Annotated in this window: 60 protein-coding genes, 3 tRNA genes and 1 pseudogene (1 of these 64 running past the window's edge); 44 read left to right on the top strand and 20 right to left on the bottom strand. The window is 35.4% G+C overall.

Annotated elements, in window-relative coordinates:
* The first annotated feature begins 486 nt into the window (after positions 1-486).
* On the top strand, positions 487-675 hold the full coding sequence (locus tag IPH52_20765) for a hypothetical protein (GenBank protein MBK7057434.1): 189 nt from the start codon (positions 487-489) through the stop codon (positions 673-675).
* Positions 676-907: 232 nt separating this feature from the next.
* Complete coding sequence (locus IPH52_20770; GenBank protein MBK7057435.1) at positions 908-1,237, top strand: hypothetical protein; 330 nt, start codon at positions 908-910, stop codon at positions 1,235-1,237.
* Between the two features lie 460 nt (positions 1,238-1,697).
* Here the strand turns inward: IPH52_20770 and IPH52_20775 are convergent, their stop codons facing one another.
* Complete coding sequence (locus IPH52_20775) at positions 1,698-2,150, bottom strand: hypothetical protein (GenBank protein MBK7057436.1); 453 nt, start codon at positions 2,148-2,150, stop codon at positions 1,698-1,700.
* Positions 2,151-2,860: 710 nt separating this feature from the next.
* Here IPH52_20775 and IPH52_20780 point away from each other — a divergent pair.
* The 3 genes from IPH52_20780 to IPH52_20790 all read left to right on the top strand — a co-directional run bounded on the left by IPH52_20780 (position 2,861) and on the right by IPH52_20790 (position 5,120).
* Entirely contained in the window at positions 2,861-3,295 is a 435-nt protein-coding gene (locus tag IPH52_20780; GenBank protein ID MBK7057437.1) for a hypothetical protein, read from the top strand.
* On the top strand, positions 3,295-4,257 hold the full coding sequence (locus tag IPH52_20785; GenBank protein MBK7057438.1) for a hypothetical protein: 963 nt from the start codon (positions 3,295-3,297) through the stop codon (positions 4,255-4,257). Before IPH52_20780 ends, IPH52_20785 begins: the two co-directional genes overlap by 1 nt.
* Before the next feature lie 272 nt (positions 4,258-4,529).
* Complete coding sequence (locus tag IPH52_20790) at positions 4,530-5,120, top strand: hypothetical protein (GenBank protein ID MBK7057439.1); 591 nt, start codon at positions 4,530-4,532, stop codon at positions 5,118-5,120.
* Positions 5,121-5,394: 274 nt separating this feature from the next.
* On the opposite strand, the gene IPH52_20795 is transcribed toward IPH52_20790, so the two are convergent.
* Together IPH52_20795 and IPH52_20800 are read right to left on the bottom strand one after the other, a co-directional pair.
* Positions 5,395-6,729, bottom strand: a complete 1,335-nt coding sequence (locus IPH52_20795; protein ID MBK7057440.1) for a PAS domain S-box protein — start codon at positions 6,727-6,729, stop codon at positions 5,395-5,397.
* 297 nt (positions 6,730-7,026) lie between these two features.
* Entirely contained in the window at positions 7,027-8,316 is a 1,290-nt protein-coding gene (locus IPH52_20800; protein MBK7057441.1) for a PAS domain S-box protein, read from the bottom strand.
* Between the two features lie 1,743 nt (positions 8,317-10,059).
* On the opposite strand from IPH52_20800, the gene IPH52_20805 reads away from it, so the two are divergent.
* Positions 10,060-10,668 (top strand): urate hydroxylase PuuD, encoded by a 609-nt coding sequence (locus tag IPH52_20805; protein MBK7057442.1) that lies wholly within the window; start codon positions 10,060-10,062, stop codon positions 10,666-10,668.
* A gap of 149 nt (positions 10,669-10,817) precedes the next feature.
* Positions 10,818-11,576 (top strand): hypothetical protein, encoded by a 759-nt coding sequence (locus IPH52_20810; protein MBK7057443.1) that lies wholly within the window; start codon positions 10,818-10,820, stop codon positions 11,574-11,576.
* A gap of 1 nt (position 11,577) precedes the next feature.
* On the opposite strand, the gene rsgA is transcribed toward IPH52_20810, so the two are convergent.
* Complete coding sequence (gene rsgA, locus IPH52_20815) at positions 11,578-12,657, bottom strand: ribosome small subunit-dependent GTPase A (protein ID MBK7057444.1); 1,080 nt, start codon at positions 12,655-12,657, stop codon at positions 11,578-11,580.
* A gap of 4 nt (positions 12,658-12,661) precedes the next feature.
* A complete protein-coding gene (locus IPH52_20820) occupies positions 12,662-13,432 on the bottom strand; it encodes a hypothetical protein (GenBank protein MBK7057445.1) in 771 nt (256 codons plus the stop codon).
* Positions 13,433-13,700: 268 nt separating this feature from the next.
* On the opposite strand from IPH52_20820, the gene IPH52_20825 reads away from it, so the two are divergent.
* The 4 genes from IPH52_20825 to IPH52_20840 are packed head-to-tail and all read left to right on the top strand — an operon-like array spanning position 13,701 to position 16,790.
* Complete coding sequence (locus tag IPH52_20825) at positions 13,701-14,354, top strand: hypothetical protein (GenBank protein MBK7057446.1); 654 nt, start codon at positions 13,701-13,703, stop codon at positions 14,352-14,354.
* Positions 14,355-14,408: 54 nt separating this feature from the next.
* On the top strand, positions 14,409-14,975 hold the full coding sequence (locus tag IPH52_20830) for a hypothetical protein (protein MBK7057447.1): 567 nt from the start codon (positions 14,409-14,411) through the stop codon (positions 14,973-14,975).
* Between the two features lie 59 nt (positions 14,976-15,034).
* Complete coding sequence (locus IPH52_20835; GenBank protein ID MBK7057448.1) at positions 15,035-15,316, top strand: circadian clock KaiB family protein; 282 nt, start codon at positions 15,035-15,037, stop codon at positions 15,314-15,316.
* The gene (locus IPH52_20840) at positions 15,309-16,790 is read left to right on the top strand and encodes a PAS domain S-box protein (GenBank protein MBK7057449.1); all 1,482 of its coding nucleotides are present in this window, start codon (positions 15,309-15,311) and stop codon (positions 16,788-16,790) included. The genes IPH52_20835 and IPH52_20840 overlap by 8 nt, the downstream gene beginning before the upstream one ends.
* 1 nt (position 16,791) lies before the next feature.
* Here IPH52_20840 and folK read toward each other — a convergent pair whose 3' ends face one another.
* From folK to IPH52_20865, 5 genes are read right to left on the bottom strand one after another with little or no spacing between them, the layout of a single operon-like run.
* Positions 16,792-17,214, bottom strand: coding sequence for a 2-amino-4-hydroxy-6-hydroxymethyldihydropteridine diphosphokinase (gene folK, locus IPH52_20845; protein ID MBK7057450.1), 423 nt, complete (start codon positions 17,212-17,214; stop codon positions 16,792-16,794).
* Between the two features lie 3 nt (positions 17,215-17,217).
* Entirely contained in the window at positions 17,218-18,096 is an 879-nt protein-coding gene (locus tag IPH52_20850; GenBank protein ID MBK7057451.1) for an ATP-binding protein, read from the bottom strand.
* Positions 18,097-20,838 carry a preprotein translocase subunit SecA gene (gene secA / locus IPH52_20855; protein ID MBK7057452.1) on the bottom strand — a complete coding sequence of 914 codons (2,742 nt, stop codon included), beginning with the start codon at positions 20,836-20,838 and terminating at the stop codon, positions 18,097-18,099.
* Positions 20,839-20,859: 21 nt separating this feature from the next.
* Positions 20,860-21,558, bottom strand: coding sequence for a type 1 glutamine amidotransferase (locus IPH52_20860; protein MBK7057453.1), 699 nt, complete (start codon positions 21,556-21,558; stop codon positions 20,860-20,862).
* On the bottom strand, positions 21,558-22,133 hold the full coding sequence (locus tag IPH52_20865) for a TlpA family protein disulfide reductase (GenBank protein MBK7057454.1): 576 nt from the start codon (positions 22,131-22,133) through the stop codon (positions 21,558-21,560). Before IPH52_20865 ends, IPH52_20860 begins: the two co-directional genes overlap by 1 nt.
* 224 nt (positions 22,134-22,357) lie before the next feature.
* On the opposite strand from IPH52_20865, the gene IPH52_20870 reads away from it, so the two are divergent.
* The 11 genes from IPH52_20870 to IPH52_20920 all read left to right on the top strand — a co-directional run bounded on the left by IPH52_20870 (position 22,358) and on the right by IPH52_20920 (position 32,453).
* Positions 22,358-22,834: a DNA primase gene (locus tag IPH52_20870; GenBank protein ID MBK7057455.1), complete on the top strand. Its 477-nt coding sequence runs from the start codon at positions 22,358-22,360 to the stop codon at positions 22,832-22,834.
* Between the two features lie 31 nt (positions 22,835-22,865).
* Positions 22,866-23,150 carry a hypothetical protein gene (locus IPH52_20875; GenBank protein MBK7057456.1) on the top strand — a complete coding sequence of 95 codons (285 nt, stop codon included), beginning with the start codon at positions 22,866-22,868 and terminating at the stop codon, positions 23,148-23,150.
* A 230-nt stretch (positions 23,151-23,380) separates the two neighbouring features.
* On the top strand, positions 23,381-24,241 hold the full coding sequence (locus IPH52_20880) for a DUF115 domain-containing protein (protein ID MBK7057457.1): 861 nt from the start codon (positions 23,381-23,383) through the stop codon (positions 24,239-24,241).
* A gap of 226 nt (positions 24,242-24,467) precedes the next feature.
* On the top strand, positions 24,468-25,586 hold the full coding sequence (locus IPH52_20885; protein ID MBK7057458.1) for an ATP-binding protein: 1,119 nt from the start codon (positions 24,468-24,470) through the stop codon (positions 25,584-25,586).
* 184 nt (positions 25,587-25,770) lie between these two features.
* Positions 25,771-27,081: a 3-hydroxyacyl-CoA dehydrogenase family protein gene (locus IPH52_20890; GenBank protein ID MBK7057459.1), complete on the top strand. Its 1,311-nt coding sequence runs from the start codon at positions 25,771-25,773 to the stop codon at positions 27,079-27,081.
* 11 nt (positions 27,082-27,092) lie between these two features.
* Positions 27,093-28,364 carry a thiolase domain-containing protein gene (locus IPH52_20895; protein MBK7057460.1) on the top strand — a complete coding sequence of 424 codons (1,272 nt, stop codon included), beginning with the start codon at positions 27,093-27,095 and terminating at the stop codon, positions 28,362-28,364.
* A gap of 101 nt (positions 28,365-28,465) precedes the next feature.
* Positions 28,466-29,407 (top strand): hypothetical protein, encoded by a 942-nt coding sequence (locus IPH52_20900; GenBank protein MBK7057461.1) that lies wholly within the window; start codon positions 28,466-28,468, stop codon positions 29,405-29,407.
* 295 nt (positions 29,408-29,702) lie between these two features.
* A complete protein-coding gene (locus IPH52_20905) occupies positions 29,703-29,975 on the top strand; it encodes a hypothetical protein (protein MBK7057462.1) in 273 nt (90 codons plus the stop codon).
* A 2-nt stretch (positions 29,976-29,977) separates the two neighbouring features.
* Positions 29,978-31,120 (top strand): suppressor of fused domain protein, encoded by a 1,143-nt coding sequence (locus IPH52_20910; protein MBK7057463.1) that lies wholly within the window; start codon positions 29,978-29,980, stop codon positions 31,118-31,120.
* A complete protein-coding gene (locus tag IPH52_20915) occupies positions 31,117-31,254 on the top strand; it encodes a hypothetical protein (protein MBK7057464.1) in 138 nt (45 codons plus the stop codon). Before IPH52_20910 ends, IPH52_20915 begins: the two co-directional genes overlap by 4 nt.
* Before the next feature lie 14 nt (positions 31,255-31,268).
* Positions 31,269-32,453 carry a hypothetical protein gene (locus IPH52_20920; GenBank protein ID MBK7057465.1) on the top strand — a complete coding sequence of 395 codons (1,185 nt, stop codon included), beginning with the start codon at positions 31,269-31,271 and terminating at the stop codon, positions 32,451-32,453.
* Between the two features lie 55 nt (positions 32,454-32,508).
* On the opposite strand, the gene IPH52_20925 is transcribed toward IPH52_20920, so the two are convergent.
* Together IPH52_20925 and IPH52_20930 are read right to left on the bottom strand one after the other, a co-directional pair.
* Positions 32,509-33,228, bottom strand: coding sequence for a hypothetical protein (locus IPH52_20925; protein ID MBK7057466.1), 720 nt, complete (start codon positions 33,226-33,228; stop codon positions 32,509-32,511).
* Positions 33,229-33,260: 32 nt separating this feature from the next.
* Positions 33,261-33,890 carry a DsbA family oxidoreductase gene (locus IPH52_20930; protein MBK7057467.1) on the bottom strand — a complete coding sequence of 210 codons (630 nt, stop codon included), beginning with the start codon at positions 33,888-33,890 and terminating at the stop codon, positions 33,261-33,263.
* A gap of 291 nt (positions 33,891-34,181) precedes the next feature.
* Between IPH52_20930 and IPH52_20935 the strand changes: the two genes are divergently transcribed.
* The 3 genes from IPH52_20935 to IPH52_20945 all read left to right on the top strand — a co-directional run bounded on the left by IPH52_20935 (position 34,182) and on the right by IPH52_20945 (position 37,378).
* Positions 34,182-34,763, top strand: a complete 582-nt coding sequence (locus tag IPH52_20935) for a hypothetical protein (GenBank protein ID MBK7057468.1) — start codon at positions 34,182-34,184, stop codon at positions 34,761-34,763.
* Between the two features lie 8 nt (positions 34,764-34,771).
* Entirely contained in the window at positions 34,772-35,554 is a 783-nt protein-coding gene (locus IPH52_20940; protein MBK7057469.1) for an enoyl-CoA hydratase/isomerase family protein, read from the top strand.
* Between the two features lie 537 nt (positions 35,555-36,091).
* Positions 36,092-37,378 (top strand): HDOD domain-containing protein, encoded by a 1,287-nt coding sequence (locus tag IPH52_20945; protein MBK7057470.1) that lies wholly within the window; start codon positions 36,092-36,094, stop codon positions 37,376-37,378.
* Positions 37,379-37,388: 10 nt separating this feature from the next.
* Here the strand turns inward: IPH52_20945 and IPH52_20950 are convergent, their stop codons facing one another.
* The gene (locus IPH52_20950; GenBank protein MBK7057471.1) at positions 37,389-38,468 is read right to left on the bottom strand and encodes an SH3 domain-containing protein; all 1,080 of its coding nucleotides are present in this window, start codon (positions 38,466-38,468) and stop codon (positions 37,389-37,391) included.
* Positions 38,469-38,896: 428 nt separating this feature from the next.
* Here IPH52_20950 and IPH52_20955 point away from each other — a divergent pair, with 428 nt between their 5' ends.
* From IPH52_20955 to IPH52_20965, 3 genes are all read left to right on the top strand, one after another.
* Positions 38,897-39,337, top strand: a complete 441-nt coding sequence (locus IPH52_20955; GenBank protein ID MBK7057472.1) for a transposase — start codon at positions 38,897-38,899, stop codon at positions 39,335-39,337.
* Between the two features lie 197 nt (positions 39,338-39,534).
* Positions 39,535-39,651, top strand: a complete 117-nt coding sequence (locus IPH52_20960) for a transposase (protein MBK7057473.1) — start codon at positions 39,535-39,537, stop codon at positions 39,649-39,651.
* Positions 39,642-39,857, top strand: coding sequence for a hypothetical protein (locus tag IPH52_20965; GenBank protein ID MBK7057474.1), 216 nt, complete (start codon positions 39,642-39,644; stop codon positions 39,855-39,857). Before IPH52_20960 ends, IPH52_20965 begins: the two co-directional genes overlap by 10 nt.
* 157 nt (positions 39,858-40,014) lie before the next feature.
* Here the strand turns inward: IPH52_20965 and IPH52_20970 are convergent, their stop codons facing one another.
* Positions 40,015-41,343, bottom strand: coding sequence for a phospholipase (locus IPH52_20970; GenBank protein MBK7057475.1), 1,329 nt, complete (start codon positions 41,341-41,343; stop codon positions 40,015-40,017).
* Positions 41,344-41,661: 318 nt separating this feature from the next.
* Between IPH52_20970 and IPH52_20975 the strand changes: the two genes are divergently transcribed.
* From IPH52_20975 to IPH52_20995, 5 genes are all read left to right on the top strand, one after another.
* The gene (locus tag IPH52_20975) at positions 41,662-42,891 is read left to right on the top strand and encodes a response regulator (GenBank protein ID MBK7057476.1); all 1,230 of its coding nucleotides are present in this window, start codon (positions 41,662-41,664) and stop codon (positions 42,889-42,891) included.
* Positions 42,892-42,963: 72 nt separating this feature from the next.
* Entirely contained in the window at positions 42,964-43,242 is a 279-nt protein-coding gene (locus IPH52_20980; GenBank protein MBK7057477.1) for a hypothetical protein, read from the top strand.
* Positions 43,235-44,218: a hypothetical protein gene (locus tag IPH52_20985; protein ID MBK7057478.1), complete on the top strand. Its 984-nt coding sequence runs from the start codon at positions 43,235-43,237 to the stop codon at positions 44,216-44,218. Before IPH52_20980 ends, IPH52_20985 begins: the two co-directional genes overlap by 8 nt.
* Before the next feature lie 9 nt (positions 44,219-44,227).
* Positions 44,228-45,025 carry a hypothetical protein gene (locus IPH52_20990; GenBank protein MBK7057479.1) on the top strand — a complete coding sequence of 266 codons (798 nt, stop codon included), beginning with the start codon at positions 44,228-44,230 and terminating at the stop codon, positions 45,023-45,025.
* Positions 45,022-45,711, top strand: coding sequence for a glycosyltransferase family 2 protein (locus tag IPH52_20995; GenBank protein MBK7057480.1), 690 nt, complete (start codon positions 45,022-45,024; stop codon positions 45,709-45,711). The genes IPH52_20990 and IPH52_20995 overlap by 4 nt, the downstream gene beginning before the upstream one ends.
* Before the next feature lie 208 nt (positions 45,712-45,919).
* Here the strand turns inward: IPH52_20995 and IPH52_21000 are convergent, their stop codons facing one another.
* Both IPH52_21000 and IPH52_21005 read right to left on the bottom strand, forming a co-directional pair.
* Entirely contained in the window at positions 45,920-46,744 is an 825-nt protein-coding gene (locus IPH52_21000) for a hypothetical protein (GenBank protein ID MBK7057481.1), read from the bottom strand.
* Positions 46,741-47,685, bottom strand: a complete 945-nt coding sequence (locus tag IPH52_21005) for an ABC transporter ATP-binding protein (protein MBK7057482.1) — start codon at positions 47,683-47,685, stop codon at positions 46,741-46,743. Before IPH52_21005 ends, IPH52_21000 begins: the two co-directional genes overlap by 4 nt.
* A 337-nt stretch (positions 47,686-48,022) precedes the next feature.
* On the opposite strand from IPH52_21005, the gene IPH52_21010 reads away from it, so the two are divergent.
* From IPH52_21010 to IPH52_21035, 6 genes are all read left to right on the top strand, one after another.
* Positions 48,023-48,105: transfer RNA gene (locus IPH52_21010), tRNA-Ser, on the top strand.
* 13 nt (positions 48,106-48,118) lie between these two features.
* Positions 48,119-48,205 (top strand) — tRNA-Ser (locus IPH52_21015).
* 24 nt (positions 48,206-48,229) lie between these two features.
* On the top strand, positions 48,230-48,649 hold the full coding sequence (locus IPH52_21020) for a hypothetical protein (GenBank protein ID MBK7057483.1): 420 nt from the start codon (positions 48,230-48,232) through the stop codon (positions 48,647-48,649).
* Positions 48,650-48,657: 8 nt separating this feature from the next.
* Positions 48,658-48,731, top strand: a tRNA-Arg gene (locus IPH52_21025).
* 25 nt (positions 48,732-48,756) lie between these two features.
* The gene (locus tag IPH52_21030; GenBank protein MBK7057484.1) at positions 48,757-50,013 is read left to right on the top strand and encodes a hypothetical protein; all 1,257 of its coding nucleotides are present in this window, start codon (positions 48,757-48,759) and stop codon (positions 50,011-50,013) included.
* A 12-nt stretch (positions 50,014-50,025) separates the two neighbouring features.
* Entirely contained in the window at positions 50,026-51,057 is a 1,032-nt protein-coding gene (locus IPH52_21035) for a hypothetical protein (GenBank protein ID MBK7057485.1), read from the top strand.
* A gap of 220 nt (positions 51,058-51,277) precedes the next feature.
* Here IPH52_21035 and IPH52_21040 read toward each other — a convergent pair whose 3' ends face one another.
* The 3 genes from IPH52_21040 to IPH52_21050 form a co-directional block, all read right to left on the bottom strand.
* Positions 51,278-52,021 carry a YebC/PmpR family DNA-binding transcriptional regulator gene (locus IPH52_21040; protein ID MBK7057486.1) on the bottom strand — a complete coding sequence of 248 codons (744 nt, stop codon included), beginning with the start codon at positions 52,019-52,021 and terminating at the stop codon, positions 51,278-51,280.
* A 114-nt stretch (positions 52,022-52,135) separates the two neighbouring features.
* Entirely contained in the window at positions 52,136-53,038 is a 903-nt protein-coding gene (locus IPH52_21045; GenBank protein MBK7057487.1) for a SpoIIE family protein phosphatase, read from the bottom strand.
* A gap of 554 nt (positions 53,039-53,592) precedes the next feature.
* Entirely contained in the window at positions 53,593-53,808 is a 216-nt protein-coding gene (locus IPH52_21050) for an MASE1 domain-containing protein (GenBank protein MBK7057488.1), read from the bottom strand.
* A gap of 295 nt (positions 53,809-54,103) precedes the next feature.
* Here IPH52_21050 and IPH52_21055 point away from each other — a divergent pair, with 295 nt between their 5' ends.
* The 5 genes and pseudogenes from IPH52_21055 to IPH52_21075 all read left to right on the top strand — a co-directional run bounded on the left by IPH52_21055 (position 54,104) and on the right by IPH52_21075 (position 56,643).
* A complete protein-coding gene (locus IPH52_21055) occupies positions 54,104-54,328 on the top strand; it encodes a hypothetical protein (GenBank protein ID MBK7057489.1) in 225 nt (74 codons plus the stop codon).
* Between the two features lie 431 nt (positions 54,329-54,759).
* Positions 54,760-55,227 carry a PDC sensor domain-containing protein gene (locus tag IPH52_21060; protein ID MBK7057490.1) on the top strand — a complete coding sequence of 156 codons (468 nt, stop codon included), beginning with the start codon at positions 54,760-54,762 and terminating at the stop codon, positions 55,225-55,227.
* Between the two features lie 163 nt (positions 55,228-55,390).
* Entirely contained in the window at positions 55,391-55,768 is a 378-nt protein-coding gene (locus IPH52_21065; GenBank protein ID MBK7057491.1) for a hypothetical protein, read from the top strand.
* Positions 55,750-56,446, top strand: a pseudogene (locus IPH52_21070) (hypothetical protein). The gene IPH52_21065 and the pseudogene IPH52_21070 overlap by 19 nt, the downstream one beginning before the upstream one ends.
* Positions 56,443-56,643: a hypothetical protein gene (locus tag IPH52_21075; GenBank protein ID MBK7057492.1), complete on the top strand. Its 201-nt coding sequence runs from the start codon at positions 56,443-56,445 to the stop codon at positions 56,641-56,643. The pseudogene IPH52_21070 and the gene IPH52_21075 overlap by 4 nt, the downstream one beginning before the upstream one ends.
* 20 nt (positions 56,644-56,663) lie before the next feature.
* Here the strand turns inward: IPH52_21075 and IPH52_21080 are convergent, their stop codons facing one another.
* Positions 56,664-57,671, bottom strand: partial view of a DEAD/DEAH box helicase gene (locus IPH52_21080; protein ID MBK7057493.1) — the final stretch only. 3,183 nt of this gene lie beyond the right edge of the window; the window shows 1,008 of its 4,191 coding nt (coding positions 3,184-4,191); its start codon lies off the right edge, out of view; it ends in the stop codon at positions 56,664-56,666.

The raw sequence follows: 57,671 nt of genomic DNA on the forward strand, positions 1-57,671 counted from the left end.
ATCCCCGGTCTTGCGGGGGAAAATGTTCGATCTCGCTACTTTACTCGATCAGGAAAATCCAAGGCTAGCAAGAGTTAAAAAATAGAGATACTGGGATGATTGATTGGACAAAATTTTTACCCGTTTAGTTCATAACATCTTATTATGAAGAGACGCAATCGATTTTGCTTTAGGCTTTTAACTTTGTGGGATTAGAATTGGTGAGAGAAGTTGGATGCAGATTACTAGAAAGACAAACGGCGATGATAACGCATACGCGGTCTATATTGGTAATGGCAATGCAAATACCTTTAATCGCACTGAAAATAATTTAGCGTTCATTGTTTACGTTAAGATAATATTTGACTATTCATCAAAATTATTTCTTCAATCTGAAAATGGTTCAATAACGGATTTTGAATTATATTGATAATTTACTAAGCCCGGTTTTTCTTGTTAGCCGCTGAAGTTTAATTGGACAATATAAATACTTGGGAAGTTGTGGGAGTGGTTTGTAGGAATGGTTTAGACGAATTAGATATGTTTAAACTTTTAAAAGAGTTGCATTCAATTACTACGGATAATAGTAACGAAAATTATTGGAATAAAATTTCCTTGAAATTAACTAAAGATGATAACGGGCAAGTCAATTATAATAACAATTTTATTTGGGATGAAGACTATACTAAAGACTAAATACATTTACGGAAATAGGAAGCGTTTACATTGACAAATTAACTGTAACTTCTATTTCTTTGAATTTGTTTGATTTCGTATCTTATATTGGTATAAATGCGATATAAAATTATGGAAAAATAAAGAGATTGTTTTTGTTATTAAATTCGAATGATTAAATTATGAGCCCTCGCAAGAAAGTTCTTTATTTAGATGTTTGTGCTTTGTGTCGCCCCTTGATGATCAATCTCAGATGAAAATAAAGCTAGAGACAGACAGTATATTTCTAATTTTAGAAAAAATAAAAGCAGGAAAATTCAAAATGCTTTTTTCGAAAATACACAATCTTGAAATAAAAGACATTCAGGAAAAAGAAGAACGAGAAGAGCTTTTGCAGTTTTTAGAGAAATACGGAAATGAAGAAAAGAATATAAATCAAGAGAAGATTAAAAATAGAATATTGGAATTTGAGAAAATGGGTTTCGGAATAGGCGATTCTGCTCATTTGGCTTTCGCAGAAAATAATACAGATTATTTTATTTCGGTTGATTCAAATCTTCTAAAAAATACAATAAGAAGGTAAAGGGAAAATGCTTGCTTTAAAGCCAGAAGATTTTATTGTAAGGGAGGAATACTATAAATGAAAGAAGATACCTTTTTTTAGACGAAGATGTTCTAGTCCACAAGGCAGTTAATGCATTAATGAAATCTCTTGGGCAAGTAGAAACAAAGCGTTTTTTATCTCTAAATAGTAATCGTAAAAGAAATGAATCTGTTAAAGGCACAAGCAGTGGCAATCCAATCTTAACCGCGAAAATTTTCTAAAGAGATTTTTTCTTTTTAATTTATGGGATTAGAAATTGATAGAATTATGGGAGAAGTTTAATGCAAATTAGCCGACAGGGCGCTAGAAAGAAAATAAGCGAAACAGATTATCTGGAAAGAACATTACAATCTTATAAGTCCTTACAAATTCCATCTTCTTAGTAATATACCAGGTTGTATTTTGGTGAGACAGGTCAGATATTGCCTTGTTATTTTATTTAGATAAAATTATTTGGGGCACTTCTCTCTTTTATATTCCATTTTCCAATAAGGCTCTTTTCATCAGGGCTATTTCTTTCTTGAGTCAACATATTTTTATTTTTATAAAACCTATAATCGGCTGAACCAGAACGTTGTTTTCTCGATTTTTCATTAAAGAAATAGAGATACACATTAATTGAATCTTTTCTATATTCAGACCTGTCATATTCTCTTATACCGGCTAGATCATTATGTTCAGTATATTTTCTATCGAATGGAGACTGTATTTGCAAAAACGATTTTATTGGATAACTACACATGTCTAATATCTCAATTTGGTTTGATTTGTATATGGAGTTAATGCCCAATTCCCCGTGCCAGATTCCTCTAATTGGAGGTGGAACTGATTTTAGAATAACTCCTGCCTCTAGTAATTCTTCAAATGTCTTTGCATTAACTGTTTTCTCCATCTTTCGCATGAATATTTTGCAAATAGAAACAAAGTATTAAAATTAGTATTTTCATCTTTTTCTCCTTATCTTCTAAACGTACAATAATTTCCACTAAAATTTTCATCACTAGTAGCTGTCACAAGACAAATACCTACATTACTACTGACATAGAGAATAACACTGATTATCCTTATTCGAGTTGCCTAACATTATACACGTAGAGACAGGTCTGAGACCTGTCTCTACTACTATTAAATTTTCCTTCATAACTATTCCCTCTCATCCTCCGTGCCTCGGTGGCAAATCCACCAATCACAAAAAATCGCTCCCTAAATAATGGATGACAGAAATAATTCCCCTTTGTTTCATGGAAGAACTATGCGAAGCTTTAGGCGATTATTTGCCTTGGCTTGTTTTTTGATAGGTTTCAACACTGTATTTGCAGTAGATTTTGAAGACCAAAATTTTACCCCGTTTAGTTCATAACACCTTATTATGAAAGAGACGCAATCCGATTTTGCTTTAGGCTTTTAACTTTGTGGGATTAGAATTATGAGAGAAGTTGGATGCAGATTACTAGAAAGAAAATAAAGAATTTTTGTGATAGTTATAAGTCAGCAAAACTATCCGCGTTACCGGATACAGGTCATTAGCCCCACTGGGAAAATCCAAATCTCTTTTGGAAAATAGTTAGAGATATTCTAGAAAGTTAAAGGAAAGTAAAAATTATGAGATTTTCATTAATATTTTTCTCATTACTACTTGGATGTAATACGAATTATATGGTAGGACCACAGACAATTAATAAAGTTGAGGCAGAAAAAGATATTCGGAAAGTTATTTTATTAAAAGCTTTAACTTGTGGGTATAATATAGCTCGTGCTGATGCAATTTCTAAATTGGGTAATGAGGAAACAGGAGGGGGGAGTTTTTTAAATTTTAAACTATTTAATATAGGATCTGAGGGAGTTACGTATGATAGAAATGCAGTAAAGAATTGCTTGCGGGCTATATCTGTTATGCCCTGTCAGAATAGCAAAACGGAAACAGCAATAGGAGATAATGAATTTGTTGCTACTTTAATTTTTACTAGGTATCACTCTTGCAATTTTAGACCGATTGAATTTTGGGAAATAAATGAACCAATAAAAGGAAGGTTGTAATGATTGTGAATAATGTTTCTTATGCGCTATTGACTTCTCGGCTTAGTCTCTTTTTTATTTTGCTTTGGATTGCGAACGACAGTTTACTAAAGAGTTTATTTCATAACGAAGTGACTGGAAAGTTAAGTGATATTACTGGATTATTTATCACTCCTCTTTTTCTTACGGCGATAACGAGATATTTAGCTTCAATATTAAAATTTCGTTTTAAGGAAATTAGCCTGCTTATTTTTTATATGCTTTTAACCTCTTTATTATTTATAGCGATTAATATTGATCAAAACCTCAATGATTTAATTGTAAAATCTATTTGGTTTTTCTATGATGCAAAAGGAACGGCGGATAATACCGATATTCTCTGCCTTGCAGTTTTTATTCCATTATTAGGTTTATTTCTAAGAAAACAAAAAATTTGTGTATCTGCTACGATTTTTAAATGGAAGGCATATATTGTTTTGCCACTAGTTAGTTTCGCAATCCTAAATACAAGCCCAGGGAAAAGCCCAGACACCGATGCAATGCGACTATTACTTTTTATGAGTTTGGCTGATACAAAAGATAAGATAACAATAACCAAACCCCTTAACGGAGAAACGTCTAAAGTTAATCAGCCAATTACATTTGAATGGAAATACAAAAACTATTATGGTCGATCTGAACCACCCGCATTCACATATAATTTAAAATGTGGAGAGTCTACACAATTTACCGAACAGGAATTAAAAGACTCAGGAAAATTTCTTGGCTATTTAGTCCAAGTATCCACAGACAAAGCCTTTGCTGTAACTCAGCATGATTTTTTTGCTGAGAACAAGGCAATGTCTACTTCCGGAAGCATTTTAAAAAGCGGTAAATATTTTATTCGAATTGCCTTGCAGTATAAGAATCATCCGAGTTGTGATAAATCAAGTCTGACCATTGGAAATGGAAGTGATACAATCGAACTGAATACTATTGATTAGCCGCAGGGTTCTCAAAGTTAAAGATCCATCTTAAAAATTTTACCCCGTTTAGTTCATAACACCTTATTATGAAAGAGACGCAATCCGATTTTGTTTTAAGCTTTTAACTTTGTGGGATAGAAGGAGATAGAATTATCGAGAAGTTGGATGCAATTTTCTAGAAAGAAAAGTGATTCTTGGCTTGTATTTATCGCAGATTAATACAAATTAACCACTCGAAGATTGAAGTTATTATACTTGCCTAAATAAATTACCTCATAAATTCTAAGCGAATGGATAATAAGAATATTTTTAAACCCTTCTTTACTAAGTCGTTTGGATTAGTATTTATAATTTCTATATTGGCTGGCTCATCTCTCTTTGCGATTTTTTATCAAGCGGAGACTAGAAGAAAAAAGAATCTATTGTTATACGATACAGTCCAAAATAATTCCCCCACACATGAATTGATCGAAGGAGTTGTTGTTCCACTGGATGGAAAAAAAATAATATCACCTTTTAAACAAACACCTTGCTTAGTTTATTGGTATTTCAAAACAGAGAAATATACGACGACTGATTCAAAAGGCAAATCGCAAACATCCACCCGAATAGTAAAAGAGGCTAATGAAAGGTTACCTTTTGAAATTAGAACTTCTAGAAATGATTTTTATAAAATTTACACTAAGATTGAATTTTTAAAACATGACTACACAGAAAGTATTCTCCCTGTCCAAGAAGATAAAAATAGTCACTATGAACTCATTTTAAAAGAAGGAGATATAGTTTCCGCACTTATAAAAAAGGAATTTAATTCTAGTTCATTGGTTGAAAATGAAATCTTAATTTATAAAGGTAAAAAGAAGCCTGGCTTACCGATTTAAAAAATCGCACTGAAACAAAATGGCACTTTATCCTGATTGGAATTTTCTTTGTTATATCTATTTCAATCTCAACCTTTACATATACTTATATGCGTAAATTGCAATTACGTTTAGATAAAGCTTAGCCCTTCTTGCAATAAATAAATATTAGTCAAGAGATTACATCCTCTTTGCCGCGAACCAAATATTTTTTAGTCCGATAATTTCAGACTTAATCTGCAATAAAGAATGTATAATTGCGTGGATTACTAGAAAGACAAGGATATTTTTTCGATTAATTAATTGGAAATTCCAAAGTAAACATAGTTCCATTTTTGTTTTCAAAAAAATGTTTTCCGTGTAGTTGCGCTGTAAGAAGTTGAATTAGTTTTAGACCAAATCCATTTGTAAAATCTTTTTTATCTTTAAAACCTGATCCATTGTCTTCGATGATTATTCTAACATTTTTTTCATTTTTTACGGATTGTAATCGGAGTATATTTTTATTATCCTCACGGAACGCATACTTAATAGAATTAGTAATAACCTCGTTTACAATAATTCCAACCGGAAAAAGAATTCTAGTGTTTAAATTAAAATCTTCAATTTCTTCTTTAAGTTGAATTGATTTTGAATTGGAGGCTAATTCTAGAATCTTTTTTGCCAAATCAGATAGATACGCCTTAACGGATACTACTTTAAAGTCAGCTGTTCTATAAAGTTTATCATACAAAATACCCATACCATTGATGCGACTCATTGCTTCCATTAATATAGAGGATGCTTCTTCGTTTTCAATGGAACTTGCATGTATGCTTAGTAAACCCGCAATTGCCTGCATATTATTTTTAATTCTGTGATGAACTTCTTTTAAAAGAAGTTCTTTTTCTAGTAGTAGTTCTTTAATCTTATTTTCCGAGATTTTTCTCTCCGTAATATCTTGAATGGTTCCTGCTATGTAAACTAGCTTGTCGTTATTAAACTTTAATTCTCCTTCTCCTAAAATAAATCGAATTTGATTGTTGGGTGAAAGAATTCTTACTTCTATTGGTCGTGGCTTATATCCATTAACTGCTTTTATCATTAAGAATCTGACTCGATTACGATCTTCTGGATGAAATACTTTTAGAATTTCTGGAAATGTGCCTTGAAAACTTTCTTTTTTTAAATTAAATAGATTATAGAGTTCATCGGATAATTCTATTATGCCTGTTTCTTTATTCCAATGCCAGCTTCCGAGTTTACTTATTCTTTGCGCTTCTCTTAATTTCTTTTCACTTTCAATTATTTTTTCTTCAGAAATTTTTTTGTCTGTAATGTCCCTTAGAATAATCGTAAATATTTTTTCATTTCCAATTTCTATTTGTGAGATAGAAGCCTCCATTGGAAATTCGTTTCCATTTGATCTTCTTCCTGATACAATGCTCAAGGCATTCATAGTTCGAGTAGTTACACCTGTTTTTTCAAATTCTATGATATGCTTTAAATGAATCGAGTGAAATCTTTCCGGTATCAACTTATTGATTGAATGTCCTAGTATATCATTGCTTTCATATCCAAATATTTTTATGGCAGCAGGGTTAATGAGTATTATCTTGTGGTTTTTATCTATGCTTATAATTCCATCCATTGCAGATTCGATTATACCAACCAGGCGATTTTTATTTTCTAGAATAGTAAATTCCTGAAGTTTTAATTTTTCTTCTATGTTTTTTATTTTTGTTAAATCTCGATTTATACTTACAATTCCAATGCAAATATTTTCTGGATTGTAAAGTTTTGATACGAAACCTTGTATTAATATTTCAGAGTTGTCTTTTCTTTTTTGTATAACTTCTCCAGTCCATTGACCTTCTGTTAATAGGAAAGATTTTACTTCTTCTCTGGTTGCATTCTGGAAGTTTGACTTTAAAATTTCAGAACTTGGTTATCCAATTACTTCTTCTTTGGTGTAGCCATAAATGAATTCAGCGCCCTTATTCCAACTAGTTATTTTAAAATCTAAATCGGTGCAGACTATCGCATCGCTAACACTATCGAATACATTTGCCTGGTAAAACAATTGCTCTTCTTGCTTTTTCTTTATGGATACATCTCTAATAATGGATAGATGCATTCCAGTTAGAAAATGTGCAACTGCTTGAAACTCTAAGTATATTTTTTTCCCATCTTTGGATACAGCCTCGTATTCTCCTGAAGCTGTTCCTTTCTCCTGAAATTGCTTCCACATCAATTTCCAATCTTCTAATTTTACGATCGGTGTAATGTCCAGGGAATGTCTTCCAATAAATTCGGATTGAGCAAATCCAAACAATTGAGCTGCTGCTGGATTTGCGTCTATAATATATCCTTCATTATCGGTTATTAGTATTGCGTCTAACGCAGAATTAAATAGATTTTGATATTTTTTTTCATTTATGAAGAGAGCTTCTTCTTTTTGATATTTTTCTGTTACGTCAGAAAAAACTAAAACTGCTCCCGATATATTTTTTTGGTAATCGAAAATTGGTGCTGCTGTGTCGGCAATTTGATATTCTTTTTTATATTTTGAAATCAGAATTGTATGATTTGCTAATCCAACGATCTTTCCAGATTCAAGAACTTTTTTTACAGGGTTAAAAACTCTTTCTCTTGTGAAAGCATTTTCGATTTGGAAAATAGAATCGAGTGGCATTTGATAGGCATCTTTAAAATCCCAACCACATAATTTTTCTGCAATTGGATTCATAATAGTTATATTTCCATTTAGATCCGTTGTAATGAATTCATCACCGATCGATTGAATTGTAATTTGAAGTCTTTCCTCACTTTCCTTTAATTTTTTATTACTATAATAAAGTTTTAGTGCCATCTTGATGCTTGTGAGTAATACGGTGTTGCCGGAGTTCTTGACTATGTATCCATACGAGGTAATGTCTTCTGTTTTTTCTACTACATCCTTCTCTACATGTGATGATAAAAAAACTAAAGGTATGTTAAATTCATTTACAATAATTTTCGCGGCTTCTGTTCCAATCATATTTTCACTTCCTAAATCAATATCCATCAAGATTAGATGAACTCCATTTGAATTTGATTTTAGATAGTCGATTGCATTCTCGCCGGAGTATGCATGAATTACTTTAAACCCTTCTTTTTCTAAAAAGATAGTCTCTGATAGTGCTATAATCGGATCGTCTTCTATTAGTAAAAGAGTATGTATAACATTGTTTATCATCTTTGACTCCAAGCCTCCAATTATGGGTTAATCTTGATAAACCTCTACAGAAGAGCAAGATAAAAACTAATTCTTCTAATTATATTAGACTTTTGAAATATTAAATGACCAATTTAGGTGTTATTACTTGTGGATACATACGCTTAACCACATCTATACCTGTTAATGGACGATGTTTGCAATTAGTAAGTATTAGGGATTGATAGATTTTGCTAAGTTGACTCCCAAGCTATTTCCATCTAACTCAGAAATCTTACAGCAAGCTTAATCGTTCTAGTCTTTTCTCTTTTTATACTAAGACATATTAGTTTTCCGGGGAAACTTTTTTTTCCGTCAGTGAGCACTTGAACAATTATGCCTGCTTCATCACGTTCGTTTGTGCGGTATACCAAATGCGAGTTCTATAAAGTTCTTGACGGAAATTACTTTTGTCATTTGGTATATTTGCGAGAAGTGGTATTTAAGCTTTCAATTTTGTAGGATAGGAGAAGATAGAATTATGGGAGAAGTTGAATGCAGATTGCTGGAAAGAAAATGGCTTGAAATATAATTGCTTATTGTTCAAATTGAGTGTATGAAAGTTTTAATTGATATACCTGACAAGAAAGCTGATTTTATAATTGAAGTTTTACATAATTTTCATTCATAAAGACTACTACAATTACTCCTCAAAAAGCTGACCTTCTTAAAGATTTAAAAGATTCTGTAGACCAAATTAACTCTTTTAAGAAAGGCAAAAGACTCTGTCACAGATAAAGAATTAATTGAAATATTAAATACTATTGAGTAAACCTAACGGGATTAAAACCCTATCAAACAAAAGTTATACATTTTACTCCGTTTACTTCAAAATACCTTTTTATGAAAGAGAAGCAATCCGATTTTGCTTTAAGCTTTTAATTTGTGGGATAGAATGGAATAGAAGTATGGGAAAAGTTGGATGCAATTTACTCGAAAGATAATGATGCTTCGCAAGATCGGACAGTCAATTAATGCGGGTTCTGTTGCAGCGCAAGAAGCGGTATGCAATTATGAGGGTGACAATGATCGTTAATTTAAGCCAATTGTTAGTTTTACTATTTTTCTTTTTCTCTTTGTATAATTGTAATGTTTATGAGGATATCAAATTAAAAAGACAAGGATGTAATTACAATATCGATATTATTATTTTTTGCCAAAGGTTTCTAGAAAAAACAACCACAAATCAAACTCCAAGGAACTCTGAAATTCAATCATGCTTGACCACTATTTACCGCATGGAGGAATGCAAAAGAAAATTGAGGGAAAGTGATATTCCATGATTCTTAAGTGGATAATTACAATGAATAACTCAAATCCACACCAAAGCCCCGCGTTAGCGATCAAACCGGTGTCAATAAATTGCGTGAAACAAGAAGCCTCAGCTTATCGTAGACAGCGCAATTTATTGACAGTAGCTGAGAGCCTGACGGCGCATTACATGGAGTATCTTCTCTTAATGCGTTTAATATTGCTTATCCACATAATCCGCCGAACGCCCAGACCAATCAAACGAAGACCAGTAGGACTTGCAACAAAGCTATCGAATGGGAATAGAGAGTGCAACGTCTTACAACTATGACCAGAAGAGTAATAGAACGCAAGGAACAGGCACTTAAATTTTTACTAGGAATGAAAAGTAGACCCTTTTTTAAACTTGTCAAATCTAGAATCATTCTAATTAAGTATAAAATAAACTATATATAAAATATCTTGGAGTAAAAAATGGAAGAAAATGCACTATTGTTGTATGGAATTCGTTGGATTCATTACGTTTCCGGCGTTTGTTGGATCGGGCTTCTTTATTTCTTAAACTTAGTAAACGTCCCTTTACAGGGAAAGCTTGATGCAGGAGTAAAAAAAGTTCTCACACCTGAATTAATGCCTCGCGTTCTTTTTTGGTTTAGATGGGCGGCTATGTTCACTTTCTTATCGGGCTTAACTTACTATGCTGTTTTTTTTGAAATGGGTCACATGAGAGTGCAATCTCCGAATTGGACTATCTGGATTTTATTAGGGATGCTCCTTGGAACAATCATGTGGTTTAATGTTTGGTTCGTAATCTGGCCTAACCAAAGAAAAATTATCAACGGGGTTAAGAGTGGTAATCCGGCAGATCCATCTATCCCTAAAAAAGCGCTTCTGTTTTCTAGAATCAATACTTTTCTTTCTGTTCCTATGTTATTTTTCATGGGCTATGGAAGACATGCAGGTGGAAATGTTTCGATTTTCTCTGTCGAAGGTTTAGTTGTTGTTGTTCTCGCTGGTGCAATTGGCTCCGCTGTAGTTTTGTTTGCTATCAAACAATCTGCAACTATTAGCACAGAAGTTTAATTTTTCTATTATAGCTTTTGGCTGTGTGTAGGACTTGATGAATCAAGTCCTACACACAGCCTTATCACTTTCCTTTTACTTATAATAATTCATTGACAATTTACATTGTTTCCTAATAATAACTGTCTAAATCTTGCTCTGGACAAAGTATGAAAAACAATTGGAATTATTTTAATAATGGTATCGTATTTTTTGTTTTCCTTTTTTTCTTTTCTTTGAATCTTTTTTCTGAAACAATCATCTTACGAAATGGGAATGTTAAGAAAGGAAGAATTGTAAGCCAGGATAAGTTGAGCATGGTTTTCGAAGAGAAAGATGCGAAAGAGCCAGAAGTTTTCTCCAAAAAAGAAATTCTCAAGATATCCTACAAGGACTTAACGCAAGCAGAAATCAATCAACTTCTAAAAGAATCTGGTAGTGGAGATGTTTTGGATGTTTCTCCTGGTGCACCTGTTTTAGATCCCGTCGGTGGACGTCGTAATATTACTCTCGGTAAAGCAGTTCTCAGATCTCTTGTTCTTCCGGGTTGGGGGCAAATGTATCAAAACCGCCAAATTGCCGGCACAGCTTACTTTTTATTTTTCTTAGGCGGCATTGGTTTTTCTGCTTATCAATACAAAGAATTTAAAGCAGAAAGTCATGATTATGACTATAAGGCCAATACTTATTTGTTTGCTTTGTATTCTCGTGATTCGTCTTCCCAATTTCTTGCTAGGTCAGCAATGCATTCTCAGAAAAGCGAAGTAGATCGTGCTCTTCACCGAGCAGAAATTGCCGGTGGAGTTTTAGCTGGAATTTATTTGTTAAATCTTTTTGATGTTGTGATCTTTCGCCCTAAAGACAATCTTTCTTTAAGAGCTTCTGCGTTTACTGATACGTTATCCGTAAAGTTAGAATATAGATTTTAATTTATCGATTATCGTATTTCTGTTTCAAAACTTCTCTGAAAGTTTTATGAAATTTGCGCTCTTTTTGTTTTCTTTGTAGCATAGCAGATTCGTCTACTCTGGATTCTAAGTATTCTAACTCACGCTTCATTTTTTCATAATTTGCAAACCTTTCTTCAGAAATTTCTCCGTTTGCGATTGCCTCTTTAATTTTACAGCCGGGTTCAGATTCATGCTTGCAGTCTACGAATTTGCAAAGAGCGGATAATGAGTCTATGTCGGCAAATGTTTCTTGTAACATAGACTCATCTCCCCAGAGTTGAATTTCTCTTAGTCCGGGTGTATCAATCAATAATCCATTGTCTAATACGAATAATTCTCTATGAGTTGTAGTGTGTTTTCCTCTCGAATCAGCTTCCCGTATCTCATTTGTTTTTTGTAACTCTCTTCTGCTTAATTTATTTATGAGAGTTGATTTGCCTGCTCCTGAATGTCCGATAAAAGCGATTGTATTGCCGGAATTTAAATAAGTTTTGATTATTCCTAAACTGTCTTCTTCGAGGGAACTGATTGCATGAACTTTTGCTCCTATCGCAGCAGATTCAGCTTCTAATAGAATGGATTCGGGAGACTCACACAAATCTTTCTTGCTAAGAATCACAACGGGAATTGCACCACTCTCCCAACTGATACTAAGATATCTCTCAATTCTATTCACATTAAACGTTGCATCCATTGATTGCACAATGAATATATAGTCGATATTGCTGCAAAGGATTTGTTCTTCGATTGTTTTACCGGGAGATTTACGAGAGAGCTTTGTTTTTCTTGGAAGGATTACATGAATAATACACTTTGCTTCTCCTTCCAATCTTTGTATAGCGACCCAGTCTCCTACAACTGGAAAGTCTTGGCGGTTAATCGCTGTATATCGTAGCTTGCCTGAAATTTCTCCCAGGTATTCACCCTGGTCATCTTGAACACGATAAATACCTTTATGCTCTGATATGATTCTTGCAGGCAAATAGGAAGTATTCTCTACTTTTGAAAATTCATTTCTGAAAAACTCATTGTATCCTAAAGCAGGTAGAGAAATCATCATAGAATTAATTTTGTTGAATGCTCTTTAATATTTCTTCAATTTCATTTTCGTGGAATTGATTTTCTATTAAGTTTTCTGTTATATCAATAATCATATAGCTTTCATCTTTGAGTGGATAAATATAAAAGCCGGTCTTTGAATAGCGCGGGCGAATAATATCATAGAACGTCCAAAAATTTCCCTGCCATTTCTTTTCTGGATGTAAGTGTTCGCCCAGGTTTTTAATTTCTTCCCTATTGCCCTGGTGTTTTTCAAAATCTAAAATGGAGATGTATTCTTCTTTGATTGTATTTGGATCTACTTTGATTAACTGAGGAATAAAAAACAATCGGACGAGTGGATAACGATTTGGATCTGTTTCTGCAGATGACAGGATACCAGCGATTTGCCCCGATCCTGTTTTTTCTTTCATGGTTAGTGTTTTTGGGTTATGAAAGAAATAGTCTTTCGGAAGTTTTAGACTTAAAGAAAGAGATTCATTTTTGAGAGTTCGTGTTGGCTCATCATAGGACCACTGAGTCAGGTCTTTTTCTTGCGTATCATATTTATTTTCGAAAGACCGATTGAATAGATACATTTCCGAAAATTGTAAATACTTAAAGGTTAAAAGTCCATTTACAAAAATGGTCATCGCAACCAGGAGGATTCGATAGTAAACAACAGCCCGAATGATTCGGTAGAAGAAAAAAAACAGTAAAACAAAAACTAAAAAGATAATACCTGCCTGATTTTCAAAGAAACCAAAACCATAGACTGTGGCAATGACAGTGGACAAAAAGAGAAATTCTTGCCAAAGTATAAAATCTTTTTTAAACAAATGCTTTAGCGCGAGGATGCTCAAAAAGAAAGTAAGGAGAGAAACGATAAGGGTGGTGGTGATTAAGATCAAAATGACGAAAAATGGCAGATGATCTTCATGATTATAAAGAAAAGGAATGGCAAGTAGTGTATAAATGCAAATAATTTTCCAAAGGAAACTTAATGAATTATACTTTTTGGAGACTCGACCGAATATATTAGTAAGAAAAGTAAGGGATTTCATTATGTCGCCAGTAAAAGATTTTTTATCGATTCTCCAGAGTGATTACCATAATTTTGAAAAGTATTTCAAGTCCTTATTGAAAAACTATTCCCGATTATATGATTTTGTAGAAAGAGTCATACAAATTATTCCATTAGAAGTTTTTGTTCTATTATTTCTATCTATCATCATCTTGATTTTAATCAATAGTGTATCTCCCTCCACTTCCAAAGTCAATTTGCTCTTTGCAGTTCTTGCATCCGTTGGAATTTACTTTGTTATTGCTAAAGTCGGAATAGTTAATAAAAAACGATTCAGCGATTCAATGGATAGAACTTTCATTTCAGCTCTACTCATTCTTGTTCCAGTTTATTCCTTCTACTTTCTGACCTTATTATACAAGTATTTAATCGCGCTCTACAGGAAAAGAAAAATTGCTTCTTCTGAGTCGATGGAGAAATCTATTTTCCATTTGCAATCGGCTTATAGTGAATTAATGGCTGAATACTATGTTCTGGCAGATCGAAACTATGACTCAACCAAATTAAAAGAAAAAATCCAAATTCTTCAAATTGCAAGTGATGGACTCTTAGATTTATTAAAACCTGTTCCTAAGCCTGTGGCAAATGTAAATGACGTGAATGCCATTAGTGACGCAGAAACGGTAAGTCAGTAAATTTTTCGGTTGCTTATATGCTCTGAAATATTCTCCTTTTATTGATTTACATTTATGAAACGGAAATTTTACTTCTTTAGCCTTTGTTTTATTTTCTGCTTTCTTGTCCATTGTAAGGACAAGGAAACGGTTAATAACAATATTCCCCAAGAAGGAAAGAAATCCGAATTTATAAAAGCGAAGATTGATTGGAATTATATAGACATTCCAGCAGAGATGAAAATCTATGAAGTAAAATCTCAAATTGCCTATAATGTTTGGGATACTCAATCCGTTTCGTCGATTGATTCTTCGCCGGCCTCGACAGAAATTCCTGAATCAACTATAGTTGTTCAATCGGGTCGTTATAAAGAATTTGTTCTAGGAATGCAGAATAACACAGATAAGCCAATTTTTTTCTTTGCCTCCCCGCATAACGTTCAGCCTCCTCAGTATTCTTTAGGATTTAAGTTTAAATGCCTTTGTATCAATCACGCTTTTACAATAAAACCAAAAGAATTCTGGTATCGGGTTGTGCGACTAAATATTGATAAGGACTTTCGGGGTGATAGTTTTATTATCAAACACGACCTAATCGGCATCACAGAAGAAAGAATGAAAGAATTTGAATTCAAACCTTGATTCTTTTCTTTAAAAAAATCTTGCGGAATGCAAGGAAGCTGAATTTCTGTATTTAGGCAATGGAAAAATTCGTTTTTTATCTCTATGTTACTAGTGGAACTAAATCCTCAGAAAATGCTATAACGGATACGAAAGCATTTTGTGAGGAGGAAATCCAGTCCAATTACGAAATCTTTATAGTAGATGTATTAGAAGAGCCTTTTCTCGCAGAGGAATCTAAGATTCTTGTAACTCCAACCCTAATAAAAGAAAGTCCAGGAAAGCCGATTCGCCTAATTGGCAATTTTAATAATAAGAATAAACTTTTGCAGACATTTGAATTAGAAAAGGTCTATGGATAAACAAAGCGAAAATCACAAAGAAGAAATTATCAAAGCTCTCCGAAAAGAACTAGTATCTAGTGAACTTCGTTTTCAAAAAATAATTATTCATAATTCAATTTCTATTTTGATTGTAAGTCAAAATGGTATTATCCGCTTTGCAAATCCAGCCGCCGAGTATCTGTTTCATAAATCTAAAGAAAAGCTAATCGGTCAACCATTGGGTTATCCAATGTTATGTGATGAAGTCGCAGAAATCATTATACCTGCCAGAAATTCTATAAACTTAATTGTTGAAATGAGAGTTGTGGAAACTATTTGGGAAGAAGAAGCAGTATTTCTTGTATCTATGAGAGATGTTACCGAGCGCAGAAATATGGAAGAGCAACTGCGTATAGGCGAAGAGAGATATAGAAGCTTAGTAGAATTATCGCCTTTCGGAATTTTTGTTCATATGGAAGGTAAATGCGTATTTGCCAATAGTGCAGGTATTCAACTTCTAGGCGGAAATTATCCGGAAGACGTTATTGGGCAGAGCGTAATGCGATTTGTCCACCCCGAATATAGAGAGCTTGTGGTATCTCGAATTAAAAGTCTTCTTACAGATGAAAGACAATTAGTTCCGATTGAGGAGAAGTTTATCAAGCTAGATGGCACGCCTATCGACGTGGAAGTTTCTGGAATAAAACTTGATTATAGCGGTAAAATTGCTGTTCAGCTTGTCGTTATCGATATTACCGAGCGCAAAAAAGCCGAAGAAGCGATTAGAAGTTTAAATGTAGAACTTGAAGCTACTGTTCGCGATAGAACAAAGCAATTAGAAATTATGAATAGTGAGTTAAATGCATTTCGTTTTTCAGTTTCAGAAGATTCACAAGCACCTCTTAAAGCTATCAATGGATTTGTAAAAGCGTTAGGTGATCGATCCAATCAAAAATTAGATGAAATAGAAATATCTTATATAGAGAAAATTAAGAATGCAGCAGCGAACATCAATTCACAGATTGAAGACCTATTAAGTCTTGCAAAAATTACAAGAACAGAACTAGACCTTCATTCTATTAATCTTACTTCTCTTTGCAAAGAGATTGTAAATGAAATCAATCAATCAAACTCATCGAATGATCTAGAACTAAATCTTCAAACAGGAATGAGTATTTATGCAGATCCAAATCTAATGCGCATTGTGATGAATAATCTTTTAGACAATGCAATCAAATTTACCAAACACCGACAGTATGCCAAAATTGAAGTAGGATGCTTTACAAAAGATGGAAGGGTAATCGTTTTTGTTCGTGACAATGGTGCTGGCTTTAATATGCAATACGCAGAAAGACTATTCGAACCATTTCAACGCTTTCATTCGAGTGATGAATTTGAAGGTTCTGGTGTGGGGCTAGCCTTTGTTAGCCGTATTATTGATAAGCATAATGGTCAAATCTGGGCGGAAAGCGATGAAGGAAAAGGCTCTACGTTCTATTTTGTAGTGGAATGAATTATCTTAGAGTAGGGTTTAAACCCGCCATCAACTCTTTAATAAAAGGTCTGGTCTCTATGGAATGATGTGGTAGCGTTAATCGCTCGTTAGTAATCACCAATTCATCGTAGGTCAAAATATCTAAATCAATTTCTCTTGGTCCTTTATCGTATCGCTTAATTCTTCTGAGTTTACTCTCGATTAGCTGTAGTTGGTCTAATAGGGCAAGTGGGGAAAGATTTGTTTCAATCAATAAAATACAGTTTAAGAAATCGGGTTGATCTGTTATTTCTAAAGCTTTTGTTTCTAGAATGCGAGACTTAGCAATTATCTTTGTTGGAATACTTTCCACTTCTATGATTGATTGTTGGATGTATTGTAATCTATCACCTAGATTAGATCCAATAGATATTAGGGATTTATGTGAATTTAACTCTGACAAGCGTCATCCAGATGTGCTCATTTGAAATTTCAATCGGTAGTCGGGACATTCTAATTTTATTTCGTGAGTCATTTCGCATAATCTAGAGTAGACTCTTCCTTCTCCTTTTTCTTTCCAATCACTGAGGGGGGAATTAGAAGTAAGTAGAGTGATTTTTTCTTTTTCATATCTTGAATCAATTAAATCGTAAAGTTTGGAATTTACCCAGTCAGAGTCTTTTTGAACACCGAAGTCATCTATTACTAGAACATCAATGTCCGCAAATTCCATTTCTATACTTCTTTCCTGTCCGTGGTATTCGCTGTCCTTTTGGTAAGTGTCTTTTAATGCATTTAAGAAGTCTTTGCTGATCTTAGCATAACGGCATTTTACCCCATAGCGAAAGATTAATTCGTTTAGAATAATGCAGGCTAATAATGTTTTGCCTGAACCGGTTCCTCCTGAAAGATACATTCCCTGTTTTGGTTTATCTTTCCAGTGTGCAGGATTGTCCCAGTTATTTATTAACTCATTTGCCCAATCATGTGCAACGAAAAGAGAAATCATATTATTCCCCGAAACATCCATAGAATTGAGAAAACGATATTTATAACGCGGAGGTATATTCGATGCATCAATGATTTTGTCGAGTCTATTTCTTGTTAGCCTCGCCTCTTGACAGAAGCAAGGAATCATTTTGTTTAAGGATTCTTCGTAAACTAAGTAGGGGGCTTTTGCTTTGGCGGGACATTTGACGCAATGCTCTGTGACGCAAGAGCATAATCCCAATGAGCCGGTGCGCGAGCCAGTTATCATTTCATCTAAAACGATTCCGACTCCCTTGCAGTATGGACAGGAAGAGTCTCCTGTCTTTATGTTTTTTAGAATCCCATCAAGTATCATCTATCGTTTTCGTCTACTGCTCTTTCTTGAAGAAGAGCCGCCGGAACTTGTAGAAGAAGTATTCGTGTCGATCTTACGTTTGTTGCTGATATGAAGTAAATCGTTTTGATTTCCGTTCATGTTAAACAAATCAATGTCAGTAGTTTCCTGTCCGACTTTCTTGTATTCAACTTCTTTCTCTTCGATCTTTGTATCTTCTGCTACTTCTACTTTCATTAAGAAGCTTAAAATTTCTGCCTTGAGATTGTCTACCATCGTTGCGAAAATTTTAAAGCCCTGGATTTTGTATTCTACGAGTGGATTTTTTTCTCCGTAACCAACAGTCCAGATTCCATCGCGCAAATGATCCATTACATATAAATGTTCTTTCCAGCGATGATCCAAAATATCTAGTAGGATACTTCTCTCAAGATATTGCCAGACTTCTTTTCCTACTTTAGAAATTTTATTTTTGTAAACAGAAATAAATTCTGAATTCAATGTCTCTCTTAGTTTATCGCGAACATCATTGGAACGAGGAAAGTTTTCTTCTTTGATTCGAATAGAAACATTCATCGTTGTTAGCCACTCATTTAACGAAAGATAATCCCAAGAGGTTGGGTTTTTTCCTTCGCAATGTGTATCAATTTGTAGATCAACTGTTTCTTTGATCCAATCTTCGACTAGCTCTTCCATATTGGCTTCTTCATTTAAAACATCATTTCTGAGGTTATAGATGAATATCCGCTGAGCGTTCATTACATCATCATACTCTAATAAATGTTTGCGGATATCAAAGTTATGCCCCTCAACTCTTTTTTGAGAGCGGGCAATCGCATTGCTAACCATCTTGTGCTCAATCTCTTGACCTTCCTCCATCCCAAGTTTTTGCATGATAGAGGAAATTCTATCCGAACCAAAGATTCGCATCAAGTCATCTTCTAATGAAAGATAAAATCTACTAGAGCCCGGATCTCCCTGGCGTCCCGATCTACCGCGCAACTGATTGTCAATACGACGGGCTTCGTGTCTTTCTGTGCCTAATATGTGTAAGCCGCCAGCGTTTAATACATCTTGGTGAGATTTTTCCCAGTTCAAAGCATCTTCTAAGATTTCTCTTGCTTTCTTTTTCTTTCCGTGTTGGGCAAATTCTTCCGCAATCGCTCTTGCTGAATCAAAGTCTTTTTTCTTAATAGCAGTTTTAAATTCTTCAATTTCAGAATCGTTCTCTGTCCATTTTTCCATCAGCTCTTTGTGCTTTTGTGATCCACCTAGAACAATATCAGTCCCGCGTCCCGCCATGTTCGTTGCAATGGTTATTGCTCCCGGCTTACCGGCGTTAGCTATAATCTCAGCTTCTTTCTCATGGAACTTAGCATTTAAAACGTTATGCGGTAGTCCTACTGCTCTAAGCTTGTTAGAAAGTAATTCTGATTTTTCAATCGAAATAGTTCCAACTAGGATTGGTTGTTTTTTTGAATGCAAATCTTTTATCTCGTTTACGATTGCATTGAACTTTTCTCTTTCTGTTCGATAGACTCTATCTGCATGATCGAGTCTCTTCATTTTTATATTAGGTGGAATTACAATTACATCTAATTTATAGATTTTTGCAAACTCTTCTGCTTCTGTATCAGCCGTTCCAGTCATACCGGAAAGCTTTCCATAAATTCTAAAATAATTTTGGAATGTAATAGAGGCAAGTGTTTGTGATTCCCGAGCGATTGTTACTTTTTCTTTTGCTTCGAGTGCTTGGTGTAATCCATCTGAGTAGCGTCTACCGGGCATTAGGCGACCGGTGAATTCATCTACGATTAATACTTCGCCATTTTGAACTACGTAGTCTACGTCTCTCTGGAATATTTTGTGTGCTTTGAGTGCCTGGTGAACATGGTGAACAAGTTCCACATTGTCCGGAGAATACAGATTATCCACTCCGATGATTTGCTCTACTCGCTTGACACCACTCTCAGTCAAAAGAACGTTACGCGCTTTCTCATCTACTTCATAGTCTTCTTTGTCTACGAGTTTAGGAATGACTGCATCTATTTTGATATAATTGTCTGTTGATTCATCTGCTGCTCCTGAAATAATAAGGGGAGTTCTCGCCTCATCAATGAGAATAGAATCCACCTCATCCACGATACCAAAGAAATGTTCTCTCTGAACTTTGTGTTCCTTTCTTGGAACCATATTATCTCTTAGATAATCAAATCCGTATTCGTTATTCGTTCCGTAAGTAATATCTGAGCCGTATGCTTCTTGTCTTTCTTCGTGCTCCATATCGTGTTGGATAATACCAACTGTCACACCAAGAAAATCATAGATTGGTTTCATCCAGAGAGCATCGCGCCTTGCCAAATAGTCATTTACCGTAACTACATGCACTCCTTTTCCGGCAAGCGAGTTTAAATACACAGCAAGTGTAGAAGTAAGAGTCTTTCCTTCCCCGGTTTTCATCTCTGCGATGTTTCCCCAATGAAGAGCAATACCACCCATCATTTGCACATCGTAATGTCTAAGACCCATTACCCGCACGGATACTTCGCGAATAGTAGCAAACGCTTCTGGTAAAATATCATCTAGTGTTTTTCCATTAGCCAATAGGTCTTTGAATTTTTTCGTTTGTTTTTTTAAATCTTCATTAGAAAGTTTTTGAATTTCTGGCTCGAATGAATTAATCTCTACGACTATCGGAGTTAGTCTTTTTAAATCTCTTTCATACTTACTTCCGAATATAAACTGTAATACTTTTTGAAACATTGTTTTTTATTTTTTCCTTGGTTAATTCGCCTTAGACGCAATTATATTATCGAAAAGGATACGGGCGTTCGCTTCCATTTCTTGTTGTTTAACTTTGATTTCATTGGATATATTTCCAATGGTTTGTGGAATTTCTTTGTGAACTTTCCACCATACTTCTAGCATTGGGTAGGTTACTTCAAAATGACATTGAATCCCATATCCTTTATTTTTATATGAGAACATTTGATTTTCATACTTTTCACTGGAAATAAGTCTTTCTGTGTTTGGAGGCAAATCAAACGTATCCCCATGTAAATGAAACGCAGTGAGATTTGCGGAAGTAATTCCTTGAAACACATTGTGTGCGGTATTAGTAACGGAGACTTTAGAAAAACCAATTTCCGCTCCATTTGCTCCTTTCATTACTGTTGCTCCAAGAGCTTTGGCTAGAATCTGTGAGCCGAGGCAAACACCAATTACCTTCTTGCATGGAATTGCCAGCGCGTTTTCTACAAGATTGATATAAGGCTTGAAGAAGGATTCTTCTTTCGGATCATAAACAGACTGAGGTCCTCCCATAAGAATGATAGTGTCGAATATTTGCTGGGATTCGGGAATGAGTTGAATTCCTTTTCTATAAGCATCATGGTAAGTAATTTTGTAATTCGCATTACGAAGGGAGTTTTCAATTATACCTGGTCCTTCACAATCTAGAAAGCGTATAATTAAACTTCTCACTAAGCTCCTCCTAACATTAGTTTGAAAAATTTTACTTTGTTTTCTGTTTGAATTAAGTTCAATTCTTTTTCTTCACTGATTGGTCCTATGAAGTTATAAAATAGAATCAAAGGCTTTGTCTTAAATAAGAGCGTTTCAGGTCTACCAGTAATTAGACCGTCCCCTTGCGAAACTCTAAAAGGTCTTTTCATAATGAGGATTTGGAGTTCAATTTTCTTTTCCGAGACTTCCTTTTCCATAATTGCCTTTGCTTTAGGATAAAGCTCATCGAAAGAGGATGTGGGCTCTGCATCAGGAACGATGTCGTAGGGGTCTACTACCATGTAGAGTCCTAGCGATTTGTCTTTGTTTACTTCTTGGAATAGGTAATTAAGTGCTGGAATCTCTTTAACGCAAGGTATGCAGGTAGGTGCATAGACATTGATTGCGAGTCGGCGAAGTGGTAGCTCGGCTAAAACTATTGGCTTTCCTAAAAGGTCTAGACCTTCGTAAAGAGAAACATCAAAGTTAGATTGTTTTTGGGAATAACAATTGGCTAAGAAGGCAGTTAATAGAAAAATAATGATTTGTTTCATTGCGTATATTTTTTAACTATATCTTCTTGGATAGGGGGTAAGGCAAGTAAGATAAAATTTTAATTATTAAATTCATTGACGATAGTTTTTCGTTGAAATGATGGCGTATTACCCCGTACGACAATGATTTTTGACGAAAACTTATTGCCCCCGCCTACTGAAATTCATAGCAAGCATTAGCAAGCTTTGATTTAGGTTAATCTGAACTTATTATAGGAGTCTAAATGAGCACACAAGAATTTGAAATTGGCAAATTAATTGAACTAGCGAGACACAAAAAATATGAGCTTACCTCCGCTGGTTTTGCTGCCTTGGACAAGATTGAAAGGATAGCAATTCCTAAAAAATTAAAAACTAGAAAGATCGCTGTGCAAGCTTTACATGCACTTTCCGATGGACTTGTTCAATATGGTTATTTTTCAGCAGAAGAAAGAAAGAAACTACACGCAGAAGCACATATGTCAGATGCTCCTTATAAAGGATTCAAAGGTCTATTTTCTAACTCTGCTGCTCCTGTTGTGGAAGAAGACATTGAAGAAGATTTTATTCCTCAAGAAGAAGAAGCTAAGCATGATTATGTTGCTGATGGAGAAGAGTTAGATTCTGCTCTTTCTGAAGAAGAAGAGGATGAAGACGAAGAGGATGAAGATGATGAGGACGAAGATGATGACGATCTCGAAGATGATGAAGACGATAAATAGTTGCGTCTAGGAGTTTCCCATTTCTCATTTTTTGCATTTTAATTCGAACGGGCTACCAAATTTACAAAACAGTAAGAATGGTAGCCTTATTTATTCCAAGCATGACCCAATCAAAGAAAGCAATCGCTTTTCTGAAACTATTTTAAATGAATACTCTTCTCTTAAATATACTCCTTCAACTATGATTTGTTTTGGATTTGGTATGGGCTATCATATCGAATCTTTATTGCAGATGAGTGGAGGCAATATACGATTAGCCTGTGTTGAGCCCGACCAATCCATATTAGAAATTCCAGAAGTAAAAAAAAAATCCTAGAATTAGTAGAAGAATTCAAATCTAAAGACTCTGAACTAAAAGTTTATTCTCTTTCTGATTTTCCTTTTTCTGAATATTCTCCTGTTTCTAAATATACATTTTCCTTTCCCTATTATTCTCGCAATTTTGCGAATGAACTATTTTCTTTTCATGAATCACTAAAAGAAAAAACAGGGATCAACAAAACTACTATCTCCCATTTTGCACGCACTTGGTTTAGAAATTACTTTGTGAATTTAGATTTAAGTCTTGAACGCGGAAATAGGGCAGGCTTTGTTTTTATGGATAGTTTTCCCTTTAATGGAAAAGACGTTCTATTTGTAGGAGCGGCTCCTATTTTAGAAGAGCAAATGGAATGGATAAGACTTAATCAAGATCGATTCTTTATTCTGTCTTCGGATACTGCTTGTTATTCACTATTGGCTAATGACATTCGCCCCGACTTTATTCTTTCGATTGATGCAGGGCGGGGAACTATTTATCATTTTAGAAATATTCCTGCTGACATTCCAATCATTACTTGGCTAGGGGCAAATAGTCATATATTCCGATTACCAAATCCTGTTTATTTGTATTTATCTACTTATCCACTCGACCAAGTATTGCATTCCATAATTTTTCCAGATAGAGAGTTAGTGTTTAAAAATCCTTCTCTCAATGTAGCCGGCTTAGCAAAGGTAATCGCTGAGTATTATTCTGCCAATAGACTTATACTAAGTGGGGTAAGTTTTAAAATTCAATCTGGTAAAACACATGCCCGCGGAACAGGCTATGAGAATTATAATATTCCAAAAGTAAATCGGTATTATCCCATGGAGGCATACAGCCCGAAGGCTTACCAAAAAGAAATCAGCCCTAAGAATCATTTGGCACTTTATCATCTAATGGAAAGTAACCATATGGAGATACTAAAGCCGGAATTGATTTCCGAAATAAAAATCGGAACGGCGATATATAAGACGAAACCGCTTTCACTTAAAGTATCCGAAAAATACATTGATAAGTTCAAAAAATTTCTATTCAATCAAACGATTCAAAGAGAAATACTGAGTGAAACAGGTCTAGAAAAAGCTTCTATAATAGAATTGTGAAAAGATTTCTCTAAGATAATTTTTCCAATTATTAAGAATAAAGAAAAGTATGAAATGAAAGCGACCTACAAGCCACATAGAAGCCGAATTCGGCTCGAAGATAGCTTTTAGATTCGAATAAGCTTGGTATTATCTAAATCGTTTGTATCCATTCTATCTCAAGACTATTCCGCACCATAATGCGGAATAGTCTTGACTATTTCGCATTATGGTGCGGAATAGTCGTATGAGGTTAGATTTTAGAGAAATAATTCTAAAGGATTTGAGTAAGAAAATGGTTTTTCTTGTTGGTCCAAGGCAGGCAGGGAAGACTTGGCTTTCTAAAAGCATTCGAAATTCTGATTTTGTTTATCTAAACTATGACAATGACGCGGATAAGAAAATCATAGATAATAGAGCTTGGGATCCTCTGGCTAAATTAATTATTCTAGATGAACTTCACAAAAGACCAGATTGGAAAAACTTCATCAAAGGAATTTATGATAAGCGTAACCCGAACCAAGAGTTTCTAGTTACCGGTAGTGCAAGATTAGACATTTATCGCAACACAGGAGACTCTCTATCTGGACGGTATTTTACTCATAGACTTTTGCCTTTTGTTCCAAGAGATTTAGTCGGAACAAAATGGGAGGGAGATTTGTCAAGACTCTTAGAGCGAGGTGGTTTTCCTGAACCCTTCCTGGCAGAGGACGCGGTGGAAGCAGACCGATGGAGACTTCAATATGTAGATGGTTTGATTCGAGAAGATGTTTTTACGATCGATACAGTAGAAAATCTCAAATCTTTACAATCAGTTCTGCGTCTTTTACAGTCTAGAGTAGGCTCTCCTATCAGTTATACTTCAATCGCAGAAGATGTTCATATATCTCCGAATACCGTAAAAAAATACATCGGACTACTCGAAGCCTTGTTCATTGTTTTTAAAGTTCCACCTTTTTCAAAGAATATTGCCCGAAGTCTTCTCAAAGAGCCTAAGATTTATTTCTTTGATACAGGGCTTGTTGTAAATGATGCAGGTTCACGATTTGAAAATTTGACCGCCTTATCCCTATTATCCCATTGCTATCGTCGTGAGGATTGGATGGGCAAACGCACATCTTTGCATTATATTCGCACTAAAGAAAAGAAAGAAGTGGATTTTCTAATTGCTGAAGACGAAGAGCCAACCTTACTTATTGAAGCGAAATACCAAGACGAAAAAATTTCTCCAACACTTCGCTACTTCTCCGATAAATACAAAATTCCAGGAGTGCAAGTTGTCCTTCATTTAGATTCAGAATACCAAGAAAATTTGATAAAAGTAAAAAAAGCAGATAGGTTTCTAGTCGCTCAGAACTTGGTTTAGAATTATTCAAAACTGAATGTCTCTGGTAAATCCCATCGGGGAAGAATTTCACCCTTTTTCAATTAAAAAAAAATCTTTTCAGCAAACGATTCTAAAATTACCAAGTAATTACAGAGTTGTTGCAAAAAAATATTCCCGGTTTTGCAGACTAGAGTTTAATACTATTGTTGGAATAAGAGAATTTATGAGAGAGATTAAAACAGTTACAATCGTCGGAGCGAATGGCTCCATGGGTGCAGGCAGTGCAGCTATCGTTGCCGCGTTTGGAGAAGCGAAGGTTCATATGCTTGCGAGAGACGTTGATAAAGCAAAGGAAGGTATTGCCAAAGCAATTAAGTCTGTAAGAACCGATACAATCAAATCAAGAATGATTCCTGGAACTTACGATAAAGATTTAGCTAAAGCAGTCGCTGAATCAGATTGGGTATTTGAATTAGTCGCGGAAAGTTATGCTGTCAAAGAGCCGATCAATGCACAAATAGCAAAGGCTCGCAAACCTGGAACGATAGTATCCACAGTATCGTCTGGATTATCTATTGAAAGACTTGCGAAATCATTTGATGCAGATGGACAAAAACATTATTTTGGAACTCACTTTTTCAATCCTCCTTACAAAATGATTCTTTGTGAATTAGTATCACACAAAGGTTCTGATTTAAAATTAAAAGCTGAGCTAGGAAAATACTTAGAGCAAAAACTTCGCCGTGCTGTTGTTTATACAAATGATACTCCAGCCTTCGCAGGAAATAGAATTGGATTTCAATTAATGAATGAAATCGCTCAGTTTGCTGAAAAGTATCAGAATAAGGGCGGTTTGGCTCTTATGGATGCTATCATGGGTGGATTTACAGGTCGCGCAATGGGACCGTTAGCCACTGTTGATTTCGTTGGTCTTGATGTTCACAAAGCTATCGTTGATAATCTATATGAGTTTACTAATGATTCTGCGCACGAAACTTTTAAACTTCCTAAATACATGCAGAAATTAATTGATAAAGGTGACCTCGGTGGAAAGACCGGACAGGGTCTCTTTAAAAGATCAAAATCTGCTGACGGTAAACGTGAAAAGTTTGTTTATAATATTTCTACTGGAAATTATGATCCGTATCCAAAATTTGATATTCCTTTCGCAAAAGAAGCAAGTGCAAAGATTGCTTCTTCTGATTACAAAGGTGCAATGGAAGTTATTAAAGCAGCAAAAGGCTTAGAAGCTGATCTTTGCCGTTATTTCCTAGCGCGTTATATCAGTTATTCGCTCTCTATTGTTGGTGAAGTTGTTGATACAAAAGAAAATGCTGATGCAGCAATGGGATTTGGATTTAACTGGGTTCCTGCTTCTGCCTTTGTTGATTTACTCGGTGGTGTTGTTGAAACTAAAAAGTTTCTCACAGCATCTAAGATTGAAATACCACAAGTATTAGCAAAAGCAAATCCAAAAGAAACATTCTACAAACTACAAAATAAACTAGATGCAAGAGCGCTATTCAGAGCGTAAGGAGAAAAGAAATGGCAAAAGGAAATCCAGTATACATACTCGGTGGAGCACAAACCGACTTTCAAAGAAATTGGTCAAAAGAAGGTAAAACATTTCTTTCTATTATGAAAGAAGTTACAGATGACGGACTGTTAGCCGCAGGCATTGATTATAGTGAAATTCAAAAATTAAACAAGAACAATCGAGTTGCTGTTTTCGTTGGAAATTTTGATGCAGAACAATATGCAACACAAGGACATCTTGGCGCATTCTTAACGGAAGTAAATCCTGCATTTAACGGAGTTCCAGGTGGAAGATTTGAAGCTGCTTGTGCTTCTGGCTCTATTGCACTTGACGCTGCTGCAACTAAGATTCGTGTAGAAGACTATGATGTAGCGATTGTTGTTGGCGTTGAAATCATGAAGACTGTTAATTCAGCAATAGGCGGTGACTTCTTAGGAACTGCTGCTTATTACGAAAAAGAAGCGAAGGGAATTGAATTTCCATTTCCTAAACTCTTCGGTAAGCTAGCCGATGTTATCCTCGACAGATACAAACTCAAAGAAGCAGTGTTTATGGATGCACTCGCTGAAATCTCTCGAATCAATTATGCAAATGCAAAGAGAAATCCAAATGCTCAAACCAGAAGTTGGTTCATGAATAAAGAACATGCAGCAGCCCGCGGTGGAGAAAACAATATGGCAGTGGGCGGAAGACTTTGTATTGCTGATTGTTCTCAAGTAACTGACGGTGGCGCATTAGTAGTATTAGCCTCTAAAAAATATGCTGCTGAGTATGCAAAGAAACGCAAATTAAAACTAGGTAGTATTCCACAAATCAAAGGCTGGGGACATAGAGTTGCTCCTGTTACCTTTGAAGGAAAAGTTGCTGAATCTAAAGGGAACAAATTCATTCTTCCTTGGACAAAGACTACTGTAGACGACGCTTACACAAGAGCTAAGATGAGTGTTAAAAATATTGATGTATTCGAAACTCATGACTGCTTCACTTCTAGCGAATACGCAGCAGTATCCGCTTTCGGAATTTCAGCGCCCGGAAAAGAGCACGAAGCAATCCAAAAAGGAGTCATCGACTTCAACGGTAAAAAGCCAATTAACCCAAGTGGTGGGCTAATCGGTGTTGGTCACCCTGTAGGAGCAAGTGGAGTTCGCATGATGCTTGATCTCTACAAACAAGTAACCGGCACAGCAGGTGATTACCAAGTCAAAGGTGCCAAAAATGGGCTTATGCTCAACATAGGTGGATCGGCTACAACTAACGTTGTGTTCATCGTCGGAAGATAAATCACAAGTAGGGGCAGAATATATTCTGCCCCTACCTACTAACTACATTGTATCTACCAAGACATTACAAACAAGACAAGAAGAAGAGCACAAATTATTCTTTGATAATTTTTATAGTGCTTGGATTACTTTTAATAACTAGCGTAGTTGTTAAATGGAAAAGCATTGTCTCTTATTTTTCTGGAAATAGTATTCAAAAGATTTCCAAGTTAGAAGAAAAAATAAATGAGAGTCTTGCTAAAAAAACTTTTCCCAAAAACCTAATCGGTGAATATAAGGCTGCTACAAATCTTTACTTCGAAACCGCGCCGATTGATTCAACAGCCAATTATCTAATAGCTAAAACGTATTACTATCAAGTCTTAGATCGAATTCAATTCGATATGACTGAAATTATTGAACTGACTTCTTTTGAACGAAAAAAATCTTACATAGAATACTTTCATGCTGAGGAAGATTTGGAATCTATGTATAGAATAGCCTTACGGGCTAATTCTTTTAATCCCAAGTTCAATGAATCAGAATCAAACAAGCTATTAATGTATTTATATGAATTGATTATAAATCGAAAGAAACCAGCCATTTTACTTGGAGAATTATCCTTATTAGATGCAACCAAGCTTAATAAGGAAATGGAAAAGACTTTTGTTTGGATGCAAATTATTAGCTCTACCCTTTCCGGGAATATCGACTATTTAGAAAGTTCTCTGGCAAGCAATGAAAATCTAGGCGAGAAAAAAATTGATATTCAACCTAGAAATATTTCCTATTTAAAAGGAATTACTTATTATCATAATGGTGATTATGTTAAGTCTTTGAATTTCTTACGCGAATCCAAATTGGGATACGATTTAATAACAATCGAAGCCACAAAGTTTGAAGCAATGATTTTCTTTCAGCAAAATTTACATGAAAAAGCAGTCTCTCTACTTGAAACGATTTATGGAGAAACTGGCTCTCAGGATAAAAAGATTATTCGTTTATTAAAACAAATAATTGAAAGTAAGCCGGGTTTAAAAACAAAATTAAAACTTGAAGATTAAACCGTAATTTGTTCTAGTTGTCCAAAAGACGTTATGGCACATAATGTGGGGGCTCTGAGGCACATAGGGTCTTGACTGCTAAGATATGGATGATAGACTTTGATTCAAGCGGAAATCCTATCTATAAACTCAATTCGGCAAATATGATTGTTAAGCTCTAAGGATTCGCGTTATCTGTAAATTTCTGCTTTTCTTAAAAAAGTATTTGAAAAATTAAAACCATATTATAGTATACGCACATTCTAAACGCCATAGAATGGTCTTACATAAATCAGGCAAAGATTGATTTTCTTGAATGATTTTTTATATTTTTTGGGAGGAGCCTTTGAAATACTTATTATCGCCGGAAAACGCTATCGATACTTTCATCAAATCCAAGAAAGAAAACAAACAAGTTCCAGACAATGTTCTGGAGTCCTTACGTAACTATAAAAAATGGGGACAAAATTCCTTAACAGGGTTGCTAAACGCATCCGCCTATTTCCCTGAAATATTGATTGAAGAGAAAATGGAAGAAAGCATTTACAAACTTCTTTCTCAATTTAAAAAGCTGGAAGTTCATAAATAATCTTGATAGACACGATTTCTTATAAAGTAATTTACCAAGAGGCAAATCCTTATGGATCGTTGACTGCCTATTTAGAGGACGATTCAAGGACTGTTTATCTTTATCTTCAGTCAGAGCAAAATCCGGAATGGAAGATTAGAGCCTTATGGATTCGCAATCGAGTAGCTGCACCAGATAAACGAGATCAGGCTGATTTCACTAATGGATTAGCTCCGATATTACTTGCAAATGAAGTTTCATCGGATGTAGATATATCGGAGATTAAGGCAGAAGACGTTCATTTTATTTGGACAGAAGAAGGGGATGGAGTCGCTGTATTCATTAAAGAAGAGCTACATGCATTTCTTCCTTCTTGGTCTGGAATAAAAGGTCTTGCTGGCTACTCGAAGTTTGCCCGTGTTGAGACTATCACTGCTCATCCGCTCGGTGATTCTAATCACGGAGTAATTGCGGAGATTGTAGAACGTTCCCGTAAGTTCTGGGAGTTTAGAGCAGAGAAAGATTCATCGAAAAGAATTCAATCTTCTCGTCTTGACTTTCTCGAAAGCAAATTCGGACAGCATACTAAGTATTGGTCTGCCGATGGCGGCAAATTCCCGTATGTCGGCATTGCAAAGTTTGAATCACCAATTTTCCCTGAAGTTATTCTTTATTCTACAGTTGGACTCAGTGCTCAGAATATGCCAACGGTGGATTTATTTCATAAGGATTATCTCGATTATGCGCGAGTTGAACTTGTAATCGCTGTTCGTTATTTGCCGGGAGACAAATCTGAAACATGGGTGCCTCATTTTCTAGGTGAGCTTGTTAAATTTCCATGGAATATGACTAAGTGGTTAGGGGCAGGACATACAATTTCTATGAATCGCCGTGATCCAGATGCTTTGCATTTGAATTTTACATCTGCCATTTTATTGAAAGATCTTTCTTCTGTAGATAATTCAGATTTAAAGTTGGCTACAATTCCTGATTTGAATGGTTTAATTACGGAATCAAATCAACCTGTAAATTTTTTATTTATTCAACCAATCAATGACGAAGAGGCATATTTTATGAGATCAGAAGGCTCCAAAGCCCTGATGAGTTTGATTGCAGAGAAAGGAGTTGGCTGGGTTCACAATTCTGAAAGAGAAGGACTGTTATGAATCTTACAGCCAATCTAAATAGAATAAACTTTGCGGGAAAAGAAAAAATGCTTGCGTTTTCTATGTCAGAAATAGAATCTCCTTCACTTCTTTTAGGTAAGCAAGTTAAATTAGAAATTTCTAATATGTTATAAGGACTATTCAGATTATGAAGAAATATATTTTAAAAGAACAAAAGACATTATCCACCATCTTAGGCAAACTTATCACCAAGGCTGTCAATTCTATCCATGAGGATAAACGCTATATAATTACCAAAGTGACTGCAGAAAAAGATTTGAATAACTCTGTAAATATTATTCTCGAGCCTATGGACGGAGAAGAAATGGGCAAGCCCGATCTTCTAGTTGCAATCATGAAGGAGAATAAAGTCGAAATTCGAATCAAGCAAGAAAATCCATATCGCAATGATTTATACCATGTAATCGAAGTTATTATCGAGCCACTCGAGAGATCGGCTGCACGTGCAACCATTAAAAATATTAAGCTTCTCAATTTACATTATTCCCCACAACTAGATTTGACTTCTGTATTGTCGCTTTACGGAAAGACTTCGATGATTACGCAAACGATTCAAAAGTTTCAGGTAATGCTAGAAACTTCTCTGAATCAATTCGGTTATTTTATTACTAAGGTTCGCGTTGGATTTTACTATGCAGCGGATACTCCTTTATTAAACGCTCTCGCTGATACAAAGAATTCCTATTTTCTCCGTGACGCTTATAAGAAACAATTTTATACAGAAAGAGCTTTCTTTAATCCTGTTACAAAATTCAAACCACAAAATATCGACGCGATTGTGCAAAACCATCTACTCGATAACGTCAAATCAGTATTAATCGTTCCATTCTTCGGAGCGGGTAACGCATTGTTAGGTTATGTAGAGCTTTTAAGTAGTCTACCAAATCTTGGAAATGAATATTTACAAAACGATATTGAATCTCCCCTTGGTATTGGTCAGCTAGTAAACTTTATTGCATCTCGTTGTGAAGATTTTACTTTCGAGTTAGAATTGTCTTATGTGAAAGAATGGAAAATGTTTTCTCCTAAAGAGGATGCAATCGATATTAGCCAGGACGGACGTGGATTAGGACTATTTCTCTCTACTATCAAAGACTACTCATTCTTAGAATCTGGCTGTAAAGTTGCCTTCTCAATTCCAATCAACAAAAAGCATTACCTTTTCTATGCAGGCGTTAAGAATGTAAAAAAATCCAAAGGTGAAGTTCCTGGAACAAGTATGGGTGTTAGAATCTATAGTTGCGATCAACCAGAAGGAATTGGTTTAATGGCATCGTATGCAACACAATTGATTACTAAGAATATTAATTAACTCCTGAATAGAAACTTTGCCTCAGAGTCCAGTCACTGAGGCAAAGACTTTTTTATTATTCGTTCGGCGAACTTGGAAACTGAAATTTCTTCGGGCAATTACCAAATCCATTTTCTCCACCTTTAGTCTTAATGGGGTTACCAGGGTTTTTTCCCCATTCATAAAGAACGAAGACTCCAGATACATTTTTCCCTTTACAGGAAAAACGAACTGCTCCTGAGAGAGAGGGAAGATTTTTTTCGACAGCAGCGTTTACTTCTTCTCTGCCGATAGGTTTATCAGCAAGTGATTCAAATGCTTTAGAAATATCGCGTGCATGTTCAAGAGCCCACTTAAAATAAGCCACAGGTTCAAGAGGAGAGCATACTCCGTGTTTAACCCATTCGTGTCTCTCCAGACATTTCTCTTTTCCTGCCATGTATTCACTTAAAGTCTTCCATTCCTTTGATTCATATAGACCTTTAGGCTCTGGATATTTACAAAACTTTCCGCGTTTTTCACTCTGGGTTTTGCATTCGCTTGGATCGCAGTTTCCTTCCGGAAATCCGCTCGTATAATTAGGCCAGAGTCCGTGTAGTTGAAGGATTGATTTCTTTGGAAATGATTTACAGCTTGGATCGTTCTTAGGATTATTGCAAAATGTTGCCGGCACAGTTAGATCCAGTCGATAGAGTTTTTCTTTTTTAGAATCTATATCACAACTTGGCTCAGCGACAAGTAAACCTAACTGAAATAAAAAAAAGAGTGGTGTGATAAAAATGAATTTCTTTTTCATAGTTTTTTTTGCTCCTTAATGGATAATAAGAATTATTTGTTCGCTTCTTGCAATGCCTGCAGAAATATTTCTGGATCTTGTGCACCGGCAACTCCAATTTGGCGATTGAATACAAAGAACGGAACACCCCGAAGACCTAGGCGCATTCCTTGTTCTACATCTGAATGAACGTTATCCGCTAGATCATCTGACCGAAGCATGGATAAAATCTCGCTCTTATCGAGTCCAATTTCATCTCCTATAGTTGCGAGTGTTTCATGATCTGCAAAGTTTTTGCCTTCAGTGAAATAAGCTTTGAATAGTCTTTCTTCCATAGCATCCCCTAGACCATGCTTCTTTGCAAGTTGAATTAGACGATGTGCATCGAAAGAATTCGCAATCACCGCCTTATCGAAGTTATACTCTAGTCCGACCGACTTAGCCATATTAATCACATTTTCGTGCATCTTTTTAGACCATTCTAATGATTGACCTTTTGCCTCTGCTAGGTAAGTATATATATCCTTGTCCGGCTGAGCTTTAATATTGGGATCGAGTTGATAACTACGCCAAATAATTTCTACTTTGTCTTTATTTGGGAATTTTTCTAGAGCAGCTTCGAATTTTCTCTTTCCAATATAACAAAACGGACACATGATGTCTGACCAAATTTCTACTTGCATGGAATAAGCTTTTTATTACTGATAAATACAGCAAGTTTTTTTTAAGTCTAAATCACCTCTGGCGGGTGAAAGGATGAAATTACGGGCTGGCTGCGGCGGGGCCGGTGGTTTGGGCGCAAAAAAATTTCTAGGATGACAATGTATACTATAACAGGAGAATTTATGAAGCAAAGGATTTTATCTATATTTTTATTTCTGTGCGCCTTACAGGGATTATTCGCCATAGAAATAAAAAGTTTAACGGGGAAGCGTTTGATTTAAAGACCGGCAAACGGCTGTATTACGATCACCATGAAGAGTTTTGGGAAAACGGAAAGCATATTTATTCGATCATTCAATACAAAGACACAAATGGAAAAGTATTTTGCTAAAAAACGAATTGTATTTCAAAAGAGTGCAACCCGCGCAGATTTTAAATTGGAAGACTTTCGGGATGGTTACATTGAAGGAGCCGAGGTAACAGGAAATCAAATTAAATTTGTATATCGAAAAAATGAAAAGGAAGATGTAAAAGAAGCTGTGATTACTGCACCGAATAATGCGGTGTTAGATGGTGGGTTTGATTATTTTGTGCTTGAAAACTGGGATTTTATTTTAGCGGGTAATAAGAAGATTCTGAATCTTTGTGCTCCTTCCCAGCAAGACTGTTTCAAATTTGTTGTATTTAAAACGGGAGAAACAAAAAGAAAAGGATTAGATGTAGTCAATATGAAAGTAGAATTAAACAATCCAATTCTAGCTGCATTTGTAAAACCAATTCTACTTGTGTATGCTAAAGACACAAAAAAGCTTTTACAATATGACGGCATCTCTAATATTAACAATGAAGATGGCAAAAGCCATGTAGTCCGAATTACATACGATAATAACTAGAGGTATTTATGAACTTTAAACGAGAAGCTTTAAACCTAAGTGGCGGCAAAGCAGAATTAATCACAATCCAAACAAACGAACAGAATTCTTTAACAAGACCAACGATGCTTGAACTTGCTAAAATCCTAAAAGAAATCCAGACTGACGATTCTTACAAAGGAGCAATCCTCACTTCTGAGAATCCAAAGTTTTTTTCTAATGGTCTTGATGCAGAAACACTTATCAACACACCTCCTGATGAATTGGTAGATGCAGTTGGCGGCATATGCATATTATTCGGAGAAATGCTTCGCTTCGACAAACCATTAGTAGCCGAAGTAACAGGTCATGCAATGGGTGGTGGTGCTGTGATGACAATGGCATGCGATTATAAGTATATGCTTTCTACTGGTTGTCGCATTTCATTTACTGAAATAGGTTTTGGTTTGCCATTACCCGGTATGTTCGTTTATAAATTACAACAATCCATTCATCTTACCAAACTAAATGAAATTTGTATGGAAGCCGCTGCCTACAAAGGACCGGAAGCAAAAGAAGTTGGAATGATAGATGAAATTGCAGCAACAAAAGAAGACTTACGAAAACTCTCTATAAAAAAACTAGAATCCGTTTTCCGTTTTCCATTATCCGCTGTAAGATACACAAAACAAAATATAAACATGCGAGCACTCGACGATTTCGAAACTCATCTAAGAAATTCCCGCGATTGGCTTTCTATTCCAGCTATTAAAAATAATATGCTCGAAGCAATGAAAGCATTAAAGGAAAAAAGAAGACCAGTGTTTGTATAGAACAGCCGTTTGCCGCAATCTTGAGAAGGCGTGATTTTTTGCATTCATTCTGAGCTTGCAAATGAGAAATCTATCTCGCATACAATAATAGTTTTAAGCAAGGTAGATTTCTCGCTAGGGGGCTGTTCGAGGTGACAGGGAAGTTGAAAAAAAATATTCAACAATAAACCATGTATACCGAAATGTCATAGCACCTTAAAAGATAAACCAAAAGACTTAAATGCCAAAAGGCGGCTAGAGGGGTTAAGATTGCAGAACCTTAATGCCTGTTTTCAAAATACATACACCGCACCGGACACTAAAGCAGAATTACTCATGGACATGAAAACAGAAGCCTTAGCAAACGCTGAGTAAGGTTTTGCAAGTAGTGAGAGAAACTTATAATAACTTTTTCTTTTTCCTCTTAGCATTACCCATCACTTTCCTAGTAAGAACACAATTAAAATATTGGGTCGTAAGTTGATTTTTTGATTGAAAAGTTAGATATAAAGTATACAAAAGGCTTCCTAAACTATCAATCGGATATATACAATGATTATGACCACAGAAAAACATATTTCCATCGGGACGAATCCTGACACATTAAAACCATATAACATTATGCTTGTTGACGATGCAGCGATAGATAGAAGTTTACTCAGAAGGTTCCTGCAATCTGAGAAATTTGATATTTTACATGAATCTGAAACCGGCGATGATTTATTGTATCATCTAGCGCATACTAGTCATATGCCTGATTTAGTTTGTGTTGATTTACATTTACCCGGAAAGAATGGAGTAGAAGTAATTAAAGAGATTAATCAGTTATACCCGACACTAAAAATTTTAGTAGTTTCGGCTTCCGAAGATAAAGGTTTGATTCATTCCCTCTTACAATTAAAGATACATGGATTCTTAAAAAAACCATTCAACCGAAATTCAATCATCGATAAGTTTGGACAAGTGCTAGGACGAGCTGGTATTATTAATGCTTCAGACGCAACAGCTAAAACAATACGTCTTTCTGATCTTGCAATTCCTCCTCTTCCGATGGTCGCTATTAAGGTAATGAGTTTTGATACAGACAATCCGGCAGGCGGCAGCGAAGAGTTAGAAAAAATAATTAGTCCCGATCAAGCGATTACTACGGATATTATGAAGATAGCAAATTCTTCTTATTATGGAAGGTCAGGCAAGATTAATACATTGAGGGATGCGATTACCCTTTTGGGTATGAAGACAGTAAAGAATTTGGTAATGCTTAAATCAAATAAACAATTTACCAAGAATCTTGGTGGTGAAATTTATCAAAAGCAACTTCATGAATTACCGGTATTAACCGCACTGATTGCATTTGATTTAACTAGTCCGCTTGGGTTGAAGCGAATCAGGGAAGAGGTTTTTTTAGCTGGTCTACTTCACAAAATTGGAATGACTATTTTAGCTTTGAATTTTCCAACTCGCTATTCTGAATTATTGGAATTAGCCTCTACTGGAGTGCGAGATTTACTCTTTGTAGAAAAAGAGAATTTTAATACAGACCATATTGAAGCAGGAGCGAGGGTTTTTAAAATGTGGAATATGCCAATCTCATTGCAACAGTCTATAGCACACCAAAACTTTCAACTCAATGCAATGGAAATGATGAGTGATGTAGTCAAGCTGACTAGACTAGCTAATATTCTGGCTTCTAAAATGCTCGGTTTTGTTATTCCTTTGTATGATGCGAACATTGAGCCAGCGATTTACGAATCATATAAATTTACGGATGAGTTAAAAAATTCGTTTCAACAAGAATATTACGATATGATTAAGGATCACCCGTTCTTTGAAATGATGGCTTAGTTACGATTGACTAACAAGCGTCACCCCCACCGAGAAATACAGATTCGATTTTGTCTTTTGTGATTCGAAAGATTTCATAGATGCCTGAGTCGAATCCAATATGATGAAATAGAATAGCTGGAACGCCTGAATTATCTAAATCTAGAATTCCCATAAAGTGAAAGCTACCGCCATAATTTCCTCTTTCTTCTGGTAGTGTTTCAAAATTGGAATGAATTAGTTTGATTTCGTTGTTTTTTAAAATCTCAGCTACAAAAGAGACTGAATGTTTTTCTGTAAATTCTTTCTTAATAGCATATCGAGCTACTAAATAAGATTTGTCTTTAGCCGTAGTAATTTGGATAATCTTTTTTTCGGAAATATTTTCTAGTTCTTTTGCCGACACTTTGTTCTTTTTAAAAACTAAACCTGCTTCCTTGAGAAGATTCGAAGTAAGGTCGGCAGATATTTTTTCTGTGAGTGAATAATTAGACTTAGACTCAGAAATGCCGAGTGTGCCTAGAAATAACTTTTCGTTGGAAGAGGTAAGTTCTTTAGAAGAAGCAGTTCCTGAGATTCCTTTGAATTCCTGACATCCGTATTTAGCAACATTCTCTGCTTTAAAACTTCCTACCTTCTTCGCATTTTGCGATATATCGAATGTTTTCTTGCTTGAAACTGCATAATTGAGAAGATAATTGAAATCGCCCGAACCATCAAAGCCATACCATTTTCCAGAAAAAGAGGCTCCTAGAATTCTCAAAGCGCCTTTTTTTATATTATCTGAAGAGTCACCTGTTCCTACGACTCCGATGAGTTTTGCTTTTTGTATTTCTGTTATAGGGAAATAACCAATAAACTCTTCCGAGGTAAATCCAACTATGCCGCCAGATGTTTTCACTTTCTTCCATCCATAGCTAGCTGGCTCAGTTTCGTCAAGGATAGTCACTGTATCGCCTGCTTTTAGCTTTGCGAGAACATTACCATCTACTGGTTTTTCTCTTACATTCAATACCCCTGATTGAATGAGCACATAACGAGTGTTTGTCTTAGGAAAATCTTCTGCGAAGAGATTCATTGCAAGTATTAGAATTATAAATATTATTTTCATACTAGAGAGATGTGGGGATACAGCAATTCAGTCAATGTTTATTTATGGGGAGTAGCAAAGTGCTTAAAAACATGAAGATTGTCATGGTGAGAATAAAACTAGTGCAACGCACTCGCTTTTTAATATGACGAACCGATTGTCATCATATGTTAAAAAAGAGGTTTTCTTTTTAAGATAGTAAAAAAATAAACTTAACAAGAGAGAGGGGAGGAGAATAAACCGAGTCCGTGTCATTGGTCAGAAAGACCGACGGGAATGCAGGTTCACCAACCCTAAATTAAAACTCTGGACAGTTCAGTAGGCTTCGAGCCTGTATGCGTGATGATAGAGTCTAATTTTTTCTCTCCTGCTAAGCCGTTTTTGGGTAATTTCCGTTATTCAAAAGGACGAAATTTTTTACAAGAAAAATTTTAATAGAGGTGATAACGATGAGATACATTGGGATTGATGTGGCAAAGGATACTTTTGACGTAGCGTTTCCTTCTTCTAATTCAAATTACAAAGTCGTTCAGTTTGTAAATAATGAAGAAGGTGTGAAAAAGTTTATCAAGAAGTTAAAACAAGATGATAGAAGTGTATTAGAGGCAACGGGCTCTTATTCAACACTGCTAACCAAAAGAATCATGGAATCTGGATTTGAGGTTTCTGTTGTTAACCCCTTACAGACAAAATATTTTTCTAAGATGACATTGAGAAGAACGAAGACAGATGCGTCAGACGCGGAGATGATTGCAGAGTATGGCTTGAAGATGTCTCCGGAGCCTGAAAAACCTACTCCAGATTACATTGACGATATGCGTCAACGTAGAGCAGTTCTAAGTCAACTTAAAGAAACTGTAGTTCGATTTAAAATCAATTACATGCAATGAAAGCGAGAGTGCGTCCTGATAAGACTTCAATTAAATTTATCGAGGAAACAATTGCGAATTTGCAAAAGCAGATTGATGAATTAGAAAAAATATGCAAGAGGTAGTAAAAGAAAAAGCAAGTAAGTCTTATGAAAGTTTAGTAAGTATTCCCGGCATAGGAAAGTTATCCGCTATTGAATTAATAGCAATCACTTCGAATTTCGAAAAACTTTACGAATTACAAGCAGTTATCCGCATACGTTGGATTATGCCCTCGTATTTCTGAATCGGGAACAAGTGTAAAGGGAAAAGTTCATTATCTAAAATGGGTATGAGTTCCACGCGGCAACTATTGTATATGTGCTCTATGGCTGCTATCAAATGTAATAAATCGTGTAAGGAAATGTTTAAAAGACTAATAGAGAATGGTAAGCATCGAATGGTTGCCTTAATGGCTGTCGCGAACAAACTAGTAAAGATTGCTTTCACAATCGTAAAAAAAGGCGAACTGTATGATGATAAAAAAGTATGTTTTTCTTGACTTTTTTATCACAGTTCATTCCCGAAATCCTTAATCGGGAATCTCAACAAAAGACCCCCGATAGAAAACGAAACTCAATGTTGCTTCTTGGGGCGCAACATAATGAGGGTGCCATGAATACCCAGGCGGCTTTACGCGAGATATTCTCTGCGCTTTACTAATACTTTAATGCAGCTCTCAGATAATTACGAGTATGCGCTCCGAAGGATTTCATTACAAGGATTAAGAATTCGTCTACTTCTTTCTTTCCGGGAGAATCTACTTTGACTTCTTCGTAACGAACATTGTAATCCATAAATTTAAAAATCTCTTCCCATCCTTCAATACTCTCGTCTAACTGACTTGCCCTTTCATTTGATTCTTTAGACAATACCTTTCGGATATAATCTTGATTAAACTCTCCATAGGACGTATCTCCACTGATGTCAGAGAAGGCGCGTAACATTAGATTATCTGTTTCTTTATTTTTAAAAATACTATAGAACCATTCAAATTGGTAATACTCAATAGCAATATGTCTATCAGCAACTCTTTTGATCATTCCATTCTTTGCTCCATCTAAACCAAATTTTGAAATGATATTAATCAAAAGCATTCTAGGTGCTCCGACTCCTGGAATTAATGTTGTGTGGTAAGGCTGAGTTAAATCTTGCACAAAGTGTAATCCCCATCCGGTAAATCGATAACCCCAATATGGATGACCTGTTTTGAATGCAAATCTAGCAAGAGATAAATATTGATTCATTCGATATTCAGGAAGAGTGCGTTTAATAAATCCACCTGCTGCATATACAATTCCTGCTTCATGATAAAAGCCCATATGAAAAGGTGCTTGTGAGCCATACTCAAATCTTTTGTCGCCAAATGGCTGTTGGCCGAAACCATATATTTTTCCTTGCTCGGTAATGACTCCTTTGCCTGCTTCTACTTCATTGTCTTCATACAATCCAATATCATGTCCATAGTCCGGCTCATCTGCGGCTGTAGCCAAAACAGCAAGGGGACTAACGTTTGCTTTTGGTTTTAAAGCTCTATAGGTCATGCGATTAAAAAAAGAAATATCTTTATATACACTAATTTTCTCAATTGGAAAACTTTCCGCTTTAGAAACATTTGTCCCAGGTAATTCTTGGATATAATAAGCAAGAGGTATGTTTGGATTTAATCTCATCGCCATTAAGAAATTTTTTCTTATATTTTGTTTATCGTTTGGATCAAATAGGATTGAGTCAGGTTTTGGTGGATAATTTTGAATATTCGCACGAGCAAAATCTTCTTGCTCTTTCATTAATACTGCAAGACCTTGGCTTTCCTTTTTGAGGAAGTCTTCAAAAGACTCGACTTGCACTGGCTTAGCATCTTTTACTTCAGGCATATTGGCAAGGGCAGGGTATGTTCCAAGGGTATGGTCTGTCCAAGCAAACAATCCTGTTCCTGATAGAAATATTAGCATAATGGAAATAGTTATCTTTCGGTTATTTTTCATTTTTTATTGTGTTCTCCTACATTTTACTTGTTATTGCAATTCCAAAAAAATGCGTCAATGAAGTTTAGCAGTGTGTAAAAAAAATTAAATAGACATTTCATTTATACTTAGGATAAAAGTAAAACAGCATTGTCCACAGTATAAAAAAGAGTTGATTCGAGTTCACAAAGAACTACTGTTCAATTCTATTCTGTGAAATTGGCTTTTATAGAATAGAATCAATTTGGATACACTCAAAAAGTTGTTTCTATTATGGAAAAAGTTATGAAGATGGTAATAGCTGCCTCAATACATATATAGATTTTTTTTAAAATGAAAATGAATAAATTACTCATAGTCGATGATGATGCAATCATGATAGAAGTTCTAAAGGGAACTCTCGCAAAGCAATATGACATTGTAACTACAACTACATCTAAAGGTGCTTTGGATTTATTCTTATCGGATCCAACACTCGTTGTGATTTTGGATTTGAATATGCCGGAAAAATCCGGAAAGGAAATAATGCTTGAAATATTTGCCGCTGGATATAAGCCCATCGTCATTATCCTCACCGGTGAAACAGATATAAAGACTGTTGTAGAATTATTTAAAATTGGTGTGCATGATTATATTGTTAAGCCTTTCAATTCTTTAGAGTTAACGAACCGAGTAGATAAAGCATTTGAGATAGCTGAGCTTAGAATCATCAATGAAAACATTCAAAAGGAAAGAGAAGTTAGAATAGAGCATCAACTCAATTGGAATCTATTCAAAGAAAATCTAATTAAGAAAGATATTGATAAAACCGATAGCGGGCTAATGGCAAATATTAACAGCAGCTTGATACAAGGTGCAGGTCTTGGAACTCTAGCTCCACTAGTTCAGTTAATTCAAAATTCTTCTAAGCAAGAAGGCAATCACTATATTGTAGAAAAAGAATTAATGGATATGCTTTTTGAGAATACACAATTTTCAAATAAGCTAATTTTTATAATTGGTGACATTGACTATGTGATTAATAATGATTTACCAAAAGAGGCAATGACTATTTCGCAACTCTATACGCTGATTGAAAAGATAGTTGGAAATATGTCTGAATATCAGCAGGTAAGAAAAAATACAATTCGACTGGCGAACAATACGTTTGCGGGCAATACAAAAAAAATAAAAATCAATGAAGAATATTTTAAAAAGGCACTAGAAGAGTTATTATTCAATGCGCTTAAGTTTTCAGAGTCTGAAAGCAAAATTTACATTCTATTTGAAATTGCGAAAGATGCTTTTCATATTTCTATTTTGAACACTCCAGAAAGAGATACCAAGGTGCAAAATGGAATTCCCCGCGAATACCAAAATATTATCTTCGAGCCATTCTTTCGTATTTCTCGTCTTGTATATGAAAAGTATCCTACCCTTGATTTTGGATTGGGACTTTGCTATGTCGAAAAAATTATTCGTAACCACAAAGGTAATATTCGAACTGTAAACTTGAAAAACTCACTTGAAAATACAGGGCGTGTTTTGATTGATTTTAATATTGAACTCCCATTTAACGTAGATTGTTAATTTTTCTAAAAAAATCGCACATAAAGCTCATTTCTTTACCTAGTGTTATTAACTAGAGTAAGGAGAAAAATTATGCATTCAATCCTAGCAAGCTTAGACGAGTCGCTAATAGCAATACTTAAGGAAGAGGGAATAGACATTGGTTTGATTTTACGTTTTGGGCTATTGCATTCCACTAGAGAAGATTTTCTCTATTTTCACTCGGAAAATAAAAAAAATATTCGTTTATTTTTAGAGAGTAGTTACTTTGTCCTATTAAATTCTATTTGCCGTCAGAATCATACTTACTTAAATGAATATGCAGGTGAATTGATAATGGAAAAATTTTTAGAGATAATTTGGCATGAATAAAGATAGTGATTATATACCAATTGACTCAATTTTAGAAATTCAGCACAGCCTCAAGATGGATATGCTAAATAAGAGATATATAGACAAAGACGGCAATCGCTTTGTTGTTCGGTTTGGTAAAGAAAGTCGAAAACTAGAAATCCTCCGCGTTAAGACAAAATCAAATCTCGGAGAGGATCTAACTCACCATGTCTCAAAACAATTCGGTGAAGAAGAGGAAGGGCGAGACTATGAGAAAGACTCCGAAGAAGCTACCCGAAAAGCCAGAGATCAAATCCGAGAAGCAGATAGGGCAGAACTACACCAACAGTTTACTCACAGTGATGCTCATGAGGATATTTTTGGAGACATTGACTTAAATATTGAGAACGTTGTTCCTGTTACTAAGAAGGCATATGAAAATTCCCTTGCCAATCCCGTTTCTCTAGCAGATGAGCGCAGATATATATTTGATCTTCTTAAATGCATCGAGAAAAATAAGGATCGAATCATATCGACTTTGCTCAATGTTCAGAATTCTCGTGTTTTTGATATTACAGGAGATCCCTCTGAAAATAAGAATGTTATCTCAAATTTTAATCGTGATTTTGAATCTGAGATTTTTCGAATTATTGAAGGCTTTCAAAATCGTTTCAAAGAAATTACTGCTTTCCCAAAAGCAACTCATCATTATTCCATGAATTATACTGTAATTCAAAAAGATTTTCTGACTTCTTTAGAGTCAGACAAGCATAGGTTAGATTATATTCTTCGATGGGAAATGCAAGAGCCTTGTCTAATCTTAATAAAAAAGTTTGCCAAAATGGTAACAAATGTTTTAACTGTTCTAAATGCAAAAAGCGAAGAACAAGTAAAATCTTTAAGCTATCAGCAGCAAACTTTATTCAAGGATTCTAAGTCGGCAGCTGTTTATTGTCTGAATGATTTGGACTTCCTTAAAAGAAGTATCGAAAATTGGAAAGAATCTGCCGTATAATATAATACTATGCCTGAGTTATCAAATAAAGAAATCGAAGCCCTATTGCTCAAAGTAAGAAATGAATATCGGACTTATGCTCAAGAGAATCCGAATATTTTCAAGCTGACTCCATTTGAGGAGAGATATACACAAGTGCTCAGATCGCGCGGAAGTTTAGAACTTTTCTTTAAAGATGAGTTATTATTCCTAGAGCAGCTAAAGGCTAAGCATAAAGAAATAAAAGCTAGAAAAGAAGCAAGTCAGAGTCCTACTCTAAACAAAATTATTGAAGAGAACGAAACACGTATTCTAAAATACAATAAAATCGATTTTCATCCTATGGCCAAAAATGAATTGAAGTATTTCTTTGGAGCCATATCAAACTTTGTAGAGACAGACTTACAACTCCTGTATCAAATCTTTCGCGGAACAGCCGAGATCAACAGCATTCACGATTCCATCATTCAACTTGAAAGAATTGGCTTGAATCGCAAAGGGCAATTTCCATTTAGAATCTCAGAGCATGTTAAAATTCTCTCTGGAATTGGCGTCAATCAAGGAAAGATAGAACAAGACAATCAGGCAATTATGAAAGAAGGCTGTCTTGCACTCAAACATATTTCTATGTATCTAGAAGACGCGGCTAAGAATAAAAAAATTAACATGAAGTTAATATTCAAATTTAATGAAAAAGATTATCCAGATCTATTTAAAAAATACAATGGAATCAGTTTTGATACTGGCGCGGAAATGATTATTGTAAATTGCGCAAACATAATCACTGATTTTAGAATGGATTCAATTGTGGGACTAAAAGCAAAATGAAATTATCCATAGTAATTCCCTGTTATAACGAAAAAAATACAATTCAAAATATTCTAGAAGTAGTTCGTAAGGTTCCTATTGAAGACAAAGAAATCATAGTCGTCGATGATTGCTCTAAAGATGGAACAAGACATGTTTTACAAAATGAATTAAAGCACTTAGTGGATCGCTTGATTTTACACGAAGTCAATCAGGGAAAAGGGGCAGCTCTCAGAACTGGATTTCAAGCGGCTAAAGGTGATATTGTGATTGTTCAAGACGCTGATTTAGAATACGATCCATTTGAAATTCCTATTGTCATTGATCCAATTGCACAGGGGAAAGCAGACGTTGTATTCGGCTCTCGATTCTTAGGAGCAGGTCCTCATAGAGTAGTCTACTATTGGCATCGCTTAGGCAATATGGTATTAACCACGCTTTCGAATATGTTTACCAATATCAATCTTACAGATATGGAAACTTGCTACAAAGCTTTCAGACGAGAAATCATTCAATCTATTAAAATCGAAGAGAACCGTTTTGGCTTTGAACCCGAGATTACAGCAAAGCTTTCAAAAATAAAAGAAATTCGTATCTACGAAGTAGGAATTTCTTATTACGGAAGAACGTATGCTGAAGGAAAAAAAATCGGTTGGAAAGACGGCGTTCGCGCGATCTGGTGTATACTGAAATATAATTTGTTTTGAGTTTATTGCCACAGAGGCACGGAGACGCAGAGGGTTTTATGAGTATTATTCGTTTATTAACACATTCACGCTAAAGAGAGAGCTTATATAATTCAGAATTTGGGTTTAGAGAATGAAAAAACCTTAATAACAGATTAAAATTTAATTCTCGAAATAAACTCTCTTAAAAACTCTTTTCCTCTGTGACTCCGTGCCTCTGTGGCAATATTTAATACTGCGACAATAGCCCCAATGTTCTAGCCTTCTTCTCCATTAAGTTAAACAGGTAGTATCCGAGAGCGGCGAATAACAATGAATTAACTGTAAATGCTAGCATATGTAGCTCGGAGAAGTCTAATTCTACGTATTGATTGATTAATATTTTCTGTAAATTGGACATTCCCATTGTGAGTGGAAAATTATCGTATAACGCAGCGAGTAGACTTCCGTTGGTGAGCTTACTTCTATCTTGCCAGAATAGTCCGAGGAAGGCGAAATTTACAATCTGAAAAAAGAAACCGACTCGTTTGAACAAAAGTGTGATTCCAGCAAACATATAAGATACACCGAAGATTCCGATCGCCATAATGAGTAGTGTAAAAAGAATAAAGAAATTATTATTAAAACCAATCTGAAGTCCTGGAATACTGATCTTATATAGAAAAAGTAAAAGATAGAAACTTACGATCTGACGGGGTAATTGTGCTAAGCCCCTCGCGAGTAATACTTCTCCGAGTGAATGACCGGAAATAGAAAGTTGTTCAAGTGTGCCTGTCTGACTTTCATTTTGAATTTGTCCTGACCAACCCATTTGGGTGGATAATACAAATTGCATGAGACAATATCCGATAATCATTTTTTCTCGGTTTAATAGACTCGCGCTACCAATAGTCAATTGAGAAAATCCAAAGAACACAGCAAGCAATATGATATACATAAAAAATAGAAATGAGATTATCTCTAGCGGATAACGCTTTAAATAAATATAATCTCTCTTAACTTCTGCTTTTAGTATGAGTAAAAAATCGTAAATAAATGTAATTATTCTAATCATTGGTTTGATAATACCCTTAAAAAAACTTCTTCTAAATCTTCTTCGATTCTGTGAAATGATATAATGTCTTTCTTTAATTTTTCTAACTCACCTAAGATTTTATACATTCCAAGTTTATTCTTGCAGTCAATTTCTATCTCGGTGTATTCTCTTTGTTCCATCTTGATCTCAGCACTATAGGATTTAACCCAAATCGCTGGAAGTTTAAAATCACCTTTAATCTTTATGCGATAGATATAACTTTTAAAAATGGATTTTAAATCTGCAATACTTCCTTCTCGAACCAGACTTCCTGTGCGGATAATGCCAACACGATCTGCAAGCTCTTCTACTAAATCCATCTGGTGCGTAGTGAGTAATACTGATTTGCCTTCTTTCTTAGCAAGTTGGAAAATCTTTTCCTTTATCTTACGAGAACTCGCTACATCTAATCCTAAAGTTGGCTCATCGAGTAAAAGAATTTGTGGATCTGTAATGAGTGCTACACCAAGAGCTAGTTTTTGTAGCATTCCTCTTGAAAGATGCTGGCTCTGATTCTTTTTCTTTCCTTCAATTTCTAATGCTTCCAATAGAGCAGTGGCTTTTTCCTTTACTTCCGAAGAAGAAATCCCTCTTAGATTTGCAAAGTAGTGTAAATTCTCAAGTGGGTTTAATCGCCAGTAGACGTTACGCGTTCCTTCTAAGACTGCGCTTAGATTTTTATAGACTGTGTTCTTTGTAGTAGGCTCGTCGTTAAAAATAATCTTGCCAGCAGTCGGATTGATTAGACCGGCAATCATTTTAATGATAGTGGATTTCCCCGCTCCATTCGGACCGAGCAGTGCGTAGATTTCTCCTTTCCCGATTTCGAAACTTACGTTCTTTACAGCGTGTAAAGGTGCTTTTTTGGACAGAAGAACGGGCTGATATGTTTTAGAAAGGTTTTCTACTCTTAGAATCATAATTCCTTGTCAGACTCTTTGAAATGCCATTGACTGTAAATCAATAATCCAAACCAGCTTAGCTTACACTAAATAATAAGAAACTGATTACCACCGATGAACAGGCGAAGGCGAAGGTCGCGAATACTTTCAGCGAAGGGGGATGGACACCGATAAAAGATACGATAATTTTTAAATTTAAGCATTTGAAATTGGCTTTAAGTCCGTATCATTTTCTATCGCTCTTTTATCGGTGTCCATCGGTGGTAATCTTTTATTTTCCAATAAAATCCTTCCATTTTATGAGAATTCCGTTGACAGGAAACGGGCTTCGAAAGACAAAGAAAATGGAATTTTGGGAGAGGTGTCAGAGTGGTCTAATGAAGCGGTCTTGAAAACCGTCGTGTGAAAGCACCGTGGGTTCGAATCCTACCCTCTCCGCAAATTTCAAACAGGAGACGTGCCTGAGTGGCCGAAAGGAGCAGTTTGCTAAACTGTCGTACGGGTAACTGTACCCCGGGTTCGAATCCCGGCGTCTCCGATTCTTTTTGGGAACAACAATTCTTTGGAACAAGTCAAGAACAGTCTTACTTCTAATAAATACTTTCAGATGCTTAAGATGTATTCTGAGAAAGTGTATGCATTTCTCATTTCCGAAGAAGGAATGCGTGACTTGGCAATGCTCCCATTATTTTTCAACTGGCTTCCTTTTTTGATTTTTAAATCAGAAGTTCCTTCTATCAAGAAAAGCTCTCTTTACTCCCTGCTTTTTGCTTCTTATTTTTTTATCTGCTTTGCGATTAGTGTAATTTTGAATATGCTTCCCTTTATAGGTCCTGCTCTGGCTAATTTATTTCATTTTGCAGGAATTATTACTTATCTGGGACTTTGTATTTTTTTTATTTACTCCTATCACAGAAATAAAACTCTTGATATGGCAGTCATTGACAAACATTACGATTTCATTGTCACAAAGCTGTTTTAGTAATTATCGCGCTTGTAGCTCAACTGGATAGAGCATCTGACTACGGATCAGAAGGTTAGGGGTTCAAATCCCTTCAAGCGCAAATCTTTTTTTCAACTGATAAGCCTATGGCACTACCCAATTACCCACTCGAAAATCAAATTGAGCGCATTAATATTTTTAGGCTCTCGTATAATTTCATTCTTGCAGTCGTAGTATTCTTTTCGATTTTAGATTTTCTTTTTCTTCGAGAATTTCCTGGTCTTCATCTATTAAATCTTGTAAAAGTATTTATTGTAGGGCTACTTCATCCTTTTCTAAAACCACTGAATATTTCTAAAGCAGAGGATGTGCAGGTAAAAGCATTTCTCGCTGTCCTCATCGGAGTTCCGACCAATGTATTCTTTGCCATTGGGGCTCGTGAGTGGTTGGCGGAACAAAACCTTCCTATCATTAAGGAAAATTACTATTATCTGCTACAGTATTGCGTTTACTTACTGTTAATCTCATCGGCTCTAAGGCTTAAGTTTTTACAATCCTCTATTATCTCAGGTCTTTATGTATTGTTCTATTCCTTTTTACTTCTTCTCCACAAATCTGTATTTACGAGCAATCAAGACATTCAGTATTTCTTATTTCAATGCTCTATAATGGCACTCATCCCAACAGTTGGATTTGGAATGACTCACTATATGGACAAATATATTAAGAACCAGATTCGTCTTATCGACCAAGCAGAGTATTGGAAAAATTATTCAGAAAATCTATTGAAGCAAATTATACCTGCTCCAAGACTCGGACAGCCTGGAATTCTTCCTGTTACCTATTATCTGCAAAATATTTCTCTTCTATACTTCGACATCACAGGCATTGCAAATTATTTTCGTGCAAAGGAAACTCTCATAGGTCTTGACGAATTTCTAAAACAACTCTTTTCGAAGGGAAAAGAATTTTGTCTTGAGAATAATATTGAAGAGCATGAAGAAGATGGTAAGTATTGGTTTTTAGTCTTAGAGCATCCCGCAGGAGCTAATCCTGAGTATGCGGATTCACTTGCCAACTTGGCTCTCTATTTTCAAAAACAATTTCAAGGGATCTGCTCTGTTAATAAACTCAAGCTTGATCTTCGCATGGGTATGGCAAGTGGCAAGTATGTAGACTACGCAACCGATGCACAGAAGATAGATATATTCTATATCAATAAATCATTCGATGACGCAGACGCCATGGAAAAACACGGAGTTAACGGCGAAATACAAGTAACCGCTGCAACCTATGAACTATTAAAAGAAAGATTTCGCTTTGTTAAACGCGGACCAATTGCACTCAATAAAAATAAGGCTGATGCAACTAGCGAATTGTATTTGTTGCAGGATAAGATGTAGGGATTGTTCGCAATGAATCCTATAAAAAAACTTCTAACTTCAAAGTTTCAATTTGGAATAATTCTCGCACTATACACAAATTTTTCCATATTACCACAATCCGAACCAAAAGAAATTCCCAAACAGATAAACCCAAAGAACCAATGGGGTTACATTGTATCATCCTCACTCCAAAAGTTTTCGCCAGAATACTTGGATTCTATTTCTAAATCGTATGAAATACTTTGTATCAATGGATTGGAATTAAATGGGAAGGGGCAACTTCGTTATACCTCTCAATTCACTGATAAAATTTCTAAGTCCGGATTAAAATCTAAAGAAGCAGCAAGAGCAATGATTTATCCAATGATAATTGTATCCTCTATACGAGAAGGAATTGAACTATTAAATAGTGATAAATCAAAGCGAAAGGCGACCGATCTTATAGTAGATTTTTTACAAGAGCAAGACTTGAAAGGAGTTCATCTGGATATTGAGTATTTGCCACCAGAGTATGATTTAAAACTAGTAGATTTTCTAAATGAATTGAGAACTGCGCTCTCAGAGAAGAAAATGAAACTTACCTTTGCAGTCTTTCCGCAGATTGATTTTCCGGCAAATACGAGTAAGCTACACAATATTGAAAAACTTGCTTCTGCTGTAGATGAAATTGTTTTAATGAGTTATGATTATCACAATAAAAAAACAGAAGCCGGATGTGTTACATCTCTTGAATGGACAAGGAAGAATCTAGTTCATCTCCTAAAATATTTTAAGCCAGAGCAGATTTGGCTTGGGATGCCGTCTTATGGATATGAGTGGGTTCTTGATTCTAAGAAAGTAAATATTATTTCTTCACGCGATGGACAAATCTATGAGAAAAAATGGGAAGGGAAAAGAGAATCTTCTGGATGCATAAAAATACTCAGAGATGAAAAGAAAAAGTTGAGTATGATTTTTCTAGCCGACCAAGAAACGAGAAACAAAATGAAAGACGTCGCAGAAGATTTAAAAATCCGAGGCACCGCAATCTGGCGTCTCGGACTGGAAGAAAAAGAAGACTGATTGTCTTGCCACAGAGGCACGGAGGCACAGAAAGTTTTATGAGTGTTATTCGTTTATTAACTTAAATCAAATTAAAGAGAGCTTAAAAAAGTTTGAGCGTTTGGATTTTACTATATAAAAAAACAAAAACCTGAATACCGTCATAAACTTTAGATATTGAAATAAACTCTCCTGAAACCTCTTTCCCTCTGTGTCTCCGTGCCTCTGTGGCAAATCTTCATTACCCCATATCTAGATCAGGGGAGAGTTCGAAGTTTGAATTTACACTTTGCACATCGTCATGGGATTCGAACATGTCTAACATCTTCATTACCTTCTCGGCAACGGCTTGATCGGTTACTTCGACGGTTACAGACGGAACGAATTTTACTTCTGACTCAATTGCTTGTAGACCTTTTGTGTTAATTGCTTCTTGGATTTTTTCGTAAGCTTCGGGATGAGCAGTAATTTGAAATACATCATCATGAAGAGCAACATCGTCAGCACCTGCATCTACCACTAAGTCAACTAACGCATCTTCGGAAATTTGATCAGCGGATACTACGATGATAGCCTTCTTTTCGAATAAGCGACTAACGCTTCCTGGATTCGCGAGAGAGCCCCCGAACTTAGTTAAAATGTTTTTTATTTCAGGAGTAGTTCTCGACTTTTTATCTGTCGTGACGGATACCATGATGGCAATTCCACCGGGAGCATAACATTCATAAAGACAATCTTCGTAGGTTACGCCTTCTAATTCGCCTGCTCCTTTTTTAATTGCGCGCTCAATATTGTCTTTGGGCATATTGGCTGATTTTGCTTTTAGGACGGCTACTCTAAGTCTTGGATTTGCTTCTGGATCAGATCCACCCATTCTGGCTGCAACTGTGATTTCTTTGGCGTATCTTGTAAAGATGGCACCTCGTTTGGAATCAATGATTTCTTTTTTTCTTTTGATGGTTGCCCATTTCGAATGTCCTGACATGTTAAATCCTCTCTAAAACTTATTCTACATACATCGTTTTTTGTGGTTAGGATTTTTGAAAATGTTTTTTTTATTTTGGATTGTATTCCATCAGCACAAAAGTCAAATCATCGTCTAAGAATTCCAATCCCCTGAATACTCTACTACGGATTGGAAAATTTTTTCTACGACAATATTTATATCTACTTGGTTTAGTTCTCGTAGCATCTTAATCATTCTTTCTTCGGAAAATAATTCGTATGAGTTCTGTCCATGTGCCTCGATAATTCCATCTGTATAAATGACAATGCGATCTCCAGCGGCTAATCTATATTCTACTTCTTCTGCTTCTGGCTTCTTTAATGCCATGATAATTTTCCCATTCGATTTTAAACGGATTACTTTTCCAGCTTTAGTAATAATCATTACAGGAAAATGTCCAGCTCTGGCTGTTCTCAATTTTCCATTGCTGAGGTTAATATGCATTAGGCTTGCTGTTATAAAATGCTTTCCTAACTTATCAAATATGGATTCGTAGATAAAATGAAAAGACTCTGTGAGTTTGTGTAAATGCTCATACCAATAAGTAAGGGACATCTTTACCATTGCGGCTAACAGTGCAGCAGGCACACCATGCCCTGATACATCACATAGGAAAAATCCAAATGTATCTTTTGCTTTGCTATAGCGTAGATCAAAAAAGTCTCCACCTAGTTTCATCATAGGTTGGTATTTTATCGCAATTTTTAATTTATCAATATCAGGAATGTTGGCAGGAAGAAGAGAGTCTTGGATTCTACCTGCCATTTCAATTTGTTTTTCTAATTGTCTTTTTTGTTTATCAATAATAACAGTTCTTTCGATGACTTTTTTCTCGAGTTCTTGATTTGCAATGTCTTTCATTCGCTCTATAGTCTTTAGATTTTCAACGAGGGAAGATTGTGCATTCGACCTCTCGCGCATAATGGTCACAGCTAGATAAGCGATGATTGTTGCAACGGCTATGTATATATCTAAAAGTATCAAAGAATTATTCAAAGAAATCTTACCGTCGAGGTAAACGGCAAACGGTCCAATTCCTTTTACTGTTTTATAGACTGCTATTCCAGATAAAAATGTGATTACTACAGTTGCTGCATATTTTTTAAATCGTAAGCTTGCCCAAGCAATAAATGGAAATGGTAAATACCAAGAGGAACTTCTTCTCGAAAGGCAAGTAAGGTCGATGCTATCATAAAAAACAGAGAACCAGTAGTTCTACATATCTGCTGAAAGAAATCTCATGTCGAAGTTTTGACCATGTTAGTATAAAGGGGGCAACAATGATAAACCCTTGCATTTCTCCTGCACCCCAGGTTAACAAAACATTCCAGTAAACTGTCTCTGGAACAAAATTAAAAATACGTAGAGAGTTACTCCTATGAATGCGCTGACAAAGGAACCGGGGATTATGCAGAAAAATAGAAAACTGAATCAAGTTGGAAATGGAATCAAAATTCTATCTGATTTAACGAAAAGGTTTAACAAATAATTGATAATTACTCCCAAGTGTATTTCCAAATCCAATTAAGATTGCTGTCGGGATGTGCGGATTATTCATATAATTCGCTAGTGTTTGCACCAATAAGAATACCTGGAATTGCATTTCTCCCCATTAAAACAATCGTAGCAAAAGCTACGCCTTCTGGAGGCCAGACAGGAGATACTTGTGAATTTAAGAAGGCAAGAAAGAATCCAAGTTTTGCGGCTAATATATAACCAATTGCAATGAGTATTGTTTTTGAAATTAGGAAAAATGCAGCTCTCATTTGGAAGCTGTATAATAGTAGGCAGGCTTCTTTTGTCGAGTGAAAAAAATAAATTACTTATAAATCCAACTTATGCTAGACTTCTTAAAGTTTGATTTTGACACAATGCTAAGTAGTCTCAATACAGGGTTGAGAAATTATTTTTGGCGTTCGGTATAAACAAAGAAACTCAGTCTTTTCTTAGGCGTGTCCCACGTAATAAGTAAACCAGGTATAAAGCCCTAAGGGGAATATTTTCATCTACCGATAAATAGACAAAAGGATATAACTCCATTTTTGGGGAGAAAGGAACTGAATGAAAAACTATTCTGAAATATACAATGACTTTAAATTAAAATTTTGGCTTTATACAGAAGGATTTGGGTTTCTAATCACTGTTCCAATTATTTTGTTTTTCATTTTCTTTTTGGGAGAGTTTTCTACTGAATCCTTCTTTCTTATTTTGAAGATAACATGCTTCACGATTCCTGCTTGCTTTACATATATTTTTACAGAACAAACGATTGTTAAAGCCGTTTGATCTTTACTTTTGAAGAATTATCATTGGGCAATGAAGTAAAGCCAGAAACATATCGAGAAGCATTTTATCGCTATTCGAATCTTCCTTCTTCATTCTATTCCACCTGTCGTTGCCTATATTTGTGCAACGTTTCTGTGTTTTAATCGGTCTATTCTTTCAGCCTGAAGTTGCGATTACTCAGTATTATATAACTTAGTAGGATCCATCGTATTAATTTCTTTGCTTTGTTTATTTGTATATTTTAACATGACCGAAAAACTCTTAGTTGAACTAGCTGCGTTTGGTGTTTTCTAAACCAATTGCAAAAGAGAGAATGCACAAAAAACCTCGTGAATGTTTTTTCCGGGAACGTAATCATGATTATCTGCATATTTTCTCTATTCATAAATCTACTTGTCTACAATATGAATTATCGCTCCTTGAAGGAATCAATGATTTCGCGAATGAAGGCAGCGAATCAGAGTAATATATTTATTATAGATGAATTTTTATTATCGAGAAAGGAAGAGATTTTACAATTTACAAAAACTCCCGAAGTCATAGAAGCAGTGAAGCAAAAAAATACAGCTTGGTTAAATGGTCGATTATCAAGTCTTTATTCTAATGGAAATAATTTCTATGAGAATACTTTCATTACCTCTGTAGATAGTAATCCTACAATTCTATATTCTGGATTACCCGGAGGTGCAAGCATTGGTCTTGAAATGAAAAAAGAGCAACGCTCAAATGTAAATATGGAAAAATCCTTAAAGGGAGAATTTTATATTAGCGCAGCATTTCCTTCCCCTGTTACTAAAGACGCAGTATTGCTAGTAACCGCTCCTATTCTAGATGGAAGCAAAGTAATTGGAGTAGCTGGTTTTCCAATTGCAATTTTGAAATTTACAAACAGTTTTTAAATAAAGTTCCAATCGGAAAAACAGGTTATTCTTTTTCATTGGATAAGAATGCAGTATTTATAAATCATCCAGATTCTAAGCTTTTATTGACGTCTTTAAAAATCTTTCATTCAGTGAAAAAATCTTACAGGCAAACAACGATGAGCTTATCTCCTATCATTATATGGATGCGAATAAAGTTTTAATGAAAGAAGTTTCTTCTAATTCAAGTGGAATTGTATCTTTAACAACAATTGATTTGAATGATTTGGAATTGCCAGCTCTCCAAACATCACTTTATATTGCGGGTTTAATAATATTATGTGCAATTTGTTCAGGGATTATTATATATTTGATTTTTGCAAAGAAACTAAGTTATTTAGTTAAAAATTCAGAAGTAGTTGAAGCCATGTCTAAAGGAATTTTAAGCCAGAAAACGAATTCATATAGTTTAGATGAAATAGGGCTTATCTCTGTTAGCCTGAAATCTTTTATTGAAAGTCTACAAAAATTATCAAAGAGAGTCAGAACACATCAAAAGATATGGCAGTCTCTGCGGTGAATATGAGTAGATCGATAGGAAGTATCTCAGAGAACAGTCAAGCGGAAGCCTCTACGGCAGAGCAAATCTCTGCTTCTATTGAAGAGATTACATCGAGCGCTGAAAATGTTACACAGAAAGCAGTTAGTCAATCCAATGCGGTGAATCATTTATTTAATAAGATGAATGAACTTTCTGGTTTGATTCAAAGCATGAATCTCAGGGTAACTAACGCTTCCAAAAAAATTAACTCGATTACAAAAGATGCAGACATTGGAAAAGCATCGTTGCATAATATGAATGTAAGTATTCAAAATATTAGCAAAAGCTCAAAGCAAATAACAAGCGTGATGGAAATTATAAATGGAATATCCAGACAGATAAACTTACTCGCATTAAACGCTGCCATTGAAGCCGCGAGAGCTGGTGAAGCAGGAAAAGGGATTTGCAGTAGTAGCAGATGAGGTAGCAACTCTTGCTTCAAAAACAAGTAATAGTATTAGTAATATAAATTCCATCATTAAGCAAAACGACGAAGAAATTGAAAAGGGCAGTGTGACCATTAGTAATACTGTCAATCTAATCGGACAAATCATAGAAGCTGTCAATACAATAGATGTAACAATCCGTGATTTAAAAAACCAAATGAACGCAGAAGTAGAAATAAATTCCGTTGTTAATTCAGAAGCCGGAAAATGAAATTAGGCGCAGAGGCAATTCAAATGGCTATGGAAGAACAAAAGTTAGCGTTAAACGAAATAGCTCATGCTATTTTCAGTGTTAGCGGAATCATTCAATCGAATGCATCTAGTATGAGTGATTTGAATTCCAATTCAGAAGCAATAGCAAAGATGGCTAATAATTTAAAAGAGCAAATGGATTATTTTAAGGTGTAGATCTATGTGGATATTTATTATCACCCGCCCTTTAATAAGCTAAGCAACTCATCAGCGGAAATCTTTCCGCTCATGTCGGTTTCTTCTAAGAGGCTATCTGCTAGGTCACGTTTGTGTTTATGAAGGTTTACAATTTTTTCTTCGATGGTATCTTTGGCTACTAGCCTGTAAACCGTTACCGGTCTTTTCTGACCTATGCGATATGCTCTGTCTGATGCCTGGTCTTCTACGGCAGGATTCCACCATGGATCCATGTGGATAACATAATCAGCCGCAGTGAGGTTAAGTCCTGTTCCACCTGCTTTGAGACTAATCAAGAAAACCTCTCCTTCTCCTCTTTGGAATGCATCTACTCTGAGCTTGCGATCTTTCATAGCAGTGCTTCCATCTAAGTATTGAAAGGATATTTTCTTTTCTTCTAGGTATTTTCTGATTAAACTGAGATGGTCTACAAATTGACTGAATACAAGTGCTTTGTGTTTATTTTCTAAGAGCTCTTCTAGGATTTCTATGAATGCCTCGAATTTTGAACTAGGCAAATCCATCTTAGCCTCTACGAGCTTAGTATTACAACAAGCGCGTCTGAGTTTCATAATTTCAGCTAGAATTTGTAAATGTTTTTGTCCGGCAGGCATTTCTTTACTTGTAAGTTTTTTTATGGCGTTCAGTCGGAGTGCCTCATAGAAAGATCTTTCTTTATCACTTAATTCTACTTGGAGGGTAATGTCTGTTTTCTCCGGCAATTCATCCAATACTTGATTCTTGAGTCGGCGTAGAATGAAGGGCTGGATTAATTTCTTAAGCTGATTGCGGGCAGCCTTGTCTTTGTATCTTTCAATCGGTATCGCATAACGCTCGTTAAATTTTTCCATTGAGCCCAATAGACTTGGATTTAGAAATCGAAATAAATTCCACAATTCACCGAGATGATTTTCAATCGGAGTTCCTGTTGTAAGTAGGCGAAATCCAGCCTTTAAACTCATCACTGCTTGCGATCGTTTCGTTGACATATTCTTAATAGCTTGTGC

This window comes from Leptospiraceae bacterium (assembly GCA_016708435.1).
Classification (GTDB): Bacteria; Spirochaetota; Leptospiria; order Leptospirales; family Leptospiraceae; genus UBA2033.

Coding starts and splice junctions, on each gene's coding strand:
- IPH52_21055 (MBK7057489.1), top strand. CDS start 54,104: ATGAAAAACTATTCTGAAATATACAATGACTTTAAATTAAAATTTTGG.
- IPH52_20780 (MBK7057437.1), top strand. CDS start 2,861: ATGAGATTTTCATTAATATTTTTCTCATTACTACTTGGATGTAATACG.
- IPH52_21000 (MBK7057481.1), bottom strand. CDS start 46,744: ATGATTAGAATAATTACATTTATTTACGATTTTTTACTCATACTAAAA.
- IPH52_21035 (MBK7057485.1), top strand. CDS start 50,026: ATGAATCCTATAAAAAAACTTCTAACTTCAAAGTTTCAATTTGGAATA.
- IPH52_20895 (MBK7057460.1), top strand. CDS start 27,093: ATGGCAAAAGGAAATCCAGTATACATACTCGGTGGAGCACAAACCGAC.
- IPH52_20885 (MBK7057458.1), top strand. CDS start 24,468: ATGAGGTTAGATTTTAGAGAAATAATTCTAAAGGATTTGAGTAAGAAA.
- IPH52_20790 (MBK7057439.1), top strand. CDS start 4,530: ATGGATAATAAGAATATTTTTAAACCCTTCTTTACTAAGTCGTTTGGA.
- IPH52_20835 (MBK7057448.1), top strand. CDS start 15,035: ATGGAAAAATTCGTTTTTTATCTCTATGTTACTAGTGGAACTAAATCC.
- IPH52_20975 (MBK7057476.1), top strand. CDS start 41,662: ATGAATAAATTACTCATAGTCGATGATGATGCAATCATGATAGAAGTT.
- IPH52_20945 (MBK7057470.1), top strand. CDS start 36,092: ATGACCACAGAAAAACATATTTCCATCGGGACGAATCCTGACACATTA.
- IPH52_20930 (MBK7057467.1), bottom strand. CDS start 33,890: ATGCAAGTAGAAATTTGGTCAGACATCATGTGTCCGTTTTGTTATATT.
- IPH52_20800 (MBK7057441.1), bottom strand. CDS start 8,316: ATGATAAACAATGTTATACATACTCTTTTACTAATAGAAGACGATCCG.
- IPH52_20980 (MBK7057477.1), top strand. CDS start 42,964: ATGCATTCAATCCTAGCAAGCTTAGACGAGTCGCTAATAGCAATACTT.
- IPH52_21005 (MBK7057482.1), bottom strand. CDS start 47,685: ATGATTCTAAGAGTAGAAAACCTTTCTAAAACATATCAGCCCGTTCTT.
- IPH52_20995 (MBK7057480.1), top strand. CDS start 45,022: ATGAAATTATCCATAGTAATTCCCTGTTATAACGAAAAAAATACAATT.
- IPH52_20990 (MBK7057479.1), top strand. CDS start 44,228: ATGCCTGAGTTATCAAATAAAGAAATCGAAGCCCTATTGCTCAAAGTA.
- IPH52_20795 (MBK7057440.1), bottom strand. CDS start 6,729: ATGGATGGAATTATAAGCATAGATAAAAACCACAAGATAATACTCATT.
- IPH52_20890 (MBK7057459.1), top strand. CDS start 25,771: ATGAGAGAGATTAAAACAGTTACAATCGTCGGAGCGAATGGCTCCATG.
- IPH52_21030 (MBK7057484.1), top strand. CDS start 48,757: ATGGCACTACCCAATTACCCACTCGAAAATCAAATTGAGCGCATTAAT.
- IPH52_20805 (MBK7057442.1), top strand. CDS start 10,060: ATGGAAGAAAATGCACTATTGTTGTATGGAATTCGTTGGATTCATTAC.
- secA (MBK7057452.1), bottom strand. CDS start 20,838: ATGTTTCAAAAAGTATTACAGTTTATATTCGGAAGTAAGTATGAAAGA.
- IPH52_20935 (MBK7057468.1), top strand. CDS start 34,182: ATGAAGAGTTTTGGGAAAACGGAAAGCATATTTATTCGATCATTCAAT.
- IPH52_20905 (MBK7057462.1), top strand. CDS start 29,703: ATGATTTTTTATATTTTTTGGGAGGAGCCTTTGAAATACTTATTATCG.
- IPH52_20915 (MBK7057464.1), top strand. CDS start 31,117: ATGAATCTTACAGCCAATCTAAATAGAATAAACTTTGCGGGAAAAGAA.
- IPH52_20810 (MBK7057443.1), top strand. CDS start 10,818: ATGAAAAACAATTGGAATTATTTTAATAATGGTATCGTATTTTTTGTT.
- IPH52_20865 (MBK7057454.1), bottom strand. CDS start 22,133: ATGAAACAAATCATTATTTTTCTATTAACTGCCTTCTTAGCCAATTGT.
- IPH52_20870 (MBK7057455.1), top strand. CDS start 22,358: ATGAGCACACAAGAATTTGAAATTGGCAAATTAATTGAACTAGCGAGA.
- IPH52_20840 (MBK7057449.1), top strand. CDS start 15,309: ATGGATAAACAAAGCGAAAATCACAAAGAAGAAATTATCAAAGCTCTC.
- IPH52_21040 (MBK7057486.1), bottom strand. CDS start 52,021: ATGTCAGGACATTCGAAATGGGCAACCATCAAAAGAAAAAAAGAAATC.
- IPH52_20970 (MBK7057475.1), bottom strand. CDS start 41,343: ATGAAAAATAACCGAAAGATAACTATTTCCATTATGCTAATATTTCTA.
- IPH52_20785 (MBK7057438.1), top strand. CDS start 3,295: ATGATTGTGAATAATGTTTCTTATGCGCTATTGACTTCTCGGCTTAGT.
- IPH52_20965 (MBK7057474.1), top strand. CDS start 39,642: ATGGGTATGAGTTCCACGCGGCAACTATTGTATATGTGCTCTATGGCT.
- IPH52_21075 (MBK7057492.1), top strand. CDS start 56,443: ATGAAATTAGGCGCAGAGGCAATTCAAATGGCTATGGAAGAACAAAAG.
- rsgA (MBK7057444.1), bottom strand. CDS start 12,657: ATGATGATTTCTCTACCTGCTTTAGGATACAATGAGTTTTTCAGAAAT.
- IPH52_20955 (MBK7057472.1), top strand. CDS start 38,897: ATGAGATACATTGGGATTGATGTGGCAAAGGATACTTTTGACGTAGCG.
- IPH52_20925 (MBK7057466.1), bottom strand. CDS start 33,228: ATGAAAAAGAAATTCATTTTTATCACACCACTCTTTTTTTTATTTCAG.
- IPH52_21050 (MBK7057488.1), bottom strand. CDS start 53,808: ATGAGAGCTGCATTTTTCCTAATTTCAAAAACAATACTCATTGCAATT.
- IPH52_20985 (MBK7057478.1), top strand. CDS start 43,235: ATGAATAAAGATAGTGATTATATACCAATTGACTCAATTTTAGAAATT.
- IPH52_20825 (MBK7057446.1), top strand. CDS start 13,701: ATGTCGCCAGTAAAAGATTTTTTATCGATTCTCCAGAGTGATTACCAT.
- IPH52_20775 (MBK7057436.1), bottom strand. CDS start 2,150: ATGGAGAAAACAGTTAATGCAAAGACATTTGAAGAATTACTAGAGGCA.
- IPH52_20770 (MBK7057435.1), top strand. CDS start 908: ATGAAAATAAAGCTAGAGACAGACAGTATATTTCTAATTTTAGAAAAA.
- IPH52_21060 (MBK7057490.1), top strand. CDS start 54,760: ATGATTTCGCGAATGAAGGCAGCGAATCAGAGTAATATATTTATTATA.
- IPH52_20950 (MBK7057471.1), bottom strand. CDS start 38,468: ATGAAAATAATATTTATAATTCTAATACTTGCAATGAATCTCTTCGCA.
- IPH52_20940 (MBK7057469.1), top strand. CDS start 34,772: ATGAACTTTAAACGAGAAGCTTTAAACCTAAGTGGCGGCAAAGCAGAA.
- IPH52_20850 (MBK7057451.1), bottom strand. CDS start 18,096: ATGATACTTGATGGGATTCTAAAAAACATAAAGACAGGAGACTCTTCC.
- IPH52_20920 (MBK7057465.1), top strand. CDS start 31,269: ATGAAGAAATATATTTTAAAAGAACAAAAGACATTATCCACCATCTTA.
- IPH52_21065 (MBK7057491.1), top strand. CDS start 55,391: ATGGATGCGAATAAAGTTTTAATGAAAGAAGTTTCTTCTAATTCAAGT.
- IPH52_20830 (MBK7057447.1), top strand. CDS start 14,409: ATGAAACGGAAATTTTACTTCTTTAGCCTTTGTTTTATTTTCTGCTTT.